The sequence below is a fragment of the Streptomyces sp. NPDC058620 genome (assembly GCF_042717135.1).
Classification (GTDB): Bacteria; Actinomycetota; Actinomycetes; order Streptomycetales; family Streptomycetaceae; genus Streptomyces.
Window position 1 is genome coordinate 115594 of the sequence record NZ_JBHXQO010000010.1, and the last position, 57224, is coordinate 172817.

Genomic DNA, 57224 nt, shown 5'->3' on the forward strand with positions numbered 1-57224 from the left:
GCGTGTCGTGGGCGAGGACGCCGAGGGTGTCGAGATCACCGCGCAGAACGGCCGCTACGGCCCGTATCTGAAGAAGGGCACGGACTCGCGGTCGCTGACCTCCGAGGACCAGCTCTTCGACATCACGCTCGAAGAGGCCCTGGCGATCTACGCCCAGCCCAAGCAGCGCGGCCGGGCCGCCGCCAAGCCGCCGCTGAAGGAACTGGGCACCGACCCGGTGAGCGGGGCTCCGGTGGTCGTGAAGGACGGTCGCTTCGGCGCGTACGTCACGGACGGCGAGACGAACGCGACGCTGCGGACCGACGACAGCGTCGAGGACATCACGCCGGAGCGGGGCTACGAGCTGCTGGCCGAGAAGCGCGCCAAGGGTCCCGCCAAGAAGAAGACGGCGAAGAAGGCCCCGGCGAAGAAGGCCACGGCGAAGAAGACGACCACCGCCACGAAGAAGACGGCGGCGAAGAAGACGGCCGCCAAGAAGACGGCGACGGCGGCCAAGAAGACGACGACGGCCAAGAAGGCCACAGCGGCGAAGAAGACGGTCTCGTCGTCGGCCTCGACGGAAGACTGACCGAGGACGGACCGGGCACACGCACGGGACGGCGGGGCCTCCGGGCCCCGCCGTCCCGTGCGCCGTACCGCCCCTTCCAGAGGAGTGGGGGCGGGCTCCGCGGGCGCCCGCCCCACACCCCCCGCGGCCGTATGTTCGGACGGGGCCAACGGTGACCGCGTCGCTCCGGATAGGCTGGGCGGATGACGCGAGCCGAGCAGCCAACGGTCGTGAGCCCCACCTCCGACACACTTGCCGCAGACTCACGCGAGCGCGCCGTACGAGCCCTGTTGCGTGTTCCCCCGCTGAAGCGGTTGTGGAGCGCCCAGCTCGTCGGCAGTATCGGCGATGCACTCGCCCTTCTCGTGCTGGTGCTGTTGTCGCTGCAAGCGGCGGTCCTGGAGGGCTCATTCGGAGCCGGATACAGAGGGGCGGCCCTTGCGGTCGCCGCGGTGTTCGGCGCCCGGATTATTTCCACGGTGCTCTTCGGAGCCGTACTCCTGGGGCCACTGACGTCGCTCACGGGACCGGGCGGGCCGGTGGACCGGCGCTGGTTGATGATCGGAGTGGACGGGCTGCGGCTCGCGCTGCTGGTCGTCGCACCGCTGTGGATCGACTGGATGCCCGACACGGCACTCATGATGATCCTGATCACCGTCTTCCTCACCGGCGTCGGTGAGCGGCTCTGGACGATCGCGAAGGAGAGCGCGGCCCCCGCGCTGCTGCCCGCCCCGCCCGCCGAGGGCGCCGCCGTACGCCCGCTCCCCGACCACCTCGACGCACTGCGCAGGCTCTCCCTGCGGACGAACTTCCTCGCGATCCCCGCAGCCGGCGCCGCCCTGCTGATCGCCACCCTGATCGGCAATCTGCTCGGCGCCGGACTCGACTGGTTCTCGTTCCACCAGGCGGCGCTCGGGTCGTACGTCGCGGCCGGACTGTTCTCCGCCTCGATCTCGACCCTGTACTTCCTCGAACTGCCCGGACTCCCGACGCCCCGGCCGCGCTCGCCCCTGGAGGGCCTGCGCCGTCCGGTCACCGGCACGGGACCCGACAAGGGCCGCACCGGCACGGTTCCGCTGGTCGTCGGCGCCTGCGCCGCGGTCGCCGGAGCCATCGCCGCCGCGGCGGCGGTCTCCGTACTGCACGCGCTCGACCTGGGCGGCGGCCCCGCCACGTTCGCGCTGCTCATCCTGGCGCTGACCGGCGGGACCGGCCTCGGTATCCGTACGGCGCAGAAGGTGCTGCCCACCCTGTCGCGGCGCCGGCTGCTGGCCTTCGCCACGGCCGTCACCGGAGTGGCGCTCCTCGCGCTCGGCCTGGTGCCGGACACGGCGACGGGGCTGCTCCTCGCGCTCCTCGCCGGTTACGCGGCCGGTGTCGCCGCCGGCACGGGGCACACCCTCATCGATCAGGAGACCGAGGAGTTCCGGCAGGCCAGGACCACCGAGCACCTTCAGGCCGTCGTCCGGGTGCTCATCGCGCTCGGCGCCGTCGGCGGCCCGCTGCTGGCCGCCGCCATCGGGCGGCACCGGCTGGTCTCCGGAGACTTCGTCTTCGCGCACGGCGGGGCGGCGTTCGCGCTGATGCTCATCGGCGCGCTGCTGCTGCCCCTCGCCGCGGTGCTCCTGGCCAAGACGGACGACCGCGCGGGTGTGCCGCTGCGGCGCGATCTGCGCGAGGCCGTGCGCGGTGGCGAACCCACGGTCGCGCCCGCCGCCACCGGCTTCTTCCTCGCACTGGAGGGCGGCGACGGGGCGGGCAAGTCCACCCAGGTCGAGGCGCTCGCCGAGTGGATCAGGGCCAAGGGCCACGAGGTCGTCGTGACGCGCGAGCCGGGAGCGACGCCGGTCGGCAAGCGGCTGCGGTCGATCCTGCTCGACGTGTCGTCGGCCGGGCTCTCCAACCGGGCCGAGGCGCTGCTGTACGCCGCCGACCGCGCCGAGCACGTCGACTCGGTCGTGCGTCCGGCGCTGGAACGCGGTGCGATCGTCATCTCCGACCGTTACATCGACTCGTCCGTCGCCTACCAGGGCGCGGGCCGTGACCTGTCCCCGACCGAGATCGCCCGGATCTCCCGGTGGGCGACGAGCGGCCTCGTACCGCATCTGACGGTGCTGCTGGACGTGGACCCGGAGACCGCGCGCGAACGGTTCACGGAGGCGCCCGACCGGCTGGAGTCCGAGCCGCCGGAGTTCCACGCCCGGGTGCGTTCCGGCTTCCTCACCCTCGCGGCCGCCGACCCGGTCCGCTACCTCGTGGTGGACGCCGGCCAGCAACCGGAAGCGATCACCACCGTCGTACGCCACCGGCTCGACCGGCTCCTCCCGCTCTCCGAGGCCGAGATCAAGGCCCAGGAGGAGGCGCGCAGGGCGGCCGAGGAGGAGGCCAGGCGCAGGGCCGAGGAAGAGGCGGCCCGCAAGGCCGAGGAGGAGCGGCTGGAGCGCGAGCGGCAGGAACAGCTCGCCAGGCTCCGTGCCGAGGAGGAGGAGCGCAAGCGCCGCGAGCTGGAGGAGGCGCGGCAGCGCGAGGCCGAGCGGCAGGCCGAAGAGGCCCGGCTGCGGGCCGAGGAGGCCCGCCGTCTCGCGGAGGAGGAGCGGGCCAGGCGCGAGGCCGAGGAGCAGGTGCGCGCGGCCGAGCAGGAACGCCTTCGCAGGCAGGCCGAGGAAGAGGCGCGACTGCGCAAGGAGGCCGAGGCACGGCGTCTGGAGAAGCAGCGCAAGGCGGAGGAGGCCCTGCTGAGGGCCGAGGAGGCACGGCGTCAGGCGGAGGCCGAGGCCGCGTCCAGGGCAGAGGCGGAGGCTGCGTCCAGGGCGGAGGCCGAGGCGGCGTCCAGGGCGGAGGCGGAGGCGGCCTCCAGGGCGGAGGCCGAGGCTGCTGCTGCCGCTGCGGCAGCGGCTGCGGCAGCGGAGCGCGCGCAGCGCCCCGAACGCTCGCAGCCGTCCGCTCCGTCCGACCGGTCCGGGCCGTCCATGCCCGACAACGAGCTCACGGTGCCGACGCCGATCGTCGGGGCGAACGAGGTGACGCAGCCGGTGCCTTCGCCGGTGGCGCCCCCGGCCGACCGCCCGCGCTCCGACCGCTCTCCCCGCTCCGGCCGTCCGGCCGCGGACGACGCCGAAACGGCCATGCTGCCGCGGGTGGACGATCCCGCCGGGCGCCGTCCGGCACGGGACGCGGACGAGACGGCGGTGCTGCCGCCCGTACGGGACGAGGCACCGTCCGACCGCGTGCCGCCGGGCATCTTCCGCGACGAGCGCCCTGCCCCGCCCGCTGCGGAGAGCGAGAACGAGCGCACGCGCGAGCTGCCGCAGATCGGCGACGACCCGCGGGCCACCCAGGACGCGTACGACCGTCAGGCCCGCCAGAAGCGCCCCCGGCCCGACTGGGCCGAGGAGACGCCGCTGGACGACCTGCCGTCGCTGGCCGACGAACTGCTCGGCGGCCATGACGAGGACCCGGGCCCGCCCGGCCGGGGCCGCCGTCCGCGCGGCTGACCGATCCGTCCCACTCCCCTCGGCGGGCCCGGAATTCCGGGCCCGCCGAGGGCGTGGAACCGGCAGCCGTGTCCGGGAGAGCCGTCGGGCGGCCCGTTCCGGCGGACGGAAGCCGGGATTGTCAGACCCTTCCCCCACAATGGGAATCCGGCCCGGCCCCCCGGCCGCGGGAACACCCGAGCCCGCGGTACGACGCACCACCACACCCACGCGCGGCGCACGGCTGACCCCACGCGCGACGCACCACCACACCACCGGAAGGGCGGTGACCCATGACCGTATGGGACGACCTCGTCGGACAGGACCGGGTGCAGGAGCAGCTCGCCGCGGCCGCCCGTGACGCCGATGTGCTGGTCACCGCCATCGCCACCGGTGAGCCCGTGCCCCCGGGCTCGAAGATGACGCACGCCTGGCTGTTCACAGGACCGCCGGGTTCCGGCCGGTCCACCGCCGCCCGCGCCTTCGCCGCCGCGCTCCAGTGCACCAGCCCGGACCGGGCCCTCGGCGGCATCCCCGGCTGCGGCTTCTGCGACGGCTGCCACACCAGCCTGGTCGGTACGCACGCCGACGTCGACGTCATCCGCACCGATCTGCTGTCGATCGGTGTGAAGGAGACCCGCGAGCTGGTCCGCCGCGCCCAGCTCTCCCCGGCCATCGGCCGCTGGCAGGTCATCATCCTGGAGGACGCCGACCGTCTGACCGAGGGCGCGGGCAACGTTCTGCTGAAGGCCGTCGAGGAGCCCGCCCCCCGTACGGTGTGGCTGCTCTGCGCGCCCTCCCTGGAAGACGTCCTGCCCACGATCCGTTCCCGCTGCCGCCACCTCACGCTGCGCACACCGTCCGTCGACGCCGTCGCCGACGTCCTCGTCCGGCGGGACGGCATCGACCCCGAGCGCGCCGCGTCAGCGGCCCGCGCCACCCAGGGGCACATCGGCCGGGCCCGTCGCCTGGCCACGGACGAGCGGGCCAGGGCCCGCCGTGCCGCCGTGCTCAAGCTCCCGCTCAGGATCGACGACGTCGGTGGCTGCCTGAAGGCCGCCCAGGAGCTGATCGACACCGCGACCGAGGAGGCCAAGCAGGTCTCGGACGAGGTCGACGGCAAGGAGACCGAGGACATGAGGGCGGCCCTCGGCGGCGTCGCCGGGGGTCGCATGCCCCGTGGGACGGCGGGGGTGATGAAGGAGCTGGAGGACCGGCAGAAGCGCCGCAAGACCCGTTCGCAGCGCGACAGCCTCGACCTGGCGCTCACCGATCTGACCGGCTTCTACCGCGACGTACTTGCCCTCCAGCTCGGTTCGCGGATCGCCATCGCCAACGCGGACGCGGAAGACACGCTCGACCGGATCGCGCGGTCGTCGACCCCCGAGCGCACCCTGCGCCGGATCGAGGCGGTGATCGCCTGCCGCCGGGCGCTCGACCGCAACGTGTCGCCGCTGCTGGCGGTGGAGGCGATGACGATGGCGCTCCGGGCCGGCTGACACCGCCGCAGGTGGGGAATTCACCCGAATGAGCAGGGAATCGGACGAGTCGTCACCCGGCGACTACGCTCCGGGGATGGACACCAGGCGCCTGCTCCGCATCTCCGCCACCGCGCTCGGCACTGCCGGCCTCCTCATCTCCGGCTGCAGCAGCGGATCGTCGACGACGAGCGCGTCGGCCGCCGGGGCCGCGGCCCTCAAGGATCTCAAGCCGTACTACGCGCAGAAGCTGAACTGGCGGGACTGCGGTGTGGAGGGCTTCCAGTGCACCACCATGAAGGCGCCACTGGACTACGGGAATCCCGAGGACGGGGACGTCAAGCTGGCCGTCTCCCGTAAGAAGGCCACCGGACCGGGCAAGCGGATCGGCTCGCTCCTGGTGAATCCGGGTGGCCCGGGCGGTTCGGCCGTCGGCTACCTCCAGGGGTACGCGGCCATCGGCTACCCGGCGCCGGTCCGTGCCCGCTACGACATGGTGGCCATCGACCCGCGCGGTGTGGCCCGCAGCGAGCCCGTCGAGTGTCTGACCGGCAAGGAGATGGACGCCTTCACCCAGGTCGACCAGACCCCCGACGACGACGCCGAGGTCACCAGGCTGAGCGCCGCGTTCGAGAAGTTCTCCAAGGGCTGCGAGAAGCGCTCCGCGAGGGTCCTCCCGCATGTCTCCACGGCCGAGACGGCCCGCGACATGGACGTCCTGCGCTCCCTGCTCGGCGACGAGAAGCTGCACTACGTGGGAGCGTCGTACGGCACGTTCCTCGGTGCCACGTACGCCGAGCTCTTCCCGGACCGGGTGGGCCGGCTGGTCCTCGACGGTGCGATGGACCCGTCCCTCCCGGCGATCGACATCAACCGCGACCAGACAGCGGGCTTCGAGGCGGCGTTCCAGTCCTTCGCCGCGGACTGCGTGAAGAAGGAGGACTGCCCCCTCGGCACCACCTCCACGGACGCGGCGGGCACCGCGCTCAAGCGGCTCTTCACCGACCTGGACGCCAAGCCGATCCCGACCGGCGAGAGCCGGAAGCTGAGCGAGTCGCTGGCCACGACCGGGGTGATCGCCGCCATGTACGACGAGGCTGCCTGGCCGCAGCTCCGTGAGGCCCTGGCGGGCGCCGAGCGCAGCGACGGCTCGGGCCTTCTCGCCCTCGCCGACAGTTACTACGAGCGCGAGCCGGACGGCTCGTACGCCAACCTGATGTTCGCCAACGCGGCCGTGAACTGTCTCGACCTGCCCCCGGCCTTCGACGCTCCCTCCGCGGTCCGGAGGGCCGTCCCCGGCTTCGAGGAGGCGTCCCCGGTGTTCGGAAGGGGCTTCGCCTGGGCGGCGCTGAACTGCGGCTACTGGCCGGCGAAGCCCACCGGAACCCCGCACCGCACCGAAGCGAAGGGCGCGGCGCCGATCGTCGTGGTCGGCACCACCCGGGACCCGGCCACGCCGTACAAGTGGGCCGAGTCGCTCGCGGACCAGCTCTCCTCCGGCACGCTCCTCACGTACGAGGGCGACGGCCACACGGCGTACGGCCGGGGAAGCGACTGCATCGACACGGCGATCAACACGTACCTCCTGGAGGGCACGTCCCCCAAGGCCGGCAAGAAGTGCTCCTGACCCGCTTCTCCCGCACCTGACCTGCGGATACGTCTCCGGGGGCGGCCGGTACGGAGCACCCCCGGAAACTGTGTAGACTTGGGCCCGCTGCTGATCGCACCATAGTGCGACAGGGCGTGCCGCCTTAGCTCAGTTGGCCAGAGCAACGCACTCGTAATGCGTAGGTCTCGGGTTCGAATCCCGAAGGCGGCTCCGCGAAAGCCCCAGGACTCCTCACCGGGACCTGGGGCTTTTTCTTGTGCCCGGACGGTCCGAACGGGTCCGAACGGGGTCCGAACGGGGGTCCGAACGGGGGCGGCACGCCGATCTTCGCGCCCTCATCGCGCGAAGCCCGTGTGAAGTGGGGCACAGCAGAACTCGGCCAGGGGGTGGCTGAAAAGGTCGCACACACCATGCCTGATCAGCGCACTTCCATGGCGTGGACGCGTATAACTTTATGCCGCGCTCGCATATGAGTAAATTAGTGAATTCCGGGCGTCAAGTAATCTCCCTCGCATGGGAATTGATGCGCAGATCGCAGCCTTTTCGTACCCTTTCTTCGCCATGGTCACGGTGGTGCTCTCCGTGGCAATGTGGCACCCGGAACCGCAGGTCCGGGTGCGAGCGGAACGGCTCCTCGCGGTGATCTTCCGAGTCCGGTAACTGGACGAGTCCAGTACCCGGGCCGGAGTGCGGGGCCGCATGAGTCCCCGCCCGGGACCCATGTCCTTTCGAGAGATTTTGAGAGTGGGAGAGAAACGTGGGTGTGCGGGAGCCGGTGGGAATTCTTCCCGGTCCTCTGGTCGGTGCCGAGTGGCTCGGGGAGCGGCTCGGGGAGCCGGGCCTTGTGGTGCTCGATGCCTCCGTGGGCGCGGACCGGGGGGCGGAGCGGCGGATTCCGGGGGCTCGGGTCTTCGATATCGACGGAGCGATGTCCGACCACTCCGGGCCGTTGCCCCACACGATGCCCGGCGCGGACGTCTTCGCGCGGGAGATGCGGGCGCTGGGCGTCCACGACGCCGACACCGTGATCGTCTATGACGCCGTGGGAATCTACTCCAGTGCCCGGGCCTGGTGGATGCTGCGGGCGATGGGCTTCGACCGGGTCGCCGTGCTCGACGGCGGGCTGCCCGCCTGGTCGGCTGCCGGGCTGCCGCTGGAGAGCGGCGGGCCCGCGCCCGCCGTGCCGGAGGGCGACTTCACCGCCCGGCCGCGTGCCGGGTTCGTCGTCGGGAGCGGTGAGGTCGCGGCGGCTCTCGCCGATCCGGCGGCCGTCGTTCTCGACGCCCGTGCCCGGGGGCGGTTCTCGGGTACGGTCCCCGAGCCCCGGGCGGGGCTGCGGAGCGGCCATATGCCCGGTGCGGTGAATCTGCCCTTCGTCGAGCTTCAGCGGGAAGGGCGGATGCTTCCGGTCGCGGAACTGCGAGCCGCCTTCGACGGGCTCGCGGGGGAGCGCGAGCGGCTGGTCTTCAGCTGCGGCTCCGGAGTCACCGCCTGCGTACTGGCGCTGGGCGCCGAACTGGCGGGGTATCGCGGACTGTCCGTGTACGACGGGTCCTGGAGCGAGTGGGGCCTGCCCTCGGAACGGCCCGTCGTGACCGGAGCGCAGGGCTGAGGGAGCGTCACTCGCGCATCCCGGCCAGTTCGACCGGCCGGGTGCGCAGGGCCGCCAGGGCCGGGAGGACGGCGGAGACCGTCGCCAGGGCGGCGCTCGCGGCCACGAGTGCGCCCACGGTGCCCCAGGGCACGATCACCGGAGAGCTCACGGCGAGCAGTTCCAGGGCGCCCTTGACGCCCAGGAGGTTCAGGGCGGCGACCGCGCCGCCGAGGACGGCGCCCACGGCCACGACCGCCAGGGCTTCGACGGCGACCAGACGCAGGACCTGCGGTTTCGTGGCGCCGGTGAGGCGGAGCACCGCGAGGTCACGGACCCGGTCCGAGGTGGCCATCACCAGGGTGCTGGCGAGGGCGATGCCCGTGTACAGCAGGGCGATTCCGAGGATCAGGAGCAGCCCCATGCGGGTGTTCTCGCTGGTGCGCGGGTAGTGCTCGGCCACCCAGGCGTCCTTCGTCAGGACCGGGGTGGCGGTTGCCCGGCCGGCCTCTTCCAGGAGGGCTGCGGTGGCCGGACGGTCCGCTCCGGAAAGGAGTTTGATGTCGATACGGTCGATCCCGGCGCCGGCCGCGTTCTTCGGTGTCACGTACACCCCGTTGGAGCCGGTGCCGACGCGCAGGACCGCGGCGATGCGAAGGGACACCTTGCGGCCGTCGCCGAGCCAGACGCTCACCCGCTGCCCGACGGTCCGGGTCTCCCACTCCTCGTTGACGACGATGGAGTCGTCGTCCAGGTCGGTGATGCGGCCGGAGACGACGGGGAGGCGGGCGACCCGGGAGAGGGCGGACGGGTCGACGGCCCTGGCGTCGGAGCGGATGAGCGCGGTGCCCTCTTCGAGGACGGTGACGGCGGTCGAGCGGGAGGCGCTGGTGATCACACCCGGGACTTCCTGAGCCCGGGTCAGGAAGCGCGGGTCCAGGGTGCGTCCCTCGTCGGCCGCCGTCACCCAGTCCGCGCCGGTCTGCGCCGCCGCTTCGGTGGCCTTGGCCCCGTTGATAGTGGCCACGGTGCCCAGCAGCGAGACGGCCAGGGCGACGGTGATGAGGACCGGCGCGGCGACGGCCGCGGTGCGGCGCACCGAAGTGGAGGCGTTCTGCCGGGCCAGCAGACCAGTGGCGCCGGGGAGTTGCGCGGGCAGCCAGGTCAGCAGGCGGGTCAGCGGGCGTACCAGCAGCGGGGCGAAGAGCGCGAAGCCGACGATCAGCCACATGGGCTGGAGGACGTACGTCTTCCGTTTCAGTATGTCCCCCGGATCGGTGAACAGGGCCCAGGCCAGCAGCCCCAGGCCGGTCAGCAGGACGGCGGAGCCCACCAGGAGACGGCTCGGCGGCATGGTCCGGCTGTCGACGGCGGACTCGCGGAGTGCCTCGGTGGGGCCGATCCGTCCCGCCCGGTGGGAGGAGACCACGACACCGGCCAGCGCGACGAAGAGTCCCGTCCAGAACGCGGCGTGCAGCGGCCATGTCACGTCACCGATGGCGAACCAGGACGGCGCGATTCCCGCACCGGTCATCCAGGAAGCGAGCCGGGGCGCAGCGGCGTCGCCGAGCAGGCAGCCCGCCGCGGAGGCGAGCACACCGATGACGGCTGCCTCGGCGACCACCATGCGCCGTACCTGACCGGGCGTGGCACCCGCCGTACGGAGCAGCCCGAACTCGCGCCGCCGCTGCGCCACCGTGAAGGAGAACGTCGACGCCACGACGAAGACCGAGACGAAGCCGGTGATGCCGGCCGCCGTGCCGAGCATCGCGTTGACTGCGACCAGTGCTTCGCTGTCCCGGTCGGGGTCGGGATCGGCCCTGCGCCGTTCGTCACCCGTGAGGACGGTCATGCCGGGGGCGCCCGCGACCAAGCGGCGTACGGCCGCGGGGTCGGCGTGCACCACGACCGCGTCGACCGGCGGCGAGATACGGGCCGCCTCGGCGTCGCCGAAGAACACGGCGTTCTCGAAGCCGGTGGGCGGCACGGTGCCGACGACGGTCCGTACGGTCACGTTCTCGGGGGTGTGCCGGGAGGCCGCGGCGAGCTCGACTCGCTCACCGACGCGGAAGCCGCCATGAGCATCCGTCGCCACGACGATCTCGTGGGGGGCTCGCGGGGCACGGCCCGAGGAGAGGCGGTAGGGAGTGGCGGCGGCGACCGACCAGGGGTGACCGACGAGGTCCTCGCCCCCGGAGACCATGCGGACGGGGAACGTCCGGTCCTGCGCCGTACGTCCCAGGGTGGCGAGCCGGGCGGCCAGTTCCGCGGGCACCGGCCGGGGGTCGGCCAGTCGCTGTGTGCGTTCCCCGATCGGTGTCGCGATCCGCAGGGTGTCGGACGCCCGCACCACGACCGGGGCCGCGGCGAACCGTTCCGGCTCGCGCTCCGGGGCGCTGAAGGTCGCCGCCAGCGCCATTCCCGTGGTGGCGATCAGCCCGACGCCCAGGGCCAGGGCGACGAACGAGCCGATGAACGTGACCCAGCGGGTCCGCATCGAGCGCAGGGCGAGGCTCAGCACGAGGCCACCGCCGCTGCGGTCATGCGCGCGGCGACCTGTTCGGCGGTCGGTTCGTACAGCTCGTCCCGTACCGATCCGTCGGCGAGGAACACCACGCGGTCCGCGTACGAGGCGGCCACCGGATCGTGCGTCACCATGATCACGGTCTGGCCCCGGTCGACCATGGAACGCAGCAGTGTCAGCACCTCCTTTCCGGTCTGCGAATCGAGCGCCCCGGTCGGCTCGTCACCGAACAGCACCTCCGGGCGGGTGACGAGGGCCCTGGCCAGGGCCACCCGCTGCTGCTGCCCGCCGGACAGTTCGGCGGGCCGGTGGCCGGCCCGGTCGGCGAGACCGACCTGCTCCAGCACGTCACGCACCTCGGACCGCTCGGGCCGTCGGCCCGCCAGCCGCAACGGGAGCGCCACGTTCTGCGCCGCCGTGAGGGAAGGCAGCAGATTGAACGCCTGGAAGACGAATCCGATGCGGTCGCGGCGCAGCAGAGTCAGCTTCCGCTCACTGAGCCCCGTCAGGTCCGTGTCCCCGAGGAACACCCGGCCGCCGGTCGGCCGGTCCAGACCCGCCGTGCACTGGAGCAGCGTCGACTTGCCGGAACCGGAGGGCCCCATGACGGCGGTGAAGGTTCCGCCGGGGATGGTGAGGCTGACGTCGTCCAGGGCGGTGACGGCGTCGGCGGACTTCCCGAAGGAGCGCGTCACCGAACTGAGCCGTACGGCGGGCGGGTCGGCGGCTGGTTGCTGATTCATGAGGACCACTCAACCGGCGGCGCGCGGCGCGCACATCGCAGCGAGGGGGAGTCCTGGAGGTGGAGGTGGCTCCACCTCCACTCAGCACCCGGCAGAAGGTGGAGCCAGCTGGGTGGCCGCCCCCGACCAGCACCTTCTACCGTGCGCTCATGCGCTCCCACAGCATCGGACAGGCTCTTCGAAGGCCCCGCTACCTCCTCGGCGGCTGGCCGTGGCGTGCGGCCCTCTATCTGCTCAGCGGGGTGCCCGTCGGGCTCGCCGTCCTCGTCTGCGTACTGCTGCTGGCGGTCGTGGGCAGTGCGCTGACGCTCGTACTGATCGGCATTCCGCTCCTCCTGATGCTCGCGCTCACCGGCATCCCGGTGGCGGCGCTGGAGCGTCGGCGGCTGCGGCTCGTCGACCCCGGCCCGCTCGGTGATCCGCACCGCGACCCGGGCCGGACCGGACCGGACGCGTGGGTGCGGACCCGGCTCCGGGAGCGGGCCACCTGGCAGGAGCTCGGCTTCGCCATGCTGCTCGCCTGGGTGCTGTGGCCGTTGGAGGCGCTGGTGATCGGGACCGTGCTCGCGGTCTGCGGCGGGCTGCTCTCGACACCGGTCGTGATGGCCGTGGTCACCGGTGGCGACGAGGTGCGCGTACTGAAGCTCGGACTGGCCGAAACGTATCCCCAGGCGTGCGCCGCGGCGCTCCTCGGTGCCGTGCTGCTGGCCGCGTTCGCCTACCCGGTGGGGGTGGCGGCTGCGGCGAGGGGTGCGCTGACCCGGTGGATGCTGTCCTCGGGCGGCAGCGGAACGGACGCCAGGATCGTGGAGCTGGGGCGGTCGCGGATGCGGCTGGTGGACGCGTTCGAGGCGGAGCGCCGGAGGATCGAGCGCGACCTGCACGACGGCGCGCAGCAGCGGCTCGTCGCCCTGTCGATGACGCTGGGACTGGCCAGGCTGGAGAGCCCGGCCGAGCCGCTGGGCGGTCTGCTCGCCACGGCCCACGACGAGGCCCGGGCGGCGCTGGTCGAGATCAGGGAACTGATCCAGGGAATCCATCCCCAGGTACTCACCGACCGAGGTCTTCAGGCAGCGGTCGAGGACCTCGCGGACCGGTCGGCGGTGCCGGTCGACGTGGAGTTCGCACTGCCGGGCCGGCTGCCCGAACACGTGGAGACGGCCGTGTACTTCGCGGTCTGCGAGGCGCTCGCCAACATGGCCAAGCACAGCGGGGCGAGCCGGGCCGAAGTGAACGGCCGGGTGGAAGCGGGGTCGTTGGTGGTCGAGGTCCGGGACGACGGGGCGGGCGGCGCGGACACGGCCGGTGGCACCGGGCTCCAGGGGGTGGCCGACCGTGTCTCCGTGCTGGACGGCCACCTGCTACTGTCCAGCCCGCCCGGAGGGCCGACCGTCTTCCGGCTGGACGTTCCCGTGCACGCCCTGGGCGCGGGCGCCATGTCCCGTACGCCCGCCGCCCCATGACGTTGAGGATCTGATGTTGCGCATCGTTCTGGCCGAGGACAGCGTGCTCCTGCGAGAGGGTCTCGTCGGTCTGCTGGAGCGGTTCGGCCACCAGGTCGTGGCGGGCGTCGGCACCGCCGGCGAACTGACCGCGGCGGTCGAGGAGCACGGGCCGGACATCGTCGTGACCGATGTGCGGATGCCGCCCGGATTCTCCGACGAGGGGCTGCGGGCGGCCGTCGCCCTGCGCGAGGCCCGGCCGCGGCTGCCCGTCCTCGTCCTGAGTCAGTACGTCCAGCGGGCCTACGCGGAGGAGTTGCTGGACTCCTCCGACGGTACGGGCGTCGGCTACCTCCTCAAGGAGCGGATCGGCAACGTGGAGGAGTTCGTCGACGCGCTCCGGCGGGTCGCCGACGGCGCCACCGTGGTCGACCCGGAGGTCGTACGCCAACTGCTCAGGCACCGCCGCGATCCGCTGTCCCGGCTCACCGCACGTGAGCAGGAGGTGCTGGCGCTGATGGCCGAGGGCCGTTCGAACGCCTCGGTGGCACAGGCGATGTCGGTCAGTGAGGGCACGGTCAGCAAGCACTTCGGCTCGATCCTGACGAAGCTCGACCTCTCGCTGACGGACGGGACGAACCGCCGGGTGCTGGCCGTACTGGCCTATCTGCGGGGGTAGCCGCGAGGCGCGGTTCAGCCCGCCGCCGTGGCAGCGACCAGCTCCGCCGCCTCGTCGAGTACCGCCAGCTCCCGCTCGGTCTGGAACGGGTCCGCGGTCCGGAGCGTCCTGGCCCGGGCGAGGGCGTCGGCGGGTACGCCGCCGTCCTCGGCGAGCCGGTGCAGCAGCTCTGCGAGCAGAGCCCGGACGGCGGCTCCCGCCGGGAACGTAGGGCCGAGCGAGACCTGGGCCAGGATCAGGCACGACATGGCCCGGTCCAGCGCCGGCGGGCCTTCTGAGGCATTGCTCCAGTCGATCACCATCGGCCCGTGGGGCGTCAGCATCACGTTCTCCGGATGCAGATCGAGATGGATGATCCGGTCGTCAGGGTCGTGGGAGAGCCGGGGCGGGATCGTGTGCAGTTCGCGCAGGAGCCGCGCCAGCATCTCGGCGCCCTCCGGGCCGCTGAGCGTGCCCGCGAGCAGGGCCTCGGCCATGGTCGGGCCGGTCAGCCGTTGCAGCACCAGATCGGAGACCGGCATCGTGGGACCGGCGGGCGGGCCTATGCGCGGGACCGGGAACCCGGTGGCGGCGAGGTAGGCCATGACGGCCAGTTCCGGCGTGGCGTCGGTGCCGTCGCGGTGGCGGCGCAGGACCCAGGACTCGTCGATCGCGTACACATCGGCGGTGCGTCCTGAGCCCAGCGGTTGGCCTGTGTGCATGAGGGGAACCTACCCGGGCCACCGCCCGAGGGGGAGTCACCAGCGCATGTGGACGTCCTCGGCCCAGCCCATCAGCCGTTCTCCCGTCCGCGCGGTCAGCCGTGTGGGCGGGGCCCTCTGCCCCACCCTCCGGCCAACGCATCCGGGTTCGGCGAGTCCGCGGCCGGTCGTGCCGGCCTTCAACTCCGGCGACCAGGCGTCGGCCGCCACGTGGTCCTAGCCCGCTGACCAGCGAGCAGCTCACCGCACTGGTGACCAGCGCGGAGTGGCTGAAGCTCCAGAAGTGACCCCACCCGGGCCTCACTTGGCGTCGGAGTAGCGCTCGACGACGGCCGTCGTGAACGGAAACCGCACCGGTGTCTCCCCGAAGGCGGTCCGCCCGGCCAGTTCCCCGGCCGCGCGGATCGCCTCCACCACGGTCTCGGCCTCCTCGGCCGGGCAGTGCACGATCACTTCGTCGTGCTGGAAGAAGACCAGCTCGGCCCGCAGCTGTCCGGCGGCGAGCGTCCGCCGCAGTGCGGCCAGGAGCAGCAGCGCCCAGTCGGCGGCGCTGCCCTGAACCACGAAGTTCCGCGTGAAACGGCCCCGCGCGCGAGCGTTCGACGAGGCGTATCCCGGAGTGAATTCGGTGTCTCCCGAGCCCTCTGAACCGCCCTCGCCCCGCACCTCCGCTGCCTCCTGCGGAATGCCCGCCTCCTCGTCCTCCCCCGCCCCGGCGGCCGGTGGGCTCGTCCGGCCCAGCCAGGTCCGTACGAGCCGGCCCTCCTCACCGGCCTTCGCCGCATCGTCGACGTACGCGACGGCCTGTGGGAACCTCCGGCGCAGTGCCGCCAGGTTCTTCAGCCCGTCGCCGGACGTCTGGCCGTAGATCGCGCCGAGCAGGGCGATCTTCGCGTGGTCGCGGTCGCCGTGGAAGGCCCGGTCGGACAGGGCCTTGTAGAGGTCGCCGTCGTGCCCGGCCACCTCCATCAGCCCCCGGTCGCGGGAGATCGCGGCCAGGACGCGCGGTTCCATCTGGTTCGCGTCGGCGACGACCAGCCGCCAGCCCTCGTCCGCGACGACGGCCTGCCGTATGACCTTGGGGATCTGCAGGGCGCCGCCGCCGTTCGTCGTCCACCGGCCGCTGACCGTGCCACCCGGCTGGTACTCCGGTCGGAAGCGGCCGTCACGGACCCAGTCCTGGAGCCAGCTCCAGCCGTGCGCCGTCCAGATCCGGTACAGCTTCTTGTACGCGATCAGCGGCTCCACGGCCGCGTGGTCCAGCTCCTCCAGCTCCCAGCGCCGGGTCGACCTGGCCTTGATCCCGGCCTGCGCGAACGCCTTCAGCACATCGTTCGGCAGGTCGGGGCGCACGCGTCTGCCGAAGGCAGCCGAGACCTCGTCCGCGAGCTCGGCCAGCCGGCGGGGCTCCCCGCCGCCCGCGTACCGCTCGCCCAGCAGCTCGTGCAGCAGGTCCCTGTGCACATCCGCCCGCCAGGGCAGACCCGCCCGGTTCATCTCCGTGGCGACGAGCATTCCGGCCGACTCGGACGCGGTGAGCAGCCGCATGCGGCCCGGATGCGCCGCCGCGTCATGCCGGCGCATCTGTTCGGCATAGACGGCGAGGAGCGCGTCGAAGGGCACGTCCGTCCCCGACCGCGGCTCGAAGAGGGAGGACTGCGATCCGGGCTCGGCGGACCGGGGCGGCGGATCGGGAGGCACGGCGGTGTGGTGCAGGCGGGCGAAGGCAGCGGCCGCGGAGCGGGGCTCCCCGAGGCGCCCCTCGTGCCCGAGCAGCAGCAGCTCGGCGCACTCCACGTCGTAACAGCGCTCGACCCGGACCCCGGCCGCGAGCAGTCGTGGATAGATCTCGGCGGTCGACCGCCAGACCCAGCGCAGCACGTCGGGCCGTGACCGGACGGCCTCCACGAGGTCGGGTTCGGCGAGGACGGGACCGGCGGGCAGCCCGTCCCGGTCAAGCGGTGCGAGCAGTGCACCGCCGCCCTCTGCCGAGGCCAGAGCCCAACGTTCGGTCATGGACCGAGTCTGGCACCCGCCACTGACAACGGCCCGGACGGCGGCTCCGGGTCGCAGGACCGAATCGGGGCCGTGAGGATCGACGCATGGAAGCGATCGTGTACGAGCGGTTCGGCGGCCCCGAGGTGCTGCACCTGGCCCAGGTGGACGAGGTGCACCCGGGACCCGGCCAGGTCCGAGTGAAGGTCAGGGCGGCCGGGGTGAACCCGATCGACTACAAGATCCGGCGCGGCTGGATGGAACAGGTCTTCACCACACCTCTGCCCGCGACTCCCGGCAGCGATGTCGCGGGGGTGGTCGACGAGATCGGCGAGGGCGTCACGGCCTTCGTACCCGGCGACGAGGTGCTCGGCACGAGTGCCACCGGTTCGTACGCCACCCACGCGCTGGCGGACGTACGGGCCCTCACCCGCAAGCCGCCGGATCTGAGCTGGGAGGCCGCGGCCGCGCTGCCGGTCGCCTCCGGGACGGCCTCCCGCGTGCTGGACGAACTCGCGGTGACGGAGGGGGACACGCTGCTGCTGCACGGGGCAGCCGGAGCGGTGGGCTCCGCGGCGGTGCAGCTGGCGGCGGCGCGGGGCGCCACGGTCATCGGCACCGCGTCCCCGGCCAATCACGACTACCTGCGCGTCCTCGGCGCGGTCCCGGTGGCGTACGGGGACGGTCTGGTCGACCGGGTCCACCAAGTGGCCCCGCAGGGGGTGGACGCGGTCTTCGACGCCTCGGGCCGGGGAGCGCTGCCGGACTCCATCGAGCTGCGCGGCGGCACGGACCGGATCGTCACCATCGCGGACGCGGACGCCGCGAGGCTGGGGGTGGCGTTTTCCTCCGGTGCGGGCGCCGTTCCGGGCGAGCACCTCGCGGAGAGCGCTCGCCTGGCGGCGGTGGGGGAGCTGCGGGTGCCGGTGGCGCAGACGTTCGCGCTGTCCGACGCGGCGAAGGCACACGAGGCGAGCGAGACGGGGCACGTGCGGGGGAAGCTGGTGCTGGTGCCGTGAGGGCGCCCACCCCGCCACCGCGCCCACCCCGCCACCGCCCCGTTCCCATTCCCGCGCCCCCACCTACCCTGACCTCATGGAACCGGTGATCGACCAGGCATTCGCAGCAGCCCTGTACGCGCACGACGACACGGGCCTCGACACCGGTGCCTCCCTCCTCGCCGCGGCCCCCGCCGCCGACGACGAGGTGCACGCCCGCGGCGAGGAGTTCGTCCGGCGCGCCTGGGCCCGCGGCTGGCAGCCCGCCGATGTCGTCCGGATCGTCCGGCGGGAGCTGGACGAGAGCGGAGCCGAGCTCGCGGCCGCCCTGATCACGGCCGAGACCGCCAGGTACCCGTACCTCCCGCCACGCTGGGCCGACCAGCTCGCCGCGCTGCCCGCCCCCGCTCCCAGGAACCGGCCCGACCGCTTCTCGTACGCCTGCGCCCTCATCGGCCTGTACCGCCTGCTGCTCGGCCTCCCCGCCATCGAGCCCGTCGGCCCCGCCCCCGGGACCGCGGCCGACCGTCTCCACCAGCCGCCCGCCCACGGCGAATCCCGCATGCTCACGCGGATTCGCGCCCTCCTCGCGAAGGCGGAAGGCACCGGTTTCCCGGAGGAGGCCGAGGCCCTCACCACCAAGGCGCAGGAGCTGATGGCCCGGCACAGCATCGACGAGGCACTGATCGCCGCCCGTACCCACAGCGACGAGACGCCGGGCGCCTGCCGGATCGGGGTCGATGCCCCGTACGAGACGGCGAAGGCGATCCTGCTCGACGCCGTCGCCTCCGCGAACCGCTGCCAGGCCGTGTGGAACAGCGAGGCCGGCTTCACGACAGTCGTCGGCTTCGAACCCGACCTGGAGGCCGTGGAACTGCTCTTCACCTCCCTGCTCGTGCAGGGCACGGCCGCGATGACGAAGGCCGAGGCCGGCCAGCGAGCCGGCGGGCGCAAGCGGACCAAGACCTTCCGGCAGTCCTTCCTGATGGCGTACGCCCAGCGGCTCGGCAGCCGCCTCGCATCCGACACCGCCCGGGTCACCGCGGCGGCAGACGCGGGCGACGGCACCGGGGACGGAACGGAACACGCCGCTCCCGGCAGTCTGCTGCCGGTCCTGGCCGCCAGGGACGTCGCGGTCACCGACACCGCCGAGCGGATGTTCCCGAAGACGACCACCACCCGGGTGCGCGGCGCCACGGACATCGACGGATGGACCCACGGCACGGCCGCCGCGGACCGGGCCCGGATGGGAAGAAGCGGACCGGGAATCGACCGCTGAACAAGGGCCGGAATTGACCGGTGGGCGGCGTATCAGCCGGTAGGAGCTGGTCCTCCGCTCAAGTCGGCCTTGTCGGGTATTGCGGCTAGGCTCGGCCCATGAGCTGGCTCCGGGCGCTGAAGGAGACCGCCCGCTCGGGGCTGACGTTCGAGCGGCGGCGCCTCGAACCGCTCATCGCGATCCGCGGGGCCGCCGGTCTCGCCCTCGTCCTCGGCACGAGCCTGGCCCTCTTCGGGCCCGTGATCGCAGCCAGCTCCGCGTTCGGCGCGTACCAGGCGGCGATCGCCACCTTCCAGCGCAGCTGGCGGCCGAGACCCGTCCTCGCCCTGGTCTCCGGTGCCAGCCTGGCCGTCTCGACGTTCATCGGCTACCTCACCGTCTCGCACACCGCCCTGTTCGTCGCCGTGCTCGTGCTCTGGACGTTCGTGTCCGGCCTGGCCTGGGCGGCCGGGCCGACCGGCGGCATCATCGCCTCGTCCAACGTCGCGATCATGCTGGTGACGGTCACCCTGCCCGCCTCCGTCGCCGAAGCGGCCGTCCACGCGGCGATGATCGCGGTCGGCGGCGTGGTCCAGGCCGCGCTGATCGTCCTGTTCCCGGTACGCAGATGGGGCGCCCAGCGGGACGCGCTCGCGGACGCTCTCGCCGGCGTGGGCGACTACGCCCGACGGCTTCGCCACGACCCGCTCGCCGACTTCGACCCGGTCCTGATGATGACCGCCCGCAGCGCGGCCGCCGTCACCCCCCGGCAGGCCCGGCGCAGGCCCGCCGAACTGCACGGGGCCCGCGGGGTCGCCGAACGGATCAGGCCCGTCCTCGCCTCGCTCGCGGACCCGGCGCTGGGCGTCCCGGCGGAAGGGCCGGAACGCGACCGGGCCCGCGAACTGCTCGGCGCCGCCGCGTCCGTGCTCGACGCGGCGGCCCGCGCGATCCGGCACGGCGACCCGGTGCGGCTCCCCGCACCCGCCCTCGCGGCGCTCCGGACCCCGGACACCGAGGTGATCTTCGCCGGCCCGCCGCGCCGCGCCGCCGACCGGCTCACCGCGCTGCTCGACGACGTCATCGAGATCGCCGAGGGCGGCGGTACGGGTGACGGGGACACCGCCGTCACGGACGCCCCGCACCGCCGCCGCCCCACGCTGCTGCGGCTGGTCCCGGTCGTGCTGACGACGATGCGTGGCGAGGTGCGGCGCGGTTCACCCGTCCTGCGCCACGCCATCCGGGTCTCGGCGGTCGTGGCGGCGAGCTATCTGGTGGGCGTGGCCCTGCCGTTCGGCCATGGCTACTGGGCACCGATGGTCGCCGTCATGGTGATGCGCCCGGACTTCTCGCAGACGTACTCCCGTTCCGTGGCCCGCTTCGGCGGCACCGTCGTCGGGGTCGCGCTCGCCGGCGTCATCGTGCAGACCGCCCGCCCGGACACCACACTCCTGGCCGCCCTGTCGGTGGTCTGCGCCCTGCTGATGTACCTCCTGATGCGGACCGGCTACGTGATCAGCCAGATCTGCGTCTCCGCCTACGTCGTCTTCCTGCTGGGCATGGCGGGCGACGACTGGTCCCAGACCGTCACCGAACGCGTCGGCCTGACCTTCGCGGGCGGCATCCTCGCGATGGTCTCGTACGCCCTCTACCCGGCCTGGGAGACGCCCCGGCTGCGCAACCGCCTCGCCGACTGGCTGGTCTCGGACGGGCGGTACGCGGCCACCGTCGTGGACCAGTACGCCGATCCGTCGGCCCGGAGCAACGAGGACGTACGCGCGGCCCTGCTGGCGACCCGGGAGGCCCGGGTCGCCTGGCAGGAGGCGCTGGCGACGGCCCAGCACGAGCCCGTACGCCACCGGGGCATCTCCCGGGCGGCCGCCGACGACGCCCAGCACGCCCTGGGGCGGCTCGGCCGGGTCGCGATGGTGCTTGAGGCGCATCTGCCGGCGGGTTCGGCCGCCCCCGTACCGGGTGCCGCCGAACTGGCCGCCGCCCTGCGGAAGGCCACCGAGAAGGGCGCGAAGGCGGTGCGGGAGCGTCGCGTACCGGAGTGGGAAGCGGTACGCGAAACGGTGGCGCACTGGGACACCGAGGAATCCGGCTCGCACGTCGTGAACGCCTTCACGGGCTCCCCCACGGAGGCCACCGAGGAGGCCGTCCCGGAGATCCCCGTCCCGGTCCCCGACCCCGTCGTGCGCGAGGGCGCCGGCCTGCTCCTCGAAGCGCTGGAGGAGTTCTCCCGGAGCCTGGACACCGGGGAGAGGGGCGGCAGCGGCGCCGACGACCGTCGTACTCCGGGCCGCCGGGCAGCCGATCGCTAGGGCAGAGGTCGTCAGGGGGTCGGCATGCCCGGAAGTTCCGTGGGCAGCGCGCCGCCCTCCGTCTTGGTGAGCGTGTCCTTGGCCCCGGCGTCCCACGAGACGACGATGGTCTTGCCGTCGTTGGACTCGACGGATCCCATGGTGCGGTCGGTGTTGCCGTCGGTGCACGTCAGCGACAGCATCACCTTGCCGTGGTCCTTCACCTCGCCCGAGCAGACGTGCTGTTCGGCGACGAGCGCGGCCTTGCCCGCGGCGACGGAGAGGGCGACGGCCTTCCCGTCGGTCAGCCCCGCCCAGGTGCCTTCGAGCTTCGAAGCGCCGGCACCGGGCTTTCCGGTCTGCCCGGACGCCGAACCAGAACCGGAAGCAGAACCGGAACCGGAATCGGAACCAGAACTGGAATCCTTGCCCGAGCTGCCCTTCCGGCCGCCACTGCCGTCCCCGTCACTGCCGCAGGCCGTCAGTGCGAGCGCGGCCACAAGGCCCGCGGTAACGACGGCTCCGGTGCGTACAAACCTGTCCATGTGGACTTCCCCCTGTTGGATTTCGGTCGAAAGACCGCGCCAAACTACCAGCGGCGTAGAAGCAACTCCCTTGATACGGAGCCGAATAGGCGTGCCGTTCGTCTCTTCATCGGAAGGGCGGGCAGGTGGGGGCAAAGCTGTAATCAAAGGAACACCCCGCGTGCACGTGCATCTGCTCATGCATTGGCATATGAACACAGCTATGATCCGAGCTAGTTGACACTTGCACCTTGCAACTCGGGGAGCGTCCTGTGCACCACGTGTACAACGGCATGGCAGCCACAGAGCTCCGCGGAGTCGTCTGGCAGAAGAGCAGACACAGCAACTCCCAGGGCTCCTGTGTGGAGTTCGCCAAACTGCCCGGAGGGAATGTGGCGATGCGGAACTCGCGCCACCCCGACGGGCCCGCCCTGGTCTATACGCCGGCCGAGATAGAGGCGCTGCTGCTCGGCGTCAAGGACGGGGAGTTCGACCACCTGGCCGCAGGCGGCTGACCCCCGGACACGGGGCGCGACCGACCCCGGCCACGGACGGCCGACCCTGTTCACCGGCGGCCGACCGCCCGGGTTCAGGATCGCGCCGCCGTCGCCACCGCAACCGCCATCGCGACCGTAACCGCCACCGCCGACGACGCTTCCTCTACGCGCGTCGGCACCCAGCGCTTCACCGCGCGTCGTCGGCCGTTCCGCCGTCCGGCAGCCGGAACAGTGCCCAGACCACCTTGCCGCGCATGGCCCCGGTGGGCAGCTTCTCCCCGGCCAGTACGGGGGAGGGGTGCCAGCCCCACGAGTCGCTGAACGACTCCACCAGGAACAGCCCACGACCCGACTCCGCCGAGTCCGCGGCCTCACCGGCCACCGGACCGCTCCGACTGGGGTCGCGCACCGCGCACACCAGGCGGGACGTCCAGTGCATCAGGTGCAGCCGTACGGGCGGATCGTGCGGGTCCCTGGCGACATCCGCCGGCAGGGCGTGACGCAGGGCGTTGGTGACGAGTTCGGAAACGACCAGGGCGACGTCGTCGAACCGCTCGGTCAGTTCCCACTGGGTGAGCGTCTTCCTGGTGAACTGCCGTGCTCCGCCCACCGCCTCGTAGCGAGCCGGCAACGTGCAGGAGGCCGATCCCGCGACCGCTGAGGGGTCGGTAGGTGGAAGCCCCTGCCGTAACGGCTCGAGCATCGTCGATCCATTCGTCCCCATGCGAGGCACTCCCGGGATTCGCGGCTGTAGCGGCACTGCCTGTAGCGGTACTGCGGGGGGTACAGCGGCACAACACGAACGAGCACGCAGGTGCGCAATGGCCATCGTTCCGAATGCGCAGGGCAGATGCAAGGGCAGATGCACGTGCACGCGCCGGACCTGCCCGACAGCGTGCCGGTTCTTACTCATTTCTTCCCCTGGGCAGATCCGCAGCTTTCTGCAAGTCTTCCCATTTCCGTAATCGAATGAGTACGGGCTGAAGCGTTTTGGTGGCAGAATCCGGCACTCGGGGTTCGGGGGAACCCCGGATGTCCGGGAAGCGATGGGGAGGGTTGGACCAGTGCCGGCAGGCGAGTCGAGTGGTTCTGTGGTGCGGCGCATCCTGCTGGGCTCACAGCTCAGGCGCCTGCGCGAGTCGCGCGGCATCACCCGTGAGGCGGCCGGCTACTCCATCCGCGCCTCCGAATCGAAGATCAGCCGCATGGAGTTGGGACGGGTGAGCTTCAAGGCCAGGGACGTCGAGGACCTGCTCACGCTCTACGGCGTCGCCGACGAGGTGGAGCGCGACTCCCTCCTCGGTCTGGCCCGTGAGGCCAACGTGGCAGGCTGGTGGCACAGTTTCGGTGACGTACTGCCCGGCTGGTTCCAGACGTACATCGGTCTGGAGGGAGCGGCGTCGCTCATCCGGATCTATGAAGTCCAGTTCGTTCACGGTCTGTTGCAGACCGAGGCGTACGCCCATGCCGTGGTCTCCCGGGGTATGCGCGGCGCTCCCGCGGCCGAGATCGACCGCCGGGTCGCGCTGCGGCTGGAGCGGCAGAAGGCGCTCGTCTCCGAGCGGGCCCCCCGCTTCCACGCCGTGCTCGACGAGGCGGCGCTGCGCCGTCCGTACGGCGAGCGCGAGGTGATGCGTGCGCAATTGCGGCATCTGATCGATATGTCGGAGCAGCCGAACATCACTCTCCAGGTGATGCCCTTCAGTTTCGGCGGGCACGCGGGAGAGAGCGGTGCATTTACGATGCTGCGATTCCCGGAATCCGATCTGTCGGACCTCGTCTATCTGGAGCAGCTGACAAGTGCGCTGTATCTGGACAAGGCCGAGGAAGTCGCCCAGTACGAAAAGGCCATGATTCGCCTCCAGGAGGACAGTCCGGGCCCCGAAGAGAGTCGCGATCTGCTTCGCGGTCTCCTTCAACTGACGTGATTTATCAGTACGATGACGTCGTATCAGCCCGGCCGGGAGTCTGCGCCTGCAGTAAGGGATTGCATGTCCTACTTCAATGAACTGGCCTACCAGTACATCGACGGCGAGTGGCTGACCGGCAGCGGCTCGTGGGACATCATCGATATCAATCCCTACAACGGCGAGAAGCTGAGTTCGATCACCGTCGCCACCTCGCTGGAGGTGGACAGGGCCTACCGCGCCGCGGAACGCGCCCAGCGGGCATGGGCCGCGTCCGGTCCGTACGAGCGCCGTGCCGTGCTGAGCCGCGCCGTGGACATCATCGAGGAACGCTCCGAAGTGATCGTCGAAGCGATTGTCGACGAACTGGGCGGCACCCGTCTCAAGGCGGAGTACGAGGTCCGTATCTGCCAGGAATTCCTGCGCGCGGCGGCCGGTCAGGCCCTGCGCCCGATGGGCCGGCTGCTGCCCTCACCGGTGGACGGCAAGGAGAACCGCGTCCACCGGGTGCCCGTCGGGGTCATAGGCGTGATCTCCGCCTTCAACTTCCCTTTCCTGGTGACCATGAAGTCCGTGGCCCCCGCTCTGGCCCTCGGTAACGCGGTCGTCGTCAAGCCCCACCAGAACGCTCCCCTGGTCGGCGGCGGCCTGGTGGCCAAGATCTTCGAGGACGCGGGGCTTCCGGCCGGACTGCTCAACGTAGTGATCACGGACAGCGCGGAGATAGGCGACTCGTTCATCGCGCACCCCGTGCCGAAGGTGATCTCGTTCACCGGCTCCGACCGCGTGGGCCGGCACATCGCCGCGACGGCGGGCGGCCTCTTCAAGCGGGTCATCCTCGAACTCAGCGGCAACAGTGCCCTGGTGGTGCTGGAGGACGCGGACATCGACTACGCGGTCCAGGCCGCCGTCTTCAGCCGCTTCCTGTACCAGGGGCAGGTCAGCATGGCCGCCAACCGCATCCTGGTGGACCGGGCGGTCGAGGCCGGGTTCACCGAGCGGTTCACGGCCGCGGTGGCCGGCCTCAGGACCGGCGACCCACGCGATCCGGAGACCCGTATCGGCCCGGTCATCAGCGCCTTCCAGGCGGACGCCCTGACGGCCCTGGTCGACCAGGCGATCGCCGACGGCGCCACGCCGCTGGTACGGGGCCGCACGCGCGGCAATCTCGTCGAGCCGACGGTGCTGGCCGGGCTGCCCGAGGACTCCCCCCTGCTGACGCAGGAGATCTTCGGCCCGGTGGCGCTGCTGGTGCCGTTCGAGGGCGAGGACGAGGCCGTACGGATCGTCAACGACAGCCCGTACGGACTGAGCGGCGCCGTGCACACCAAGGACGTGGAGCGCGGTGTGCGCTTCGCGCGGCGGATCGTCAGCGGGATGTTCCACGTCAACGACTCCACCGTCCAGGACGACCCGCTCGTGGCCTTCGGCGGCGAGAAGATGTCCGGGATGGGCCGGCTGAACGGCGAGGCCGCGGTGGAGGCGTTCACGACGCAGAAGTGGATGTCCATCCAGCACGGACGGACGCGATTTCCGCTCTGAAGTGCCGCGTTGAGGACAGGAGCTGACCGCAAGGGTTCGTAACGTGCTCGGTGTCAGGAAGAAGGACACCGGCACGATCACCAGGCGGTCGCCATGTCACGCACGTTCCCTCCGAGGCGCACAGCGACGAGCGCGGCGCGCTGCCGACAGCTTCCGGCTGGTCGAGGGCGAGACGATTCCCGGGATGAGGGCTACGCTGAGGACGCATCTAGTCAAAGTTGAATAGAAAGAGTGTGGGAATGTCCGCGATCCGGCTGCTGGTCCTCGGAGCCGTGCGTCAGCACGGTCGTGCGCACGGCTATCAGGTCCGCAACGACCTGGAGTACTGGGGCGCGCACGAGTGGTCCAACGCGAAACCCGGATCGATCTACCACGCTCTCAAGCAGATGGCGAAGCAGGGACTGCTGGTCGCGCACGAGGTCGCGCCGTCCACGGCCGGCGGTCCGCCCCGCACCGAGTACGAGATCACCGAGCAGGGCACGCGGGAGTTCCTGACCCTCCTGCGCGAGGCGATCACCTCGTACGACCAGAAGATGGACGTGCTCTCGGCGGGCATCGGCTTCATCGTCGACCTGGAGCGGTCCGAGGCGGTCACGCTGCTGCGGCGGCGGATCGCGGCCATCGAGGCGTGGCGGACCTCGGTGACCGAGTACTACACCCCTGAGGAGGGCCCGGAATCGCTCGGTCACATCGGGGAGATCATGCACCTGTGGGTGCACTCGGCGGACGCGGGCGCCGCATGGACGCGTGGCCTGATCGCCCGGATCGAAGGTGGCGCGTACTCCTTCGCGGGTGAGGGGGAGCCCTTCGTCGGGGTGCTCGGCGAGGGCGAGGAGAACCCCTACGCGACCGGCGTTCCCGATCCCGGGGACGACGACTAATCAAGTTTGACGAATGGACTCGGGTGGGATACCTTCCTCCATCTAGTCAAGTTTGACTACACAAGGAGCTGGTGGAGATCTTGACCGACGCGATCGTCGTAGAAGGCGTTCACAAGCGGTACGGGGACAAGCACGCCCTGGACGGGCTGGACCTCACCGTCCGCCGCGGCACCGTGCACGGGGTGCTGGGCCCCAACGGGGCGGGCAAGACCACGGCCGTACGGATCCTGTCGACGCTGCTCCGGCACGACGAGGGCCGGGTCGAGGTGGCGGGACTCGACGTACGCACCGATGCGCGCGAGGTCCGTCAGCGGATCGGCCTGCTCGGGCAGCACGCGGCGGTGGACGAGGAGCTGGGCGGCCGGCAGAACCTGGAGATGTTCGGCCGGCTGTACCACCTGGGCGCACGCCGGGCGGGCGTACGGGCGGACGCCCTGCTGGAGCGGTTCGGGCTCGCCGACACCGGCCGCAAACCCGTCAAGCAGTACAGCGGAGGCATGCGGCGCCGGCTCGACCTGGCCGCCTCGCTGATCACCGACCCCGAGGTGCTGTTCCTGGACGAACCCACGACCGGCCTGGACCCGCGCGGCAGGGCCGAGGTGTGGGGCGCGGTGCGGTCCCTGGTGGGCGGCGGCACGACCGTACTGCTGACCACGCAGTACCTGGACGAGGCGGACCAGCTGGCCGACCGCATCTCGGTGATCGACCGGGGGCGGGCCATCGCGGACGGGACGGCCGACGAGCTGAAGGCGATGGTGGGCGGCGACCGGATCGACGTGGTCCTGCGGGACGCGGCCCGGCTCGGGGAAGCGGCGGCGCTCCTCGGGGGCGGCGTGGCCGTGGACGAGGACCGGCGGCTGCTCAGCGCGCCCGCACCGGACCGGATGGCGGCACTGACCCGGACCGTACGGGCGCTGGAGGAGGCGGGCATCGAGGCGGAGGACATCGCGGTACGGCGCCCGACCCTGGACGAGGTGTTCCTGTCCCTCACGGACCGGACGCCGGACGACGCGGAGGTGGCGGCATGAGTGCGGGTACGGCAACGGCGGCAGCGACGACGAAGGCCGCGGGCACGAGCCGCGTCGGCTGGGCGCTGGCCGACTCCTGGACCATGACCCGGCGCGAACTGGCGCACTGGGCACGGCAGCCGGTCCAGGTGGTCGTCGGCCTGGTCTTCCCGGTGATGCTGCTCCTGATGTTCAACTACCTGGTGGGCGGCGGCCGGGGCGTCGACGGCGACACCACCGAGTTCCTGGTGCCCGGCATGCTCGCGCTCACCATGGCCTTCGGCCTGGAGGGCACGATGCTCGCCGTCACCCAGGACCTCGGCAAGGGCGTCATCGACCGCTTCCGCTCCATGCCGATGGTCTCGGGCGCGGTCCTGGTCGGCCGGAGCGTGGCGGACATGCTCCAGTCGGTGGCGGCGCTCGCCGTGATGATCGGCGTCGGTTACGCGGTCGGCTGGCGCTGGCACAACGGCATCGCCGCCGCACTCGGCGCGGTCGGTCTCCTGCTGCTCTTCCGGTTCGCCATGCTGTGGGTCGGCATCCAGCTGGCCATGGTGGCGGGCAAGCCGGAGATGGTGCAGGCGGTACAGATCCTGGTGTGGCCGGTGGGCTTCCTCTCCAACGTGTTCGCGACCCCGGAGTCGATGCCGGGCTGGCTGGGCGCGGTCGTCGAATGGAACCCGATGTCGGCGACGGCGACGGCGGTGCGCGACCTGTTCGGCAACCCGGGCGCGGCGGGCGGCACCTGGGCCTCGGACCACGCCGAACTCCTGGCGGTGGCCTGGCCGCTGGCACTGACGGCGGTGTTCTTCCCGTTGGCGGTGAGCCGCTTCAGGAACCTCGACAACTGACGCCGGCCCCCAGCCGGCCTGCCCGGCCCCCGGCGGGGCCGGGCAGCCGAGCGACTGACGGAACCCCGCGCCTCAGTGGTGGAACGACGTCGCCGCTCCCCGGTCACGACTCAACGGGTGCCCCTGTGCCCGGAGATCCGGCAGCAGCCGCTGGATGTCCTCCACCAGCAGCTCGGCGAGGTCCGAGGAGAACCCGTTCCGGCACACCACCCGCAGCACGGACAGATCCTCCCGGTGGGCCGGGAACGTGTACGCCGGTACCAGCCACCCGTGCTCCCGCAGTCTCCGCGACACATCGAACACGTCGTACGCCTTCACATCCGGCGCCGTGGTGAACGCGAACACCGGCAACTCGTCTCCCCGGGTCAGGAGTTGGAAGTCACCCAGGCTCTCGATCTTCAGCGCCAGCCCGCGCGCCACATCCCGTGACGCCTGCTGCACCGCCCGGAATCCCTCCCGTCCCAGCCGCAGGAACGTGTAGTACTGCGCCACCACCTGCGCTCCCGGCCGGGAGAAGTTGAGCGCGAACGTCGGCATGTCGCCGCCCAGGTAGTTGACCCGGAAGACCAGCTCCTCGGGCAGCTCCGCGGCCGTACGCCAGAGCGCCCAGCCCACCCCGGGGTAGACCAGGCCGTACTTGTGGCCCGAGGTGTTGATCGACGAGACGCGGGGAAGCCGGAAGTCCCACACCAGGTCCTCGTCGAGGAACGGCGCCACCATCGCCCCGGACGCCCCGTCCACATGGACGGGGATGTCCAGGCCGGTGTGTTCCTGGAGTTCGTCGAGCGCCGCGCAGAGCTCCGCGATCGGCTCGTACGAACCATCGAACGTGGAGCCGAGAATCCCGACCACCCCGATCGTGTTCTCGTCGCAGAGCTCGGCGGCGGCCTGCGGATCGAGATGGAAGCGGCCGCCCTCCATCGGGACCTGCCGGGCCTCGACCTCCCAGAACGTGCAGAACTTCTCCCAGCAGACCTGCACGTTGACGCCCATCACCAGGTTGGGCCGTGCGGTGGCCGGGTAGCGGTCGGAGTTCCGGGCCGCCCAGCGCCGCTTCAGCGCCATCCCGGCCAGCATGCACGCCTCGCTGGAACCCGTCGTCGAGCAGCCCACGGCGGCCGCCGGGTCCGGCGCGTGCCACAGGTCGGCGAGCATCGACACACAGCGCCGCTCCAGCTCGGCCGTACGCGGGTACTCGTCCTTGTCGATCATGTTCTTGTCGCGGCACTCGCTCATCAGCACCCCGGCCTGCGGCTCCATCCAGGTGGTGACGAACGTGGCCATGTTCAGCCGGGCGTTCCCGTCGAGCATCAGCTCGTCGTGCACGAGCCCGTACGCGGTCGACGGCGGCATCGGCCCGTCCGGCAGCCGGTGCCTGGGCGGCGCCGACGTCATCCCCGCCGCCGGGTCGGCCTCCCCGAAGAACGGGTTGAGGGCGAGCCTCCGCTGCTCCTCGGGCGGTTCGTCCTCGTGCCCGTGGGCACCTTTGTGAAGCGGCATCGGCGGGCAGCCCTTCTCGGCTCACGGCGGCGGTCGGGGTCCGCGCCCGGCGTACCGGCCGGACGAGACCGAATGAATCCGACCATACGGACATTCGTCCCACCCGGCGCGCCGAAGAGGGGTGCCCCACGGCCGGCCGGCCGCCCCTCACCTCAGCGGCGAACCGTCCTCGCGCAACTGCATCTGCGGGCGCCCGGTCACCAGCAGCCAGGCCGGCAGCGAGGCGATGCAGAGCAGGGGCAGCACGGCTGTGTCGCTCACCAGGACGGCCGCGGTGAACAGGCTCAGCCAGCCCTGCCGGGTCACGGCCAGCAGGACGCCCAGTACCGCGCAGGACACGGCGAGCGCGGGCGGCACGGAGTCGACCAGGGCGTTCGCGCAGAGCCCGAGCGCGACCCCGGCGAATACGGCGGGGAAGATCCGCCCGCCCCGGAAGCCGCAGGTCGCGGCGACGACCAGCGCCACCGTCTTCACCACCGCCATGACGGCGAACTCCCCGGCCGTCCAGTCGCCGGGATGCGCGGCGAGTTCCTTCACCTCTTCGAGCCCCTTGAAGAGGGTGAGATGGCCGCCCAGCGCCCCCAGCAGGCCGAGCAGCAGCCCGCCCAGGGTCAGCGCGAGCACCGGATGCCTCAGTGCCCTGAACAGCCGGTGGGCCACCGGGAACGCGTACACCGCCACCAGTCCGAGCAGGGCCCCCGCGGAGGCGATCAGGACCGAGGAGAGCAGGTCGCCCCAGGCCGGCTTCGTGTACTCGGGCAGCGACAGGTCGAAGCTCGGATGGGCTGCCAGCGTCATGGTGAGTGCCCCCGCGGCGCCCGCCGCGAGCGGGGCGAAGAGCCGGTCCCAGAGCGCCCCGGGCGCGGGGCGCGAGGCGAGGCTCTCGGAGAGGATCAGCGCCGCGGCCACGGGTGTGCCGAACAGGGCGCCGATGGTGCCGGCCGCCGCGAGGTAGATCCACAGCTCGGCCGGGGCCCCGGGCAGCGCGCGGCGGCCGAGCCAGAAGGCCAGCGCGATGTTCGCGGCCGTGATCGGGTTCTCGGGCCCGAGGCTCACCCCGCCGGCCAGCGACAGCATCGTCACCAGGAGCAGACCGGGGAGAACGCCGGGCGCCATCGGGGCGTCCACCAGCCCGGTGGTGGCCGGGTCGGGGCCTGCGTGTCCGTGCACGGTGCGGACGACCAGGCCGACGGCGAGGCCGGTCGCGGTGAGCATGACGATCATCCACAGCGAGGAGAACCCGCCCACGCCGAGCGCGTCGGGAAGGGTTTTCCAGAGCACGTCCTGGAGTTCTTCCGCGAGCAGGCTGACGCCCAGCAGCACGAGCGCGGAGACGACTCCCACGACGAGGGCGGGCACGATGACCATCAGCAGCCGATGGGCCGGCGTGGGCGCGGTGGGTGCGATGGGCACGGGGGAGGGCGATTCGGGAGCCACCGGCTCACCATAACGGCGTAAAAGCGGCATAACTCTCAAAGTTCTCAGAGGGTCGCGCGATTTCCGCCTTGCACCTCACGTGACGTCAGGGCCCAGGCTGAGGCGCGTACCGCACAACAGAAGGGAGCGGGGAGCCGTGAGCTATTCCGTGGGCCAGGTCGCCGAGTTCGCCGGAGTCACGGTGCGCACGCTGCACCACTACGACGGAATCGGCCTGCTCTCGCCGAGCGGGCGCAGCCACGCGGGCCACCGCCGTTACGACGACGGGGACCTCGACCGGCTGCAGCAGATCCTGTTCTACCGGGAGCTCGGATTCCCGCTCGACGGCATCGCGGTCCTGCTCGACGACCCGGAAGCGGACCCGCAGGAACACCTGCGCCGGCAGCACGCGCTGCTGTCCGACCGGATCGCCGCACTGCGGAAGATGGCCGCCGCCGTCGAAACAGCCATGGAGGCGAAGAAGATGGGCATCAACCTCACACCCGAGGAGAAGTTCGAGGTCTTCGGGGGCAAGGACCCGGATGAGCACGCGGAGGAGTCCGAGCGCCGCTGGGGCGGCACCGAGACCTACGCCGAGTCGCAGCGCCGGGCCGCCCGCTACACGAAGGACGACTGGAAGCGCATGCAGGCGGAGGTCGCCGACTGGGGCGAGCGCTACAACGCGCTGATGGAGGCAGGTGAGCCGGCCACCGGCGAGCGGGCGATGGACCTCGCCGAGGACCACCGGCAGCACATCACCACCTGGTTCTACGACTGCACGCTCACGATCCACCGCGGGCTGGGCGAGATGTACGTCTCCGACCCGCAGTTCCGCGCCTACTACGAGTCGATGAGGCCGGGCCTGGCCGAACACCTGCGGGACGCGATCAACGCCAACGCCGAGCGCCGGGCGTAGGACCTGCCGGTACGGGAGCGGGGCGCCCCGCCCCCGTACCTCTCACAGCCTGCTGATCACCGCCGCCGTCCCGTACGCGCAGACCTCCGTCCCCACGTCGGCGGCCTCGGACACGTCGAACCGCATCATCAGCACCGCGTTGGCGCCGCGTGCCCTGGCCTGCTCGACGAGCCGCTCCATCGCCTGGTTGCGGGTCTCGACCAGGGTCTTCGTCAGCCCCTTGAGCTCGCCGCCGATCATCGACTTCAGCCCGGCGCCGATCTGGCTGCCCAGGTGGCGCGAGCGGACCGTCAGGCCGAACACCTCGCCGATCACCTGCGTCACCTGGTGGCCGGGAACGTCGTTCGTCGTGACGATGAGCACATCGGCCTGAGCCGTCTGTCCGCCGCCGTAGTCCTCAATGCCCATGGTTGTGGCACCTCCTGGGGGACAGCTTTGCCCCGGTTCGCGCCCTGTGCATTTTCGCCTACGCCGTTGGAACCCGGAGGCGCCCCGCAGCGTTGATAGCTTGGGGCGGCCACGCAGCCGCCATCGATCGATCCTGGAGCCCGGACCCTTGAATACGCTTGCGCTCGGCCCGAGCTGGCTGGACCCGGACTATCTGATCAACCAGTTCGGTCTGATCGGCGTCCTCGCCATCGTCTTCGCCGAGTCCGGTCTGCTGATCGGCTTCTTCCTGCCCGGCGACTCCCTGCTGTTCACCACGGGTCTGCTGGTGACGACGGGGAAGCTGACGACCCCGCTGTGGCTGGTCTGCACCCTGGTCGCGCTGGCCGCGATCATCGGTGACCAGGTCGGCTACCTCTTCGGCCGGAAGGTGGGCCCGGCCCTCTTCACGCGCCCCGACTCCCGCCTCTTCAAGCAGGAGAACGTCGAGAAGGCCCACGAGTTCTTCGAGAAGTACGGCCCGAAGTCCCTGGTCCTGGCCCGCTTCGTGCCGGTGGTGCGTACGTTCACGCCGATCATCGCCGGTGTGAGCCGGATGAACTACCGCTCGTTCATCACGTACAACATCATCGGCGGCATCCTCTGGGGCGTCGGCGTCACCGTCCTCGGCGCCATGCTCGGCAAGATCGACTTCGTGCACGCGCACATCGAGATGATCCTCATCCTGATCGTGCTCATCTCCGTGCTGCCGATCGCCATCGAGTTCCTGCGCGCCCGCGGCAAGTCGAAGAAGGAAGCCGCGCGCGGGCAGGACGGCCCGGGGCACCCCGGAGCCGGCCCGGGGCACCCGGGCGGCGGTCCCGGCCACTCCGGCGGCGGCCCGGCCGCCGGTGGCAACCCCTCGTCGGGGCAGCGCGGCCGGCACGCCAGGCGCTGACCCGCTCGCGTACGGGATCAGAAGCCGCGCGTCCGCTTGGCCGCGCGGCGGCCCGCACCCCCGACGGCCCCGGGCACCCGCATGAACAGCCGCGAGATCTCGCTTCCCAGGTTGACCCCGATCGCGATGGCCAGCGCCGTCGCCACCGCGGTCGACAGGGAGGCGAGCCCCGCGTCCAGCTCGCCCTGGGCCACACCCAGCAGACCGAAGTACGTCGCGGAGCCCGGCAGCAGCGGGCCGATCGCCGCCGTGATGAACGGCAGCGACGAGGTGTACTGGTAGCGCGAGAACAGCTGGCCGAAGAGCCCCACCAGACCGGCCGCCACCGCCGTCGCCGCCACCGGTGAGATCTCGCCCGTGCGGGCCATCGCCCCGTAGATGATCCAGGCCACGCCTCCGTTGAGCGTGACCATGAGGACGGTGGAGCGCTCCTGCTGGAGCAGCAGCGCGAAGGCCAGGCTCAGCGCCATCGACGCCAGGATCTGGAGCACGGGCCGGTCGACGGCCACGAAGCGCGCCTCGGGATTCAGCCCGACCCCCAGCTGCACGCCCAGATAGAGGATCAGCAGCACCCCGGTGACGATGCCGATGAAGAAGTACATGACTTCCAGGAGCCGGGCGGCCGCGGTGATGTAGTAGCCGGTCAGGCCGTCCTGCACACCCGCCACCAGGGCCCGCCCCGGCAGCAGCGCGAACAGCCCACCGGTGATCACCGCGGACGGGCGGATGTCCGTGGAATGCGTCAGCGTCAGCAGGACTCCCATGGCCGCGGGCGGCATCGCCGCAACCAGGAACTGGTAGAACTCCGGCAGCCCGCGCCCCGCGCAGAGCCACGCCAGCCGGTCCCCGAGCATCGCGCCGGCCGCCGCCACGATGAAGACCAGCGCACCACCGCCCACCAGCACCGAGGCCGCACCGGCCAGCAGGCCCGCGGCGCACGTCAGCACCCACCCGGGGTACGGATGCCGGTTACGGCGGATCTCGGCGAGACGCCCGTACGCGTCCTCCAGCGACACCTCGACGTCCTCGGTGGTGATGTCGTCCACCAGCCGGAACACGGCGGCCAGCCGGGTGTAGTCCGTGCCGCGGCGGCGTACGGTCCGGCTCGCCGTCACCGGGTCGTCGACCAGCGACGGCTGGTGCGAGATGGACAGCAGCGTGAAGGTGACGGTCGGCTCGGACCGGTCGAGGCCGTACGAACGCGTCACCGCGAACATGGCGGCCTCGACGTCCTCCGCGCCCTCGCCGCCCGCCAGCAGCAACTCCCCGATACGCAACGTCAGGTCGAGCACGCGCGGTACGGCCGGACCGGTGTCGTCGGTCTTCTGGATGATCTCGGGCGCGGGCCGCTCGGTCACCGGCATCCGCAGCATGGTGCGCATCCGGTCCTGCCAGGGGGCTTCCTTCGTCAGCCGGATCATCGGGCTGCCGTGCGCCGGGGTGAAGGCCGGCGGTGCGTGCTGGGCGCTGTAGGCGCGCGGCGGCACGAAGGCGGACGTCAGCGTGTCCGACCCGGAACCGGAACCGGAACCGGAACCCGGGCCCGTCCCCGGCGCCCCCGAGGGGTCCGTGTGCAGGCCGGTCGGAAGCGCGAACTCCGATGTCGGATGGTCGTCCTCGACCGGCGCGGCGGGCTGGTCCACGCCCGCGGGTGGCACGAAGGCGCTGCGTGCCTCGTCGGACTGGGGCTTCTGGTCCTCCGGACCGCCCTGTTCCGCCACCACTCGACCTCGCTCTTCTTCGGCTGCGCTTCCTCGGCTGCGCCCAGGGCTCTGTCTCGTGCCCAGTATGTGCACGGACATGGCTCGGGACGCGAAACGGGCGGCACCCCGTGAAGGTGCCGCCCGTTACACCGACCCGCCCGGACCACTGGCCCAAGCGGAACCGGAAGTGTTACGTCAGTGCGCGCCGCCCTGCGCCTCAAGACGCTTGTAGGACGCCTCGATCTCGGCCTCGGCCTCGGTGCGGCCCACCCAGTCGGCGCCCTCGACGGACTTGCCGGGCTCCAGGTCCTTGTAGACCTCGAAGAAGTGCTGGATCTCCAGGCGGTCGAACTCCGACACGTGGTGGATGTCGCGCAGGTGCTCCACCCGGGGGTCGGACGCCGGGACGCACAGCAGCTTGTCGTCGCCGCCGGCCTCGTCCGTCATGCGGAACATGCCGATGGCGCGGCACTTGATGAGGCAACCGGGGAAGGTCGGCTCCTCCAGAATGACGAGCGCGTCCAGCGGGTCGCCGTCCTCGCCGAGGGTGTTCTCGACGAAGCCGTAGTCGGCCGGGTAGCTGGTCGAGGTGAAGAGTCGACGGTCCAGGCGGATCCGACCGGTCTCGTGGTCCACCTCGTACTTGTTCCGCGAACCCTTAGGGATCTCGATAACGACGTCGAACTCCACGGGTGGCTCCTCCATGATCAACACATACGACTGGTGATTAAGTGTCCCCCACGCAGATGGGTGCTCGCGAAAGGGGCTGGTCAACGGTGGCCGAGCCGGTGGAAAGACCGTCGATCCGTCCGTCGAACATGTGGGACAGGCTGAAAGACCCGAAGAACCGGAAACGGCTGATCGGGTCGGGCAGTCGGCAGTTCGTAGCAGGCTCCGCGGTGCTCGGACTGCTCGTGGCCGCCGGCGCCGTCGTCGCCGCCGGCCCCTGGGACTCCGGTCAGCGTAAGGCCGAGCGGGACCGGGTGGTCGCCCGGGATCGTACAGGTGGCGCACATCACGAGGGCAGCACGCCCGCCGCTCCGAAGCCGGCGCCCAGCGCCCCCGCCGTGCTCACCGCACTGGGCGGCCCCGTCACCCGGACGGCGCCCCAGGACGCCGCCGGTCTCACCGCGGTCCTCGGCCCCCTCCTGAACGGCCCCGCCCTCGGCACCCGCCGCACCGGCGCCGTCATCGACACGGCCACCGGGAAGCAGCTGTACGGCCAGGGCACCGGCACCCCGATGACGCCCGCCTCCACGGTGAAGATCGCCACCACCGTCGCCGCGCTCCGCGCCCTCGGCCCCGACCACCGCATCGCCACGACCGTCCGGGCGTCCGCGGACTCGCGGACCCTGACCCTCGTCGGCGGCGGCGACCCCACCCTCGACAAGGCCGCCCTGCGCCGCCTCGCCGCCGACGCGGCGGACGCGGTGCGGGAGCAGGAGATCAGTAGCGTCGAGCTCACCTACGACACCTCCCGCTACACCGGGCCCCCACTTCACCCCATCGGCCCCAACGAGAACATCGCCCCCGTCAGCGCCCTCATGGTCGACGAAGGCCGGCTCGACGGCTCGGCCTACGGGCCCGCCCCGCGCACCGCCGACCCCGCTGGGGACGCCGCACGCGCCTTCGCCGAGCTGCTCGACGAAGCGGGCATCGGCGTCGAGGCCCCGCCCGCCCGCCACCGCGCCCCCGCCAAGTCCCGCACCGTCGCCACCCACCGCTCGCAGCCGCTGTCCGCGCTCGTGGAGCGGGCCCTGACCAACAGCGACAACGACATCGCCGAGGCGCTCGTCCGTGAGACCGCGCTGGCGACGGGTGAGCGGCCCGACTTCGCGGGCGGCCGACGGGCCGTCACCGCACAGCTCAAGAAACTGGGCCTGCCGACCGCCGGCGCGAATCTCGCCGACGGCAGCGGCCTCGACCGGAACGACCGGGTGACCGCCGCCCTGCTCGCCGGCCTCCTGGCCCTCTCGGCGGACCCCGCGCACCCCGAACTCCGCCCCGTTCTCACGGGCCTCCCGGTCGCCGGATTCAACGGCACCCTGAAGGGCCGCTACACCGAGAAGTCCCAGGGCACCGGCCTGATCCGCGCCAAGACCGGCACCCTCACCGGAGTGAACACACTCGCCGGAACCGTCGTCGACACGCGAGGCCGGCTCCTCGCCTTCGCCTTCCTCGCCACCGGCACGACCTCACCGGCCGAAGCCCAGTCCTCGCTCGACACCCTGGCCACCGCTCTTGTCGAAGGCCCCCGGTGAGCGGCCCAACACCCCTCCACGGGGCGACCCCCTCACGTACGGTTGACGCATGACGAGCATCGGTGGTGCCGAGATGGTCGACTGGAATCTCGCGGCGGCGACCGCGACCCGGCTCGTGCGGCCGGGGCCCGAGATCAGCCGTGAGGAGGCCCGCGCCGTCGTCGCGGAGCTCCGCAGGCATGCCAAGGCTTCGGAGGAGCACGTCCGTTCCTTCACCCGGATGATCCCGGACGGGGCCGAACCGGAGGACACCCCCGTCCTGGTCGTCGACCGGGCCGGCTGGATCAAGGCCAACGTCGCGGGCTTCCGGGAACTGCTCCGCCCGCTGCTGGAGAAGATGCAGGACCGGCGCCCAGGCGGCGCCGGCGGAGCCGTGCTCGGTGCGGTCGGCGGCAAGGTCACCGGCGTCGAGCTGGGCATGCTGCTGTCGTTCCTGGCCTCCCGAGTGCTGGGGCAGTACGAGACGTTCGCCCCCGCCACCCGCGAACTCCCGGCCTCCGCCAAGGGCGGCGGACGACTGCTGCTCGTAGCCCCCAACATCGTGCACGTCGAGCGCGAACTCGAGGTCGAACCCCATGACTTCAGGCTGTGGGTGGCACTGCACGAGGAGACGCACCGCACCCAGTTCACCGGTGTGCCGTGGCTCCGTGACCACCTGAAGGGCGAGATCCAGTCGTTCCTCGACGAGACGGACGTCGACCCGATGACCGTCCTGGAGCGCCTGCGTGAGGCCGCCCAGTCGCTGTCCGGCGCGGGCCGCCCCGAGGGCGAGGAGGGCGAGGGCCGCAGCCTCGTCGAGATCGTCCAGACGCCCGCCCAGCGGGAGATTCTCGGCCGCCTCACCGCCGTGATGTCCCTGCTCGAAGGGCACGCGGACTTCGTGATGGACGGTGTGGGGCCCGAGGTCGTCGGCTCCGTCGCCGAGATCCGGGAGAAGTTCCAGCAGCGCAGGGCCCGTGGCGCGGGCCGCCTCGACCAGGCGCTGCGCAAGCTCCTGGGACTCGACGCCAAGCTCCGTCAGTACCGCGACGGAGAGCGCTTCGTCAGCGCCGTGGTCGGCGAGGTCGGTATGGACGGCTTCAACCGGGTCTGGACCTCACCCAACACGCTCCCCACCAAGGCCGAGATCGCCAAACCGGCGGACTGGGTCGCGAGGGTGCACCGTAAGCCAGAGTCGTGATCTTGCCCCGCCCGAAGGCCGAAGAATGCCCCTCCAATCACCCATCCGAGGGACCATAGGGGCATGGGAAGGCGTGCAATGCTCGATGAACAGCTTGGCTCTGTCACCATCGACGCACTCTGAGTGACGGGACTCACGTTCTGTCCCTTCGAGGCACCCCCCCCCGAAAAACTTCACGAAGGGCACCGGACATGGGTCCCCATCCTGCGGTCGCGGCGATACGCCTGGCGGTTCGCCGCGTACTCCACGACGTACTCACCGAATACGACCGCCACACCGACAAGACCGGCCGCGCCGAGTTCGCCGAAGCCGGCGCCGGCACGCAGCGCGCCACACTTCCCGGACGGCCCGATACCCCACTCGTGCTCGTGGCATGCTCCGGCGGAGCCGATTCCATGGCGCTCGCCTCCGCCCTCGCCTTCGAGTCCCGCAAGCTCGCCGTCCGGGCGGGCGGAATCACCGTCGACCACAACCTCCAGCCGGGGTCGGCCCTGCGCGCCGCCGAGGTCGTCAGCCGGCTCGGCGCCATGGACCTCGACCCGGTCGAAGCGGTCGCCGTGCACGTCGGCCGCGAGGGCGGCCCCGAAGCCGCTGCCCGAGACGCGCGCTACGCGGCCCTGGACGCGGCGGCCGAGCGCCACGGCGCTGCCGCAGTCCTGCTCGGCCACACCCGCGACGACCAGGCGGAAACCGTCCTGCTCGGTCTCGCCCGCGGCTCGGGCATCCGCTCGCTGTCCGGGATGGCCGCGGCCTCCGGCCCCGCCGGACGCTACCGGCGCCCCTTCCTCCAGCTCGACCGGCAGACCGTCCGCAAGGCATGCATGGTCCAGTCGCTGCCCGTCTGGGACGACCCGCACAACATCGACCCGGCCTACACCCGCTCCCGGCTCCGCCACGAGGGCCTGCCCGCTCTGGAGAAGGCCCTCGGCAAGGGGGTCGTCGAGGCCCTCGCCCGTACGGCCCAGCTCTCCCGCGACGATGCCGACGCCCTCGACACCTGGGCCGCCGAGGCCGACCGTTCCGTACGCGACGACGCGGGGCAGCTGGAGTGCGCCAAGCTCCACGTCCTGCCGCCCGCCGTGCGCCGCAGGGTGCTGCGCCGGGCGCTGATCGAGGCCGGAGCCCCCGCCGGTTCGCTGTTCGCCCGTCACATCGAGGAAGTCGACCGTCTCATCACCGGATGGCGCGGCCAGCGCGCCATCAACCTGCCGGGCCGCGTCGAAGCCCAGCGGCAGGGTGGCAGACTGGTCATTCGGCAGAGCTGTAGCGCAAGCGGCTGAAGTGCAGGCGAAACGGCCGGCCGGCCCGGGGCACCACTCCGGGGCGGCAGGCTAAGAAAGAGACGCGGGTGAACGAGAAGGACATGGGTACCGACCTTCAGTCGGTGCTCCTCACCAAGGAAGAGATCGACGCGAAGCTCGTCGAGCTGGCCGCGAAGATCGACGCGGAGTACGCGGGCAGGGACCTGCTCATCGTCGGCGTCCTCAAGGGCGCGGTGATGGTCATGGCGGACCTGGCACGCGCCCTGTCCACCCCCGTCACCATGGACTGGATGGCCGTCTCCTCGTACGGCGCGGGCACCCAGTCCTCCGGGGTCGTCCGCATCCTCAAGGACCTGGACACCGACATCAAGGGCAAGCACGTCCTGATCGTCGAGGACATCATCGACTCCGGCCTGACGCTGTCCTGGCTGCTGTCCAACCTGGGTTCGCGCGAACCCGCGTCGCTGGAGGTCTGCACCCTGCTGCGCAAGCCGGATGCCGCAAAGGTCGCCATCGACGTGAAGTGGATCGGCTTCGACATCCCCAACGAGTTCGTCGTCGGCTACGGGCTGGACTACGCGGAGAAGTACCGCAACCTCCCCTTCGTCGGCACCCTGGCCCCGCACGTCTACGGCGGCTGACGCCCGGCCGCCCGCCCTGCCCGGCCGCCCGCCCAACCCGGCAGGGCGGCGGGGAACCCTGAACGGCTTCCCGCCGTTGGAGCTTCGAAGGCGGGATTTGTCAGACGTCCCCGGCGGTCGCGGGTGACAATGCTGGGGTACCGTCCGAAGAACAGTCTTTTCTCACAGCAGCATTTACCTACGGGCAGGAGGGACGGGGCGACTTCGCTCCGTATGGATGGACGTGAAGCGATACTTCCGTGGGCCGGTCATGTGGATCGTGCTGGCCGTCCTCGCCGTGGTCGTGTTGATGCAGGTCGTCGGCTCGTCGGGCGGCTACAAGACGGTAGACACCGGCGAAGTGATCCAGGCGATCAGTAAGAACCAGGTGGAGCAGGCCAAGCTCACCACTGGTGACGAACAGATTCTCAAGATTGAGCTGAAGGACGGCCAGAAGCTCGAAGGCGAGTCCGGCAGCAAGTTCCAGGCGAGCTACATCGGCAACCAGGGCGTCGAGCTGGCGGACACCCTGCAGCAGAAGTTCGAGAGCGGTGACATCGAGAAGGGTTACACCGTCTCGCCGTCGAAGCAGTCCCCGTTCGTCTCGATCCTCCTCTCGCTGCTGCCGTTCGTTCTGATCGTGGTCGTCTTCCTGTTTCTGATGAATCAGATGCAGGGCGGCGGTTCCAAGGTCATGCAGTTCGGCAAGTCCAAGGCGAAGCTGATCACCAAGGACACGCCGAAGACGACGTTCGCCGACGTGGCGGGGTCGGACGAGGCCGTCGAGGAGCTCCACGAGATCAAGGAGTTCCTCCAGGAGCCGGCGAAGTTCCAGGCCGTCGGCGCCAAGATCCCCAAGGGCGTCCTGCTGTACGGGCCTCCCGGTACGGGCAAGACGCTGCTGGCCCGCGCGGTCGCCGGCGAGGCGGGCGTCCCGTTCTACTCGATCTCCGGTTCCGACTTCGTCGAGATGTTCGTCGGTGTCGGTGCCTCCCGAGTGCGTGACCTCTTCGAGCAGGCCAAGGCGAACGCTCCGGCGATCGTCTTCGTCGACGAGATCGACGCTGTCGGCCGCCACCGCGGTGCCGGCATGGGCGGCGGTCACGACGAGCGCGAGCAGACACTCAACCAGCTGCTCGTCGAGATGGACGGCTTCGACGTGAAGGGCGGCGTGATCCTGATCGCCGCCACGAACCGGCCGGACATCCTCGACCCGGCGCTGCTGCGCCCGGGACGCTTCGACCGGCAGATCGCGGTCGACCGTCCCGACATGCTGGGCCGTCTCGAAATCCTGAAGGTGCACAAGAAGGGCAAGCCGGTAACGGACGACGTCGATCTCAACGCCGTCGCCCGCCGTACCCCCGGCTTCACCGGTGCCGACTTGGCGAACGTGCTGAACGAAGCGGCGCTCCTCACGGCGCGCAGCAACCGGAAGCTGATCGACAACGCCATGCTCGACGAGGCCATCGACCGCGTCGTGGCGGGTCCGCAGAAGCGGACCCGGATCATGTCCGAGAAGGAAAAGAAGATCACCGCGTACCACGAGGGCGGACACGCCCTGGTCGCGGCGGCTTCCCCCCAGTCGGACCCGGTCCACAAGATCACGATCCTCTCCCGCGGCCGCGCCCTCGGTTACACGATGGTGCTCCCGGAAGAGGACAAGTACTCCACGACGCGCAACGAGATGCTCGACCAGCTCGCGTACATGCTGGGCGGGCGCGCGGCCGAGGAGCTGGTCTTCCACGACCCGACCACCGGCGCTGCGAACGACATCGAGAAGGCCAGTGCGACGGCCCGCGCGATGGTCACGCAGTACGGCATGACGGAGCGGCTCGGCGCGATCAAGTTCGGTGGCGACAACACCGAGCCGTTCGTCGGCCGCGAGATGGGCCACCAGCGCGACTACTCGGAAGAGGTCGCCGCGCTGGTCGACGAAGAGGTCAAGAAGCTCATCGAGACCGCGCACAACGAGGCGTGGGAAATTCTCGTCGAGAACCGCGACATCCTCGACGCCCTGGTCCTCGAACTCCTCGAGAAGGAGACCCTCGGCAAGGAGCAGATCGCCGAGATCTTCGCCCCGATCGTCAAGCGTCCGGCCCGCCCGGCCTGGACCGGTTCCTCGCGACGCACGCCGTCGACGCGGCCGCCGGTCCTCTCTCCCAAGGAGCTGGCCCTCACCAACGGCGTCACCACCGCCAATGGTTCGGCCACCCCGGCGGAGATCGCCCCGAAGGACATCGCCCCGGCGACGGAGTCGATTCCCGAGGAGCGTCCGGAGAGCTAGACCCCGTACCGACACCGGTGTGTCCCCCGTCACGAGGGCCCCGCCGGGCCCGGAATGGATGCCGCGCCCCCCAGGTTTTAGCCTGTGGGGGCGCGGCTTTTCGTATGCCTGCGAGGTTTGCGCGAGCACGCACACGCGACAGCACGAGGAACGAGGACAGATGACCGACCCGGTGACGCTGGACGGCGAAGGCACGATCGGTGAGTTCGACGAGAAGCGGGCCGAGGCCGCCGTGCGCGAACTGCTCATCGCGGTCGGGGAGGACCCGGACCGTGAGGGCCTGCGCGAGACGCCGGGCCGGGTGGCGCGTGCGTACAAGGAGATATTCGCCGGGCTGTACCAGGAGCCCGAGGACGTCCTGACGACGACGTTCGATATCGGCCACGACGAGATGGTGCTGGTGAAGGACATCGAGGTGTTCAGCACATGTGAGCACCACCTGGTGCCGTTCAGGGGTGTCGCGCACGTCGGCTACATCCCGGCGACCACCGGCAAGATCACCGGGCTCTCGAAGCTGGCCCGGCTGGTCGACGTCTACGCGAGGCGTCCGCAGGTCCAGGAGCGGCTGACCACGCAGATCGCCGACTCGCTGATGGAGATCCTGGAGCCGCGGGGGGTCATCGTCGTGATCGAGTGCGAGCACATGTGCATGTCGATGCGGGGCATCCGCAAGCCGGGCGCGAAGACGATCACCTCGGCCGTCCGCGGCCAGCTCCGTGATCCCGCTACGCGTGCCGAGGCCATGAGCCTCATCATGGCCCGCTGACGCCGTCCGAGAGGCGTCCGCCTAGGCGGACGCCGCGCTCCGGTCGCCGTCGTCCTTGTCCTCCGGGAGCTTGCAGACGCGCTCCAGGAACAGGGCGGCGGCGATGACCGCGATGCCCGCCAGAACCGCGAAGCCGGCGTAGATGGCCTGTTCGCGGCGGGGCGGGATGTCGAGCGAGCCGAGCAGGAAGACGCCCGTGCCGCCGTACATGCCGGCGACCAGAGCGGTGACGAGGGCGCTGGCCTGGCCGAAGACGACCGCGCGGGCCGCCATCAGCGGCTCGACGCCCTTCGCGCCCGGCCGTCGCTCCCGCTGGGCCCGCAGACGGGTGCGGATGGAGAGTGCCGTCGCGAGCAGGACCACGGCGATGGCCGCCAGGACCACCGGGGCCGCGAGAGGGACGCTCGGCAGGGTCCCCAGGGAGTCCCATAGACGGGCCGCACCCCAGGACAGCACGCCGGCGGCGGCGAAGAGTCCGGCCAGTACCCCGAGCCGTAGTTGCTTCACCGAGAGAGCCGCCCTTCGCCGCCGGATGTCCGTGGATTGCCTGTATGGGTGTTCGTCGAGCCTAACGACTACTCGGGCAGACGGAGTTCCAGGTCGGCCCGGGCGAGGACGCCGGCTTCCCCGATTCCGGTGAGCAGGTCGGCGACCGCACCGGCGCCCGGCAGCTCGGCCTCGGGGTCCACGTCGCGCCAGGGGGCGAGCACGAAGGCGCGCTCACGGGCACGGGGGTGAGGCAGGGTGAGCTGCGGGTCGTCGGAGACCACATCGGCGTACGCGACGATGTCGACGTCGATGGTGCGCGGACCCCAGCGCTCCTCGCGGACCCGGTCGAAGGCTTCCTCGATGGCCTGGCCGCGCTCCAGCAGGGAGGACGGGGGCAGTGTCGTCTTCACGACGATCACCGCGTTGAAGTACGAGGGCTGGGAGCCGGGAGCGACGCCCCAGGGCTCCGTCTCGTACACCGGGGAGACCGCCTTGACCCGGAGGCCGGGGGTGTCTTCCAGCGCGTCGATGGCGCCCTGGAGGGTCTCCAGGCGGTTGCCGAGGTTGGAGCCCAGGGAGATCACGGCCCGTTTGGGGTTGGAAAGCGTGATGTCCGCGGCATCCACCTGCTCGACCACGGCGGCGGGAACCGGCTGTACGGTCGGGTCGCTCTGCCCCTCGGTGGAAAATGCAGTCATGCTCGGCTCCGGGTGATGGTGATGGTCACGTCATCGAACGGGACGGTGATCGGGGCGTCCGGTTTGTGGACGACCACCTCGACCTCCTGGACGCCCTCGTGCTTGAGGCACTGCTGGGCGATGCGTTCCGCGAGGGTCTCGATCAGATCGACCGGCTCGCCCTTGACCACGTCGACGACCTCCTCCGCGACCACGCCGTAGTGCACGGTCTTCGTCAGGTCATCGGTGGCCGCCGCGGGACGGGTGTCCAGACCGAGCACCAGGTCGACGATGAACGTCTGGCCCTCTTCCCGCTCCTTGGGAAACACACCATGGTGCCCACGGGCCTTGAGGCCGCGCAGCGCGACACGATCCACGCGAATCACTCCTGCTGTTGTTGGTCGTAGGGACACCCGGCTGCGTGCGGGCGGCGAAGTGCCCTCTTCCGAATCTACCTGCGAGCACCGACAGCGCTCGCCCGCGGGGCTCTGGACAGGACCCCGGAGGGTTGGTAGCCGCCCATACCCCGGGGCCCGGGAACCCAACCCATAACGAAGGCGTACCCACTCAGGAGGGTGTGTCCTCGTCCTCTTGCTCACCGGTTTCGGCCAGTACCGGCGAACCGTGGTGGGACCACAGCTTCCAGCCATCGGAAGTGCGGCGGAACACGTTGGTCGCGACGACGAGCTGGCCGACGAGCGGTCCGAGCGCGTTGCCCTCCTCGGCCGGGCCGCCGCTGAGGATGTTCTCGGTGCAGGTCACGAGGGCCGTGTCGCCGGTCATGGAGACGCCGACATCGGTCAGGAAGAACTGGATGTACTCCGTGTTCGCCATGATCAGCGCGTAGCTGCGCAGCACCTCGCCGCGCCCGGTGAGCACCGGCCACCCGGGGTGGACGCAGGAGATCGTGAGGTCCTCGCCGGGCAGCCAGAGGCCGGAGAGCGTGTCGAAGTCACCGCGCTCCATCGCCTCGTAGAAGGCGGTGTTGGCCTGCTCCACGGCCTCGATGTCGGCGGCCGCCTCCGCGTGCTCGTCGCGCGGCCCGCTCACGCCGCTCCCTCGATGGCGCGGGCGACCCGTACGGCGTCGGCGGTGGCCCTTACCTCGTGCACCCGTACCGCCCACGCGCCCGCCTGGGCGGACAGGGCGGAGATCGCGGCCGTCGCGGCGTCGCGCTCGCGGGCGGGCGGTGGGGCGGCGCCCTCGCCCGCCAGGACGTGGCCGAGGAACCGCTTGCGGGAGGCGGCCACGAGCAGCGGGCGGCCCAGAGTGCGCAGCTCGTCGAGGTGGGCGACGAGCGAGAGGTCGTGGGAGGCGTCCTTGGCGAATCCGAGACCGGGATCGATCACGATCCGTTTGGGGGACACTCCGCCCGCGATCACGGCTTCCATGCGTGTGCGCAGTTCCGCGACGACTTCGGCGACGACGTCGTCGTACACGGCCCTGCTGTTCATGGACTCGCTGAAGCCGCGCCAGTGCATGACGACGAACGGGATGTCCGCGGCGGCGACGACCGGGACCATGTCCGGGTCGGCGAGGCCGCCGCTCACGTCGTTGACGAGCGCCGCGCCGGCGGCGACGGCCTGCTCGGCGACGCGGGCCCGCATGGTGTCGACGGAGACCGTGACCCCCTCGGAGGCCAGGCCCCGCACGACCGGGACCACGCGCCGCAGCTCCTCCGACTCGTCCACCCGGCTGGCACCCGGGCGCGTCGACTCGCCGCCGACATCGATCAGGTCGGCGCCCTCGCCGGCCAGCACGAGGCCGTGCTTGATCGCGGCCGTGGTGTCGAACCACCGGCCTCCGTCGGAGAAGGAGTCGGGCGTCACATTGACGACCCCCATGACCGCACAGCGGTCCCACTCCGGCAGGTCCTGCACCGTGCCGCGTCCGCGCAACGTACTCATACGCCCAGCGTAGGCCCGCCGGGAGGCCCGTAGCGCCGCACGGTGCGTGCGCTCCGGGCGCGGCGGGAGCGCGCCCGTGCGGTCACGGGGCCGCCGTCGTCACGCTCGCCACGGTCTCCACCGCGACCGTCGCGCGCGGTACGTCCTGGGCGTCCGCGTCGATCGAGCGGCGCAGAGCCTCGTGGAGGCGGGCGGGGGTGAGGACACCGAGGAAGCGTCCTGCGCTCTCCTCGTCTATCACCGCGATCCAGCCCGCGTCGTGCTGGAGCATCGTGGCGAACGCCTGCTTGAGCGGCGCGCCGAGGGGGAGCCATGCCTCCATTCGGCGGGCGTGCTCGCGCACGGTGCCCGAGGAGGCGGCCGAGGCGGCGTCGCCCGCCGGAATCCAGCCGTGCAGATTGTCGTCCCCGTCGAGCACCACGGCCCAGCGCGCGCCCTCGGCCCGCAGCCGCTCGGTCGCCTTCGCCACGGGGTCGTCGAGGTGGACGACGGGCGGCTGGTCCAGGTCGCTCTCCTCGATGGGCGTGACGGAGAGCCGCTTCAGACCGCGGTCGGCGCCGACGAAGTCCGCGACGTACGGGGTCGCGGGGGCGCCGAGGACGGTGGCGGGGGAGTCGAACTGGTCGATGCGGCCCTGCCCGTACACGGCGATCCGGTCACCGAGCCGGACGGCTTCCTCGATGTCGTGGGTGACGAAGAGGATGGTTTTGCGGACCTGGTCCTGGAGCTTCAGGAATTCGTTCTGAAGACGTTCCCGTACGACGGGGTCGACCGCGCCGAATGGTTCGTCCATCAGCAGTACGGGCGGGTCCGCGGCCAAGGCGCGGGCCACGCCCACGCGTTGACGCTGACCACCGGACAGTTGTTCCGGATAGCGGTCACCATAAACGGAAGGATCGAGTCCGACGAGATCGAGGAGTTCGGCCGCGCGCTCGCGCCCCTTTCCGCGTTTCCAGCCGAGGAGATGGGGGACGGTGGCGGTGTTCTCCAGCACGGTGCGGTGCGGGAAGAGGCCGACCTGCTGGATCACATAGCCGATGCGGCGCCGGAGTTGGACGGGGTCGATGGCGGATATGTCGTCCCCGTCGAGGAATATCCGTCCCTCGGTCGGTTCGATCAGCCGGTTCACCATCTTCATGGTGGTCGTCTTGCCGCAGCCGGAAGGTCCGACGAGCGTGACCAGTTCACCCTCGCCGACCTCGAAGGAAAGGTCGTCGACGGCGGTGGTGCCGTCGGCGTACCGCTTGGTGACGTGCTCGAAACGGATCATGGTTCCCCATTGTGACGCGCGTTCTGTGAAGGCCGTGTTGCCGGAATGCGACGGCCTCGGCGATTGTCAGTGGTCGAGGATAGGGTCGCCAGACATCAGTTCGGTACGAGAAGCGCGACGGTGAATCAGGGGGGTGGGACGGGTGGCCGGAGAGAACTGCCTCGTGGCGAACGACTGGATCTGCGGCGAGTATCTGCGTTCCCGCAGCCAGGAGTTGACCGATGCGACCGTCCAGCACATCTGGATCACCGCTGTATCGGTGCTGATCGGGCTGGCCGTGGCCTTTCCGCTGGCGCTCCTGGCCCGCCGCGGCCGGCACTTCGCGGGACCGGTGCTGGGGCTGACGACGGTGCTGTACACCGTGCCGTCGCTGGCGATGTTCTCGCTGCTGCTGCCGCTGTTCGGACTGTCGGCGGCCCTGGTCGTCACCGGCCTGGTGCTCTACTCGCTGACCATTCTCGTACGGAACATCCTGGCGGGCCTGGAAGCGGTGCCCCAGGAGGCGAAGGACGCCGCGAAGGGCCTGGGATACGGCCCGGCGCGGCTGTTGTGGGAGGTCGAACTGCCCCTCGCGCTTCCCGCCTTGATGGCCGGTCTGCGGATAGCCACGGTGTCGACGGTCGCGCTGACTACCGTGGGCTCGCTCGTCGGCAAGGGCGGTCTCGGCAATCTCATCGAGGACGCGCTGCCGAGCCTCTTCAAGGCCCAGGTGCTGACCGCTTCGGTGCTCTGCGTACTGCTCGCGGTCGCCGCCGACCTGCTGCTGCTCGGCGTGCAGCGACTGCTCACGCCCTGGACCCGAATACGCGCGACGACAGGCCCCAGGGGCGGGGCCCTGGTCGCGAAGGTGGAGGCGGGCTGACCCGTGGGAGTCATCGGCGACGCCTGGACCTGGCTCATCACCGGGTCCAACTGGTCCGGGGAGGGCGGGGCGGCGCACCGGCTCGCTGAGCATCTGTACGTCAGCGGGGTGGCGCTCGCACTGGCCTGCGCGATCGCCCTGCCGCTCGCGCTGTATCTGGGACACCTGGGCAAGGGGGGTGCGCTCGCGGTCAACATCTCCAACGTGGGGCGCGCCGTGCCGGTCTTCGCGGTGCTGGCCCTCTTCATGCTCACGCCGCTGCGCAACTCCGGCTACTGGCCCACGATCATCGCGCTGGTGCTGTTCGCGGTGCCGCCGCTCCTCACCAACGCCTACGTCGGGATGACGGAGGTCGACCGCTCGGTCGTCGAGGCGGCCAGAGGCATGGGGATGTCCGGCCCGCAGCTCTTCGCACGGGTCGAGCTCCCGCTCGCCTACCCCCTGATCATGACCGGGCTCCGCTCCGCCGCCGTCCAGGTGGTGGCCACCGCCTCCATCGCGGCGATGGTCGGACTGGGCGGCCTGGGCCGGATCATCACCGCCGGATTCAACACGTACGACACCGCGCAGGTCTTCGCGGGCGCGGTGCTGGTCGCCGGGCTCGCCCTGGTGGTCGAGGGGACGCTGATGGCGCTGGACCGGCTGCTGTCCCCCCTGCGCCGCCGGCGGAGCGCCTGACGCGGTGCAGCTGTTTGTCACCTTTTCGCTGTGGACGGAGAACATCATGAGCAGGACCTCGCGCATAGCGGGTGCGGTCATCGGAACGGTCGCGCTGGCCGGGTCGCTCGCCGCGTGCGGCGGCAGCCTTGAGAAGGAGAAGAGCGGTTCGGGCACCGCGTCGGGCTCGGGCTCCAAGAAGGGCTCGCTCGTCGTGGGTGCCGCTTCGTTCACCGAGTCCAAGGTGCTCGCCGAGCTGTACGCACAGATTCTCGGCGACGCCGGATACAGCACCTCGATCACCACCGTGAAGAACCGTGAGCTGTACGAACCCTCCCTGGAGAAGGGTGAGATCGACGTCGTACCGGAATACGCGGCGACGATCGCCGAATTCCTCAACGCCAAGGTGAACGGGGCGAGCGAGGCGGAGAAGAAGCCCGTCGCCTCCGGAGATGCCGCCGCCACGGTCGCCGCCCTGGAGAAGCTCGCCACTCCGCTCGGCCTGAAGGTGCTCCCGCCGGGCGACGCCGTCGACCAGAACGCCTTCGCCGTGACGAAGGAATTCGCCGAGAAGAACAAGCTCAGCACTCTTTCGGACCTCGGCAGGTCGAAGATCAAGGTGAAGATCGCCGCCGGTGACGAGTGCGAGGTCCGGCCGTTCTGCGCACCGGGGCTGAAGAAGACGTACGGGATTGATGTCATCGGTATCGACCCCAAGGGTGTCGGCACTCCGCAGTCGAAGCAGGCCGTCAAGGACGGCAAGGACCAGCTCGTCCTGACGACCACCACCGACGCGGTGCTGGACAGTTACGGCCTGGTGTTCCTGGAGGACGACAAGAAGCTCCAGAACGCCGACAACGTCCTGCCGGTGCTCAATGCCAAGGACGCCGGCGCCCAGGACATTGCCGATGCGCTCGGGAAGCTCACCGGGGCACTCACCACGCAGGACCTCGCGGAACTGAACCGCAAGGTCGACGCCGAGCGCGCCAAGCCCGCCGATGTGGCCAAGGAGTATCTCCGGGCGAAAGGCTTGCTCAAGAAGTAGAGAGCGATGATTCGGGTGCTTGGGGAGGCCGTCAGGTAACCGGCGGGGAACAGATTGCCGGGCGGTCTCCCAAGTAACCCGTACGCACGGTAAATTTCGAGCCATGCCACGTGGACGTCACCGCCATTCGCCACCCCTGCACAGAATCCTGCCGCCTTCCCTGGTGGCCGGAGTGTCGGTCGTCTGTGCCGCCGGCGCCTGGCTGCTCGCCGAGCCTCTCGCCCTGCGCGGTCTGGTGGCCGCCACCGCGGCAGCCGCTCTCTCCGGCGCGTATCTGATGCGCAGCTGGGACCGGGCCGCGGGACTGCGCGTCGCGGAACTGACGCGCGCCCGCGCCAGCGACGAGTGGAAGACCGAGGAGCGCATAGCCGAGCTCGAGGCCGACCTCGAGGAATCGAGGGAACTGCGCACCCGGCTGGAGACGAAGCTGCGCCGCAAGCGCGTGGAGCTCGCCGGTCTGCGGGGCGAACACGCCGCGCTGCTGCGCCGGTACGCGAACGCCGAGACCGAGCGGGCCACCGCGCTGGAGGGCCGCAGGCAGCTGGCGCTCGAAGTGGGCTCCGCGCCCCGGGAGTTGCCCGCCGCCCGTTCCACGCCCACCCCTGCCGCGTACCTCCGTGCCGCCCAGGCGCTGCGGGACCTCACACGCAACGCCGCACTCCAGGAGGCGCGCCGCACCGCCGAGCAGGCCAGGCAGCGCGACCTCGCGGAGCGGGCCCGGACCCGGGACGCGGAGGCGGACGGCCCGAAGGGGAAGCACGCGGCGGCCGCCGGGGCGGGCGATCACCAGCACCGCCGCCCGTCGGCCGCCCCGCCTGCCCCGCAGCTCTCGCCCGTACCCCGGCCCGTGCCCGCGCCGCGCCCGATCCCGGCGGCTTCGGCCGTCGTTCCGTACGCGGCCGCGCGCCGGCACCTCGTCCCGCAGGGCAGCTTCGACTTCTTCGGTACGCAGAAGACGAACGCCGCGATCGAGGCCGTGCAGAACGAGGACCTGGCCGACGTGGTGGGCGAGGAAGCCCTCGCCGCCCACCGGACGGGCGCGGCGGAGAACCGGGCCGTGGGCAAGGTCATCGACCTCACCGCGCACGACGAGACCGAGCAGCTGGACGTCGCCGGGCTGCGCAGCGCCATCTCCTCGTAGAAGCCCGCCCCGCGGGGAGCTCCCGCGGGGCGGCTACTTGTCGATGTCGCCGACGACGAAGAAGAGCGAGCCCAGGATGGCCACCATGTCGGCGACCAGGGTGCCGGGCAGCAGCTCGGTGAGGGCCTGGATGTTGTTGAACGAGGCGGAGCGGAGCTTCAGCCGGTACGGGGTCTTCTCGCCCCTGGACACCAGGTAGTAGCCGTTGATGCCGAGCGGGTTCTCGGTCCACGCGTAGGTGTGGCCCTCGGGCGCCTTCAGCACCTTGGGCAGCCGCTGGTTGATCGGCCCCGGCGCCAGGTCGGCCATCCGGTCCAGGCAGGCATCCGCGAGATCGAGCGCGTTGTGCGACTGACCCAGCAGGCACTCGAACCGTGCCAGGCAGTCGCCCTCGGTGGCTGTGACGACCTTGAGCGTGTTCTGAAGCTCTCCGTACGCGAGATACGGCTCGTCGCGCCGCAGGTCGAAGTCGACCCCGGAGGCGCGGGCGATCGGCCCGGACACCCCGTACGCGTGTACGGCCTCGGCGGAGAGCACACCCACCCCGCGGGTACGGGCCCGGAAGATCTCGTTGCCCAGCACCAGCTTGTCGTACACGTCCATCCGGGACCGGACCGAGGCGATCGCGTCCCGCGCGCGGCCGAGCCAGCCCGCGGGAAGGTCCTCCTTGAGCCCGCCGACCCGGTTGAACATGTAGTGCATCCGGCCGCCGGAGACTTCCTCCATCACGGCCTGGAGTTCCTCGCGCTCCCGGAACGCGTGGAACATCGGGGTGATCCCGCCCAGTTCGAGAGGGTAGGAACCGAGGAACATCAGGTGGTTCAGGACCCGGTTCAGTTCGGCGAGCAGGGTCCGCGTCCACACGGCGCGCTCGGGAACCTCCATGCCGAGCATGCGCTCGACGGCCATGACGACGCCCAGCTCGTTGGAGAACGCCGACAGCCAGTCGTGGCGGTTGGCGAGCATCACGATCTGCCGGTAGTCGCGGGCCTCGAACAGCTTCTCGGCGCCCCGGTGCATATAGCCGATGACCGGCTCGGCGTGCTGGATGCGCTCGCCGTCGAGGACGAGCCGCAGGCGGAGCACTCCGTGGGTCGAGGGATGCTGGGGGCCGATGTTGAGCACCATGTCGGTGCTCTCTGCCGCGCCGCCGATGCCGACCGTCGTCTCCGTCATGCCGGACAGTATCCCCCGGTCGCCCGGGGGATCACCCAGGACCCCGCTCGTCAGGCGCCGGCGGGGGCGAACGGCGGCCGCACCCGCTGCGACAGCCAGCCGAAATCGCCCAGTCCGCCCCGCGCCGTGAGCTCCGCCGCCTCGCCCGACGCGGAGAGCGCCCGGACGTATCCGGCAGGGTCGGACGACGCCAGGGAGAGCGGCGGCCGCTCACCGCTCACGCCCAGCTCCCGGAGCGACGCACGCTGGTCACGCACCTCTGCCGGTACGCCCGACACGGCGCTCCCCGCCTCCGCGCACGCGTCCAGCGCCACATGGGACGTGAGGTCGCAGCCGCCGTCCGGCACCGGACGCACCTCGCGGCCCGCCCGGAAACCGGTCAGTGTTCCGAACGGCGGCCTCGCCTCCCGTACGTGCGCGTAGTCGACCGCCACCGCCAGGCCCCCGGCCAGCGACGCGACCGCCCGCGCCCACGCCTCGTCGCGCGGCCGGCCGATCTCCGCGCGGTCGCCGGGACCGGTCAGCGGCCACCAGCGCCGCAGCCACTCCGCGTCCGCGCCGCTCACCGGGTCGCCCAGCCGCTCCGCACCGTCCGCCCGCCGGACGAGGACTTGGCGCGCCAACCCGTCGGCGTCGGCCTCCGCGATGTCCGTGGGGACGTTGTCCAGCCACTCGTTGGCGAAGAGCAGCCCGCTGACCCCCTGCGGAGGCTCGGCGCACCACTCGATCCGCGGATCGAGGCCGGGCGGGCGCACGGCGATCTCCACCGCGTACGCCCGCACCTTCAACCCGGCGGGCACCGCGGCCAGCACCCCCGTCAGCAGCTCGCCCCGCCCCGCGCCCATGTCCACCAGGGAGACCTCGTCCGTGTCCAGTTCCCGCGCGGTCCCGGCCAGCAGCCGGGCGACGGCGGCGGCGAACAGCGCGGAGGCGTGCACCGACGTGCGGAAATGTCCCGCGGGCCCTTCCGGTCTCCGGTAAAAGCCCTCGTCCCCGTACAAAGCGGTCTCAGCCGCTTCCCGCCAACCGCACCAGTCATCCGTCACGTAGGCAAGTCTCCACCTTGGGGAGTACGGTCCCAGGACCTGGATCGGCCCTCCGGCTGACCCGGGCACCGATCTGCTATCCCTACGCTGGGTTACGTGCAGCGCCTCTACGACTTCATCCGCAGACACCCGACGGGCGTCGACAGCTTCTGGGCTGTCTTCCTCCTCGGGCTCTCCGGCGTGTCGATCGTGGCCGGGCAGTACGGCGGCGGCCGCGAGGCCGCGCTGGCTGTGCCGGTCACGCTCGGCCTGTGCACGGTCGTCGCACTGCGCCGGCGCGCACCCGAGAAGATGCTGCTGCTCGCCGTCGCGATGGGCCTCGTACAGCTGGCGGTGGACGTCAGGCCGGGCATCGCGGACTTCGCCCTGCTCGTGATCACGTACACCGTGGCCACCGTCGGGGAACGCTGGGCGTCCCGGCTCGCGCTGGCATGCAGCCTCGTCGCGGCCGGCATCTCGCAGCTCCGCTGGCCCGAGGGCGCTCAGGAGCACTGGGCACAGGCCGTCTTCGTCGTGATCGTCATGACGGTCCCGTTCGTACTCGCCTGGGTGCTCGGCGACTCGATGCGGACCCGCAGGGCCTACTTCGACCAGCTGGAGGAGCGCGCCGCCCGGCTGGAACGGGAACGCGAGGCGCAGTCGAAGGTCGCGGTGGCCGCCGAGCGCGCCCGGATCGCCCGCGAACTGCACGACGTGGTCGCCCACAACGTCTCCGTGATGGTGGTGCAGGCCGATGGCGCCGCGTACGTCATGGACGCGGCCCCGGACCAGGCGAGGCAGGCGCTGGAGACCATTTCGAGCACCGGCCGCCAGGCGCTCGCCGAGATGCGCAGGCTGCTCGGGGTGCTGCGCACCGGTGACGCCCCGGAGAGCGGGGAGTACGTACCGCAGCCCGACGTCGGACAGATCGAGGACCTGATCGAGCAGGTCCGCCAGACCGGTCTGGCGGTGGACTTCAAGGTCGAGGGCACCGCGCGCCCGCTGCCCAGCGGGGTGGAGCTGACCGCGTACCGCATCGTGCAGGAAGCCCTCACCAACACCCGCAAACACGGCGGCCCGGACGCGGGTGCCAGCGTGCGGCTGGTCTACTTCGACGACGGCCTCGGTCTCCTCGTCGAGGACGACGGCCGGGGAGCCGCGCACGAGCTGTACGAGGACGGCGGTGCCGACGGAGCCGGCCACGGCATGATCGGTATGCGGGAGCGGGTCGGCATGGTCGGCGGCACGCTGGACGCGGGACCGCGTCCCGGCGGCGGATTCCGGATCAGCGCCCTGCTGCCGCTGAAACCCGGCCACTAGACCCTGTGCTGAAAGACCGCCCCATCCCCTCTGACCAGGAGAACAGGACCCCTCATGGCGATCCGCGTGATGCTCGTCGACGACCAGGTGCTGCTGCGCACCGGCTTCCGGATGGTGCTCGCCGCCCAGCCGGACATGGAGGTCGTCGCCGAGGCCGGTGACGGCGCCGAGGCGATCGAGGTGCTGCGCGCCACCGCCGTCGACGTGGTGCTGATGGACGTGCGTATGCCGAGGCTGGACGGTGTCGAGGCGACCCGGCGCATCTGTGCGCAGACCGATCCGCCCAAGGTGCTGATCCTGACCACGTTCGACCTGGACGAGTACGCCTTCTCCGGGCTGAAGGCGGGGGCCAGCGGCTTCATGCTCAAGGACGTGCCGCCCGGCGAGCTGCTCGCCGCGATCCGCGCCGTGCACAGTGGTGACGCGGTCGTCGCGCCGTCCACCACCCGTCGGCTGCTGGACCGTTTCTCCTCGATGCTGCCCAGCAGCGGCAAGGACCCCAGCCACAAGCACATCGAGAAGCTCACCGAGCGGGAACGCGAAGTGATGATGCTGGTCGCGCAGGGGCTGTCGAACGGCGAGATCGCGGCGCGGCTCGTGCTGTCCGAGGCGACCGTGAAGACGCACGTCGGCCGCATCCTGACGAAGCTCAATCTGCGCGACAGGGTGCAGGTCGTCGTCCTCGCGTACGAGACGGGCCTGGTACGGGCCGGCGGCGGAGCGGGCTGACCGCTCGGACCGCCCGTCGCCTCGGCTCAGGGCCCCTCCGCCCAGCCGCTCAGCGCAGGACCCCCTCCAGGAAGTCGCTGCCGAGCCGGGTCACCACCGTCAGGTCCAGCTGGTGCAGGACATAGCGGCCGCGCCGCCGGGTGGTGACGAGACCGGCCTTCTTCAGTACCGAGAGGTGGCGGGAGACCTCGGGGGCCGTGATCCCGTGCGAGTCGGCGAGTTCGCCGGTGGTGTACGGGGAACGGGCGAGGTTGCGGCACAGGCGCATCCGCATCGGATGCGCCAGCGCCTCCATCCGCAGCTGGAGCAGTTCGACGGAGGCGGGGGAGGGCAGTTCGGGGCGGTGCACCGGGTAGTGGATCACCGGCCGCCAGCCCGGAGCGTGCAGCACCATCAGGTGCGGCCAGCCGAACGAGGTCGGTATGAGCGTGAGCCCGGGGCCGACGGCCGGGTCGGCGGCGTTGGTCCGGCCCTCGGTGAGCTTGTCGACGCTGATCCGGGTCTCGTCCTCGTTCAGCGAAAGGGCGGCGGAGACCGCACGCACCGCCTCGTCGAGCCCCTTGCGCCGCAGGAGCTCCGTCTTGTGCCGGGCGTCGGCGACGAGCTGGACCTGCACCCGCCGCCAGGTGTCCGCGAAGAACGCCTGATCGCAGTCCTCGAAGAGGCGCCGGACCCACCTGCGTACGGACGCCGGGTCGGCGAGCAGCTGCTGGGTGAACTCCGCCTGCTGCGGGCCTCGTGCGGCGGCGAGGTCCAGCGCGCGGCTCCGCATCGTGGCGTCGGCCAGCGGGGACGGCGCGCCGGTGCCGTAGTGGCTGGCGCAGGTGAATTCCAGGGCGGCGGCGACGAAGCGCTCGTCGTCCATGGTGTCGAGGATGTCCAGGTCCTCGGCGAGGGTGGCCCCGGTCCTGCCGTCACCGCCGCGGACCCCGGCGAACGGCATGAAGACGTCCGAGAAGGTGTTGCGCCAGAGGAACTCCGCCTCGTGGAGCCGGTCCGCGAGACCGGGCTCCAGGGAGGCGGCGGTCGCGGTCGCCCAGCCGTGCAGGCCCGGATGGTGACCGGGCTCGGAGAGCGCATGCAGAGCCAGCCCCAGCTCGGCGAGGGGGGAGGTCTCGAAGACGATGCGGTCGGCGGGCAGTCC

Annotated in this window: 50 protein-coding genes and 1 tRNA gene (2 of these 51 only partly in view); 31 read left to right on the plus strand and 20 right to left on the minus strand. The window is 71.2% G+C overall.

The genetic code is table 11. From position 1 onward, the window contains the following. The 6 genes from topA to ACFWSK_RS13475 all read left to right on the plus strand — a co-directional run. Window positions 1-568, plus strand: the 3' end of a protein-coding gene (gene topA, locus ACFWSK_RS13450; protein ID WP_383784384.1) for a type I DNA topoisomerase. It extends 2297 nt beyond the left edge of the window; only the last 568 of its 2865 coding nucleotides appear in the window; its start codon lies off the left edge, out of view; it ends in the stop codon at window positions 566-568. 182 nt (window positions 569-750) lie between these two features. Then, on the plus strand, window positions 751-4041 hold the full coding sequence (gene tmk / locus ACFWSK_RS13455; protein WP_383784386.1) for a dTMP kinase: 3291 nt from the start codon (window positions 751-753) through the stop codon (window positions 4039-4041). 272 nt (window positions 4042-4313) lie between these two features. Further along, window positions 4314-5519: a DNA polymerase III subunit delta' gene (locus tag ACFWSK_RS13460; protein ID WP_383784389.1), complete on the plus strand. Its 1206-nt coding sequence runs from the start codon at window positions 4314-4316 to the stop codon at window positions 5517-5519. 76 nt (window positions 5520-5595) lie between these two features. After that, the gene (locus ACFWSK_RS13465) at window positions 5596-7125 is read left to right on the plus strand and encodes an alpha/beta hydrolase (protein ID WP_383784392.1); all 1530 of its coding nucleotides are present in this window, start codon (window positions 5596-5598) and stop codon (window positions 7123-7125) included. A 118-nt stretch (window positions 7126-7243) separates the two neighbouring features. Continuing rightward, window positions 7244-7317: transfer RNA gene (locus ACFWSK_RS13470), tRNA-Thr, on the plus strand. Between the two features lie 565 nt (window positions 7318-7882). Further along, window positions 7883-8719 carry a sulfurtransferase gene (locus ACFWSK_RS13475; protein ID WP_383784396.1) on the plus strand — a complete coding sequence of 279 codons (837 nt, stop codon included), beginning with the start codon at window positions 7883-7885 and terminating at the stop codon, window positions 8717-8719. Between the two features lie 7 nt (window positions 8720-8726). Here ACFWSK_RS13475 and ACFWSK_RS13480 read toward each other — a convergent pair whose 3' ends face one another. Further along, window positions 8727-11219 (minus strand): FtsX-like permease family protein, encoded by a 2493-nt coding sequence (locus tag ACFWSK_RS13480; protein WP_383784399.1) that lies wholly within the window; start codon window positions 11217-11219, stop codon window positions 8727-8729. Continuing rightward, window positions 11213-11965 (minus strand): ABC transporter ATP-binding protein, encoded by a 753-nt coding sequence (locus ACFWSK_RS13485; protein ID WP_383784402.1) that lies wholly within the window; start codon window positions 11963-11965, stop codon window positions 11213-11215. The genes ACFWSK_RS13480 and ACFWSK_RS13485 overlap by 7 nt, the downstream gene beginning before the upstream one ends. Before the next feature lie 149 nt (window positions 11966-12114). Here ACFWSK_RS13485 and ACFWSK_RS13490 point away from each other — a divergent pair, with 149 nt between their 5' ends. Next, entirely contained in the window at window positions 12115-13428 is a 1314-nt protein-coding gene (locus ACFWSK_RS13490) for a sensor histidine kinase (RefSeq protein WP_383784405.1), read from the plus strand. A 13-nt stretch (window positions 13429-13441) separates the two neighbouring features. Next, on the plus strand, window positions 13442-14086 hold the full coding sequence (locus ACFWSK_RS13495; protein ID WP_383784407.1) for a response regulator: 645 nt from the start codon (window positions 13442-13444) through the stop codon (window positions 14084-14086). Between the two features lie 14 nt (window positions 14087-14100). On the opposite strand, the gene ACFWSK_RS13500 is transcribed toward ACFWSK_RS13495, so the two are convergent. Together ACFWSK_RS13500 and ACFWSK_RS13505 are read right to left on the minus strand one after the other, a co-directional pair. Beyond that, window positions 14101-14787, minus strand: a complete 687-nt coding sequence (locus ACFWSK_RS13500; RefSeq protein WP_383784409.1) for a phosphotransferase — start codon at window positions 14785-14787, stop codon at window positions 14101-14103. Window positions 14788-15087: 300 nt separating this feature from the next. After that, a complete protein-coding gene (locus tag ACFWSK_RS13505) occupies window positions 15088-16803 on the minus strand; it encodes a bifunctional 3'-5' exonuclease/DNA polymerase (protein ID WP_383784411.1) in 1716 nt (571 codons plus the stop codon). 86 nt (window positions 16804-16889) lie between these two features. Here ACFWSK_RS13505 and ACFWSK_RS13510 point away from each other — a divergent pair, with 86 nt between their 5' ends. The 3 genes from ACFWSK_RS13510 to ACFWSK_RS13520 all read left to right on the plus strand — a co-directional run bounded on the left by ACFWSK_RS13510 (window position 16890) and on the right by ACFWSK_RS13520 (window position 21362). Then, entirely contained in the window at window positions 16890-17801 is a 912-nt protein-coding gene (locus tag ACFWSK_RS13510; protein ID WP_383784414.1) for an NADP-dependent oxidoreductase, read from the plus strand. Window positions 17802-17877: 76 nt separating this feature from the next. Further along, the gene (locus ACFWSK_RS13515; RefSeq protein ID WP_383784416.1) at window positions 17878-19059 is read left to right on the plus strand and encodes a DUF2786 domain-containing protein; all 1182 of its coding nucleotides are present in this window, start codon (window positions 17878-17880) and stop codon (window positions 19057-19059) included. Window positions 19060-19157: 98 nt separating this feature from the next. After that, on the plus strand, window positions 19158-21362 hold the full coding sequence (locus tag ACFWSK_RS13520) for an FUSC family protein (protein ID WP_383784418.1): 2205 nt from the start codon (window positions 19158-19160) through the stop codon (window positions 21360-21362). Between the two features lie 11 nt (window positions 21363-21373). On the opposite strand, the gene ACFWSK_RS13525 is transcribed toward ACFWSK_RS13520, so the two are convergent. Next, a complete protein-coding gene (locus ACFWSK_RS13525) occupies window positions 21374-21886 on the minus strand; it encodes a hypothetical protein (RefSeq protein WP_383784421.1) in 513 nt (170 codons plus the stop codon). A 251-nt stretch (window positions 21887-22137) separates the two neighbouring features. On the opposite strand from ACFWSK_RS13525, the gene ACFWSK_RS13530 reads away from it, so the two are divergent. Continuing rightward, window positions 22138-22380 (plus strand): DUF397 domain-containing protein, encoded by a 243-nt coding sequence (locus tag ACFWSK_RS13530; RefSeq protein WP_033296523.1) that lies wholly within the window; start codon window positions 22138-22140, stop codon window positions 22378-22380. 169 nt (window positions 22381-22549) lie between these two features. On the opposite strand, the gene ACFWSK_RS13535 is transcribed toward ACFWSK_RS13530, so the two are convergent. Continuing rightward, window positions 22550-23065 (minus strand): ATP-binding protein, encoded by a 516-nt coding sequence (locus ACFWSK_RS13535; protein ID WP_383784423.1) that lies wholly within the window; start codon window positions 23063-23065, stop codon window positions 22550-22552. Between the two features lie 343 nt (window positions 23066-23408). Here ACFWSK_RS13535 and ACFWSK_RS13540 point away from each other — a divergent pair, with 343 nt between their 5' ends. From ACFWSK_RS13540 to ACFWSK_RS13560, 5 genes are all read left to right on the plus strand, one after another. Continuing rightward, window positions 23409-24290, plus strand: coding sequence for a helix-turn-helix transcriptional regulator (locus tag ACFWSK_RS13540; protein WP_173313818.1), 882 nt, complete (start codon window positions 23409-23411; stop codon window positions 24288-24290). A 63-nt stretch (window positions 24291-24353) separates the two neighbouring features. Continuing rightward, on the plus strand, window positions 24354-25811 hold the full coding sequence (locus ACFWSK_RS13545; RefSeq protein WP_383784425.1) for an aldehyde dehydrogenase family protein: 1458 nt from the start codon (window positions 24354-24356) through the stop codon (window positions 25809-25811). A gap of 239 nt (window positions 25812-26050) precedes the next feature. Continuing rightward, window positions 26051-26692: a PadR family transcriptional regulator gene (locus ACFWSK_RS13550; protein ID WP_383784427.1), complete on the plus strand. Its 642-nt coding sequence runs from the start codon at window positions 26051-26053 to the stop codon at window positions 26690-26692. Window positions 26693-26772: 80 nt separating this feature from the next. Then, complete coding sequence (locus ACFWSK_RS13555) at window positions 26773-27720, plus strand: ATP-binding cassette domain-containing protein (RefSeq protein WP_383784532.1); 948 nt, start codon at window positions 26773-26775, stop codon at window positions 27718-27720. Then, window positions 27717-28550, plus strand: coding sequence for an ABC transporter permease (locus tag ACFWSK_RS13560; RefSeq protein ID WP_383784429.1), 834 nt, complete (start codon window positions 27717-27719; stop codon window positions 28548-28550). The genes ACFWSK_RS13555 and ACFWSK_RS13560 overlap by 4 nt, the downstream gene beginning before the upstream one ends. 72 nt (window positions 28551-28622) lie before the next feature. On the opposite strand, the gene ACFWSK_RS13565 is transcribed toward ACFWSK_RS13560, so the two are convergent. Continuing rightward, entirely contained in the window at window positions 28623-30050 is a 1428-nt protein-coding gene (locus tag ACFWSK_RS13565) for a glutamate decarboxylase (protein WP_383784431.1), read from the minus strand. A 147-nt stretch (window positions 30051-30197) separates the two neighbouring features. Then, window positions 30198-31487 (minus strand): ion channel protein, encoded by a 1290-nt coding sequence (locus ACFWSK_RS13570; RefSeq protein WP_383784434.1) that lies wholly within the window; start codon window positions 31485-31487, stop codon window positions 30198-30200. Between the two features lie 136 nt (window positions 31488-31623). On the opposite strand from ACFWSK_RS13570, the gene ACFWSK_RS13575 reads away from it, so the two are divergent. Further along, complete coding sequence (locus ACFWSK_RS13575; RefSeq protein WP_383784437.1) at window positions 31624-32382, plus strand: MerR family transcriptional regulator; 759 nt, start codon at window positions 31624-31626, stop codon at window positions 32380-32382. 42 nt (window positions 32383-32424) lie between these two features. Here the strand turns inward: ACFWSK_RS13575 and ACFWSK_RS13580 are convergent, their stop codons facing one another. After that, window positions 32425-32790 (minus strand): YbjQ family protein, encoded by a 366-nt coding sequence (locus ACFWSK_RS13580; RefSeq protein ID WP_383784439.1) that lies wholly within the window; start codon window positions 32788-32790, stop codon window positions 32425-32427. Window positions 32791-32938: 148 nt separating this feature from the next. Between ACFWSK_RS13580 and ACFWSK_RS13585 the strand changes: the two genes are divergently transcribed. Then, the gene (locus ACFWSK_RS13585; RefSeq protein WP_383784442.1) at window positions 32939-33706 is read left to right on the plus strand and encodes a DedA family protein; all 768 of its coding nucleotides are present in this window, start codon (window positions 32939-32941) and stop codon (window positions 33704-33706) included. A 17-nt stretch (window positions 33707-33723) separates the two neighbouring features. Here ACFWSK_RS13585 and ACFWSK_RS13590 read toward each other — a convergent pair whose 3' ends face one another. After that, complete coding sequence (locus ACFWSK_RS13590) at window positions 33724-35430, minus strand: threonine/serine exporter ThrE family protein (protein ID WP_383784445.1); 1707 nt, start codon at window positions 35428-35430, stop codon at window positions 33724-33726. Window positions 35431-35604: 174 nt separating this feature from the next. Beyond that, window positions 35605-36099, minus strand: a complete 495-nt coding sequence (locus tag ACFWSK_RS13595) for an inorganic diphosphatase (RefSeq protein ID WP_014155500.1) — start codon at window positions 36097-36099, stop codon at window positions 35605-35607. 86 nt (window positions 36100-36185) lie between these two features. Here ACFWSK_RS13595 and dacB point away from each other — a divergent pair, with 86 nt between their 5' ends. From dacB to folE, 6 genes are all read left to right on the plus strand, one after another. Continuing rightward, window positions 36186-37670: a D-alanyl-D-alanine carboxypeptidase/D-alanyl-D-alanine-endopeptidase gene (gene dacB, locus ACFWSK_RS13600; protein WP_383784447.1), complete on the plus strand. Its 1485-nt coding sequence runs from the start codon at window positions 36186-36188 to the stop codon at window positions 37668-37670. A gap of 49 nt (window positions 37671-37719) precedes the next feature. Then, a complete protein-coding gene (locus tag ACFWSK_RS13605; protein ID WP_383784449.1) occupies window positions 37720-38850 on the plus strand; it encodes a zinc-dependent metalloprotease in 1131 nt (376 codons plus the stop codon). A gap of 191 nt (window positions 38851-39041) precedes the next feature. Further along, window positions 39042-40130: a tRNA lysidine(34) synthetase TilS gene (tilS, locus tag ACFWSK_RS13610; RefSeq protein WP_383784452.1), complete on the plus strand. Its 1089-nt coding sequence runs from the start codon at window positions 39042-39044 to the stop codon at window positions 40128-40130. An 83-nt stretch (window positions 40131-40213) separates the two neighbouring features. Beyond that, window positions 40214-40753 carry a hypoxanthine phosphoribosyltransferase gene (gene hpt, locus ACFWSK_RS13615; protein WP_069756216.1) on the plus strand — a complete coding sequence of 180 codons (540 nt, stop codon included), beginning with the start codon at window positions 40214-40216 and terminating at the stop codon, window positions 40751-40753. Between the two features lie 217 nt (window positions 40754-40970). After that, window positions 40971-43016, plus strand: a complete 2046-nt coding sequence (gene ftsH, locus ACFWSK_RS13620) for an ATP-dependent zinc metalloprotease FtsH (protein ID WP_383784453.1) — start codon at window positions 40971-40973, stop codon at window positions 43014-43016. A 160-nt stretch (window positions 43017-43176) separates the two neighbouring features. After that, a complete protein-coding gene (folE, locus tag ACFWSK_RS13625; RefSeq protein ID WP_383784456.1) occupies window positions 43177-43782 on the plus strand; it encodes a GTP cyclohydrolase I FolE in 606 nt (201 codons plus the stop codon). A gap of 21 nt (window positions 43783-43803) precedes the next feature. On the opposite strand, the gene ACFWSK_RS13630 is transcribed toward folE, so the two are convergent. The 6 genes from ACFWSK_RS13630 to ACFWSK_RS13655 form a co-directional block, all read right to left on the minus strand. Beyond that, complete coding sequence (locus ACFWSK_RS13630; RefSeq protein WP_383784458.1) at window positions 43804-44289, minus strand: DUF3180 domain-containing protein; 486 nt, start codon at window positions 44287-44289, stop codon at window positions 43804-43806. Between the two features lie 68 nt (window positions 44290-44357). Beyond that, entirely contained in the window at window positions 44358-44969 is a 612-nt protein-coding gene (folK, locus tag ACFWSK_RS13635) for a 2-amino-4-hydroxy-6-hydroxymethyldihydropteridine diphosphokinase (RefSeq protein ID WP_383784461.1), read from the minus strand. Then, a complete protein-coding gene (gene folB / locus ACFWSK_RS13640; RefSeq protein ID WP_328910881.1) occupies window positions 44966-45325 on the minus strand; it encodes a dihydroneopterin aldolase in 360 nt (119 codons plus the stop codon). The genes folK and folB overlap by 4 nt, the downstream gene beginning before the upstream one ends. A gap of 190 nt (window positions 45326-45515) precedes the next feature. Continuing rightward, window positions 45516-45998 (minus strand): nuclear transport factor 2 family protein, encoded by a 483-nt coding sequence (locus ACFWSK_RS13645; protein ID WP_383784463.1) that lies wholly within the window; start codon window positions 45996-45998, stop codon window positions 45516-45518. Next, window positions 45995-46792 (minus strand): dihydropteroate synthase, encoded by a 798-nt coding sequence (gene folP / locus ACFWSK_RS13650; protein ID WP_383784537.1) that lies wholly within the window; start codon window positions 46790-46792, stop codon window positions 45995-45997. Before folP ends, ACFWSK_RS13645 begins: the two co-directional genes overlap by 4 nt. A gap of 145 nt (window positions 46793-46937) precedes the next feature. Continuing rightward, window positions 46938-48125: an ABC transporter ATP-binding protein gene (locus ACFWSK_RS13655; protein WP_383784466.1), complete on the minus strand. Its 1188-nt coding sequence runs from the start codon at window positions 48123-48125 to the stop codon at window positions 46938-46940. 142 nt (window positions 48126-48267) lie between these two features. Here ACFWSK_RS13655 and ACFWSK_RS13660 point away from each other — a divergent pair, with 142 nt between their 5' ends. From ACFWSK_RS13660 to ACFWSK_RS13675, 4 genes are all read left to right on the plus strand, one after another. After that, window positions 48268-48987 carry an ABC transporter permease gene (locus ACFWSK_RS13660; RefSeq protein WP_383784468.1) on the plus strand — a complete coding sequence of 240 codons (720 nt, stop codon included), beginning with the start codon at window positions 48268-48270 and terminating at the stop codon, window positions 48985-48987. A gap of 3 nt (window positions 48988-48990) precedes the next feature. Continuing rightward, window positions 48991-49665, plus strand: coding sequence for an ABC transporter permease (locus ACFWSK_RS13665; protein WP_383784471.1), 675 nt, complete (start codon window positions 48991-48993; stop codon window positions 49663-49665). Between the two features lie 46 nt (window positions 49666-49711). After that, on the plus strand, window positions 49712-50689 hold the full coding sequence (locus ACFWSK_RS13670; protein WP_383784474.1) for an ABC transporter substrate-binding protein: 978 nt from the start codon (window positions 49712-49714) through the stop codon (window positions 50687-50689). 103 nt (window positions 50690-50792) lie between these two features. Continuing rightward, window positions 50793-51830, plus strand: a complete 1038-nt coding sequence (locus ACFWSK_RS13675) for a hypothetical protein (RefSeq protein ID WP_383784477.1) — start codon at window positions 50793-50795, stop codon at window positions 51828-51830. A gap of 33 nt (window positions 51831-51863) precedes the next feature. On the opposite strand, the gene ACFWSK_RS13680 is transcribed toward ACFWSK_RS13675, so the two are convergent. Both ACFWSK_RS13680 and ACFWSK_RS13685 read right to left on the minus strand, forming a co-directional pair. Then, on the minus strand, window positions 51864-53006 hold the full coding sequence (locus tag ACFWSK_RS13680; protein ID WP_383784480.1) for an NADH-quinone oxidoreductase subunit D: 1143 nt from the start codon (window positions 53004-53006) through the stop codon (window positions 51864-51866). A 50-nt stretch (window positions 53007-53056) separates the two neighbouring features. Next, window positions 53057-54052 (minus strand): SAM-dependent methyltransferase, encoded by a 996-nt coding sequence (locus tag ACFWSK_RS13685; protein ID WP_383784483.1) that lies wholly within the window; start codon window positions 54050-54052, stop codon window positions 53057-53059. A gap of 96 nt (window positions 54053-54148) precedes the next feature. Between ACFWSK_RS13685 and ACFWSK_RS13690 the strand changes: the two genes are divergently transcribed. Together ACFWSK_RS13690 and ACFWSK_RS13695 are read left to right on the plus strand one after the other, a co-directional pair. Next, window positions 54149-55351: a sensor histidine kinase gene (locus tag ACFWSK_RS13690; RefSeq protein ID WP_383784485.1), complete on the plus strand. Its 1203-nt coding sequence runs from the start codon at window positions 54149-54151 to the stop codon at window positions 55349-55351. Between the two features lie 54 nt (window positions 55352-55405). Further along, entirely contained in the window at window positions 55406-56080 is a 675-nt protein-coding gene (locus tag ACFWSK_RS13695; RefSeq protein WP_383784488.1) for a response regulator, read from the plus strand. A gap of 49 nt (window positions 56081-56129) precedes the next feature. Here the strand turns inward: ACFWSK_RS13695 and ACFWSK_RS13700 are convergent, their stop codons facing one another. Further along, window positions 56130-57224, minus strand: the 3' portion of a protein-coding gene (locus ACFWSK_RS13700) for a DUF5937 family protein (RefSeq protein WP_383784491.1). The gene runs 18 nt beyond the window's last position; only the last 1095 of its 1113 coding nucleotides appear in the window; the start codon falls outside the window, past its right edge; its stop codon occupies window positions 56130-56132.

Excerpts from the sequence above, each read along its gene's own strand:
- tmk (WP_383784386.1), top strand. The coding sequence starts at position 751 with ATGACGCGAGCCGAGCAGCCAACGGTCGTGAGCCCCACCTCCGACACA.
- ACFWSK_RS13460 (WP_383784389.1), top strand. The coding sequence starts at position 4,314 with ATGACCGTATGGGACGACCTCGTCGGACAGGACCGGGTGCAGGAGCAG.
- ACFWSK_RS13465 (WP_383784392.1), top strand. The coding sequence starts at position 5,596 with ATGGACACCAGGCGCCTGCTCCGCATCTCCGCCACCGCGCTCGGCACT.
- ACFWSK_RS13485 (WP_383784402.1), bottom strand. The coding sequence starts at position 11,965 with ATGAATCAGCAACCAGCCGCCGACCCGCCCGCCGTACGGCTCAGTTCG.
- ACFWSK_RS13490 (WP_383784405.1), top strand. The coding sequence starts at position 12,115 with ATGCGCTCCCACAGCATCGGACAGGCTCTTCGAAGGCCCCGCTACCTC.
- ACFWSK_RS13495 (WP_383784407.1), top strand. The coding sequence starts at position 13,442 with ATGTTGCGCATCGTTCTGGCCGAGGACAGCGTGCTCCTGCGAGAGGGT.
- ACFWSK_RS13500 (WP_383784409.1), bottom strand. The coding sequence starts at position 14,787 with ATGCACACAGGCCAACCGCTGGGCTCAGGACGCACCGCCGATGTGTAC.
- ACFWSK_RS13505 (WP_383784411.1), bottom strand. The coding sequence starts at position 16,803 with ATGACCGAACGTTGGGCTCTGGCCTCGGCAGAGGGCGGCGGTGCACTG.
- ACFWSK_RS13510 (WP_383784414.1), top strand. The coding sequence starts at position 16,890 with ATGGAAGCGATCGTGTACGAGCGGTTCGGCGGCCCCGAGGTGCTGCAC.
- ACFWSK_RS13515 (WP_383784416.1), top strand. The coding sequence starts at position 17,878 with ATGGAACCGGTGATCGACCAGGCATTCGCAGCAGCCCTGTACGCGCAC.
- ACFWSK_RS13520 (WP_383784418.1), top strand. The coding sequence starts at position 19,158 with ATGAGCTGGCTCCGGGCGCTGAAGGAGACCGCCCGCTCGGGGCTGACG.
- ACFWSK_RS13525 (WP_383784421.1), bottom strand. The coding sequence starts at position 21,886 with ATGGACAGGTTTGTACGCACCGGAGCCGTCGTTACCGCGGGCCTTGTG.
- ACFWSK_RS13535 (WP_383784423.1), bottom strand. The coding sequence starts at position 23,065 with ATGCTCGAGCCGTTACGGCAGGGGCTTCCACCTACCGACCCCTCAGCG.
- ACFWSK_RS13540 (WP_173313818.1), top strand. The coding sequence starts at position 23,409 with ATGGGGAGGGTTGGACCAGTGCCGGCAGGCGAGTCGAGTGGTTCTGTG.
- ACFWSK_RS13545 (WP_383784425.1), top strand. The coding sequence starts at position 24,354 with ATGTCCTACTTCAATGAACTGGCCTACCAGTACATCGACGGCGAGTGG.
- ACFWSK_RS13550 (WP_383784427.1), top strand. The coding sequence starts at position 26,051 with ATGTCCGCGATCCGGCTGCTGGTCCTCGGAGCCGTGCGTCAGCACGGT.
- ACFWSK_RS13560 (WP_383784429.1), top strand. The coding sequence starts at position 27,717 with ATGAGTGCGGGTACGGCAACGGCGGCAGCGACGACGAAGGCCGCGGGC.
- ACFWSK_RS13565 (WP_383784431.1), bottom strand. The coding sequence starts at position 30,050 with ATGCCGCTTCACAAAGGTGCCCACGGGCACGAGGACGAACCGCCCGAG.
- ACFWSK_RS13580 (WP_383784439.1), bottom strand. The coding sequence starts at position 32,790 with ATGGGCATTGAGGACTACGGCGGCGGACAGACGGCTCAGGCCGATGTG.
- ACFWSK_RS13605 (WP_383784449.1), top strand. The coding sequence starts at position 37,720 with ATGACGAGCATCGGTGGTGCCGAGATGGTCGACTGGAATCTCGCGGCG.
- tilS (WP_383784452.1), top strand. The coding sequence starts at position 39,042 with ATGGGTCCCCATCCTGCGGTCGCGGCGATACGCCTGGCGGTTCGCCGC.
- hpt (WP_069756216.1), top strand. The coding sequence starts at position 40,214 with ATGGGTACCGACCTTCAGTCGGTGCTCCTCACCAAGGAAGAGATCGAC.
- ftsH (WP_383784453.1), top strand. The coding sequence starts at position 40,971 with ATGGACGTGAAGCGATACTTCCGTGGGCCGGTCATGTGGATCGTGCTG.
- folE (WP_383784456.1), top strand. The coding sequence starts at position 43,177 with ATGACCGACCCGGTGACGCTGGACGGCGAAGGCACGATCGGTGAGTTC.
- folK (WP_383784461.1), bottom strand. The coding sequence starts at position 44,969 with ATGACTGCATTTTCCACCGAGGGGCAGAGCGACCCGACCGTACAGCCG.
- folP (WP_383784537.1), bottom strand. The coding sequence starts at position 46,792 with ATGGGGGTCGTCAATGTGACGCCCGACTCCTTCTCCGACGGAGGCCGG.
- ACFWSK_RS13655 (WP_383784466.1), bottom strand. The coding sequence starts at position 48,125 with ATGATCCGTTTCGAGCACGTCACCAAGCGGTACGCCGACGGCACCACC.
- ACFWSK_RS13670 (WP_383784474.1), top strand. The coding sequence starts at position 49,712 with ATGAGCAGGACCTCGCGCATAGCGGGTGCGGTCATCGGAACGGTCGCG.
- ACFWSK_RS13675 (WP_383784477.1), top strand. The coding sequence starts at position 50,793 with ATGCCACGTGGACGTCACCGCCATTCGCCACCCCTGCACAGAATCCTG.
- ACFWSK_RS13680 (WP_383784480.1), bottom strand. The coding sequence starts at position 53,006 with ATGACGGAGACGACGGTCGGCATCGGCGGCGCGGCAGAGAGCACCGAC.
- ACFWSK_RS13695 (WP_383784488.1), top strand. The coding sequence starts at position 55,406 with ATGGCGATCCGCGTGATGCTCGTCGACGACCAGGTGCTGCTGCGCACC.